Consider the following 57,671-nt stretch of genomic DNA (forward strand, 5'->3'; position numbering starts at 1 on the left):
GGGGGGGGCGCCCCCCCCCCCCCCGGGGGGGGGGGGGCGGGGGGCCCCGGGGGGCCCCCCCCCGGGGGGGCCCCCCCACCCCGGGCTTGTGCATGTCGGCGACCCCGCACACCACTCGTGCCGGACACCTGTTCGACGGTCGAGGCGCTGTCCACAGCCCCACCGGTCCCGCTGCCGGCGTCGTAGGCTGAAGGAAGCCCGCCCCGCACCCGAGTCGGGCCCTTCGCGTTGCCCACGCCCTGCCACCCCAGGATGGAAAGCCCTCCATGAGCCTGCACGGTCTGCTCGACGCCGTCGTCAAGGACCCCGCCCTCGCGGAAGCGACCACCGCGGCCGCGGACGCGGGCCGCATGCACGTCGACCTCGTCGGCCCGCCCGCCGCCCGCCCCTTCGCGGTCGCCGCCCTGGCCCGCGAGGCCGCCCGCACCGTGCTCGCGGTGACGGCGACCGGCCGCGAGGCCGAGGACCTGGCCGCGGCGCTGCGCTCCCTGCTGCCGCCGGAAGGCGTCGTGGAGTACCCCTCCTGGGAGACGCTTCCGCACGAGCGGCTCAGCCCGCGCAGCGACACCGTGGGCCGCAGGCTCGCCGTGCTGCGCCGGCTGGCCCACCCGAGCTCCGACGACCCCGAGACCGGCCCGGTCTCCGTCGTCGTCACACCGATCCGCTCGGTGCTCCAGCCGCAGGTCAAGGGCCTGGGAGACCTTGAGCCCGTCGCCCTGAGAACCGGCCGGACCGCCGACCTGAACGACGTCGTGGAAGCTCTCGCCGCCGCCGCGTACGCGCGCGTGGAGCTGGTGGAGAAGCGCGGCGAGTTCGCCGTGCGCGGCGGCATCCTGGATGTGTTCCCGCCCACCGAGGAACACCCGCTGCGCATCGAGTTCTGGGGCGACGACGTCGAGGAGATCCGCTACTTCAAGGTCGCCGACCAGCGCTCCCTCGAAGTCGCCGAGCACGGCCTGTGGGCCCCGCCCTGCCGCGAGCTGCTGCTCACCGAGGACGTACGCGCGCGGGCGCGCGCCCTGGCCGAGCAGCACCCGGAGCTCGGCGAGCTGCTCGGCAAGATCGCCGAGGGCATCGCGGTGGAGGGCATGGAGTCCCTCGCGCCGGTCCTCGTCGACGACATGGAGCTGCTCCTGGACGTGCTGCCCAAGGGCTCGATGGCCGTGGTGTGCGACCCGGAGCGGGTGCGCACACGCGCCGCGGACCTGGTGGCGACCTCCCAGGAGTTCCTCCAGGCGTCCTGGGCGGCCGGCGCCGGCGGGGGCGAGGCGCCGATCGACGTCGGCGCGGCCTCCCTGTGGTCGATCGCGGACGTCCGGGACCGGGCCCGCGAGCTGGACATGATGTGGTGGTCCGTCTCCCCGTTCGCCGCCGACGAGACGGCGTACGACGGGCACGCCGACGGCGGCGGGGACACCCTCAAGCTGGGCATGCACGCACCGGAGACGTACCGGGGCGACACCGCGCGGGCGCTCGCCGACACCAAGGGCTGGCTGGCCGACGGCTGGCGCACCGTCTACGTCACCGAGGGGCACGGCCCGGCCACCCGCACCGTCGAGGTGCTGGGCGGCGAGGGCATCGCGGCCCGCCTGGACGCCGACCTCGGTGAGCCGTCCCCGTCGGTGGTGCACGTGGCGTGCGGCTGCATCGACCAGGGCTTCGTCGACCCCGCGCTGAAGCTGGCCGTGCTCACCGAGACCGACCTGTCCGGGCAGCGCGCGGCCACCCGGGACGGGGCCCGGATGCCGGCCCGGCGCCGCAAGACCATCGACCCGCTGACCCTGGAGGCGGGCGACTACATCGTCCACGAGCAGCACGGCGTGGGCCGGTACATCGAGATGGCGCAGCGCACCGTGCAGGGCGCCACCCGCGAGTACCTGGTGGTGGAGTACGCCCCGGCCAAGCGCGGCCAGCCCGGCGACCGCCTCTACATCCCCACCGACCAGCTGGAGCAGATCACCAAGTACGTCGGCGGCGAGGCGCCCACCCTGCACCGGCTCGGCGGCGCCGACTGGACCAAGACCAAGGCGCGGGCGAAGAAGGCGGTCAAGGAGATCGCCGCCGACCTGATCAAGCTGTACTCGGCCCGCATGGCCGCCCCCGGCCACTCCTTCGGCGCCGACAGCCCCTGGCAGCGCGAGCTGGAGGACGCCTTCCCCTACGCGGAGACGCCCGACCAGCTGACCACGATCGCCGAGGTCAAGGAGGACATGGAGAAGTCGGTCCCGATGGACCGGCTGATCTGCGGCGACGTCGGCTACGGCAAGACGGAGATCGCGGTCCGCGCCGCCTTCAAGGCCGTCCAGGACGGCAAGCAGGTCGCGGTGCTGGTCCCGACGACGCTGCTGGTGCAGCAGCACTTCGGCACGTTCAGCGAGCGCTACTCGCAGTTCCCGGTGAACGTCAGGGCGCTGTCCCGCTTCCAGACCGACACCGAGGCGAAGGCGGTCCTGGAGGGCCTGCGCGAGGGCTCGGTGGACGTCGTCATCGGCACCCACCGCCTGTTCTCCTCCGAGACGAAGTTCAAGGACCTGGGCCTGGTCATCGTCGACGAGGAGCAGCGCTTCGGCGTCGAGCACAAGGAGCAGCTGAAGAAGCTGCGCGCCAACGTCGACGTGCTGACGATGTCCGCGACCCCGATCCCGCGCACCCTGGAGATGGCGGTGACGGGCATCCGCGAGATGTCCACGATCACCACCCCGCCGGAGGAGCGCCACCCTGTGCTGACCTTCGTCGGGCCGTACGAGGAGAAGCAGATCGGCGCGGCGATCCGCCGCGAGCTGCTGCGCGAGGGCCAGGTCTTCTACATCCACAACCGGGTGGAGACCATCGACCGGGCGGCGGCGCGACTGCGCGAGATCGTCCCGGAGGCCCGCATCGCCACGGCGCACGGCCAGATGTCGGAGTCGGCCCTGGAGCAGGTCGTGGTCGACTTCTGGGAGAAGAAGTTCGACGTGCTGGTCTCCACGACGATCGTCGAGTCGGGCATCGACATCTCCAACGCCAACACCCTGATCGTGGAGCGCGGCGACAACTTCGGCCTCTCCCAGCTGCACCAGCTGCGCGGCCGGGTCGGACGTGGCCGCGAGCGCGGCTACGCCTACTTCCTCTACCCGCCGGAGAAGCCGCTGACGGAGACCGCCCACGAGCGGCTCGCCACCATCGCCCAGCACACGGAGATGGGCGCGGGCATGTACGTGGCGATGAAGGACCTGGAGATCCGCGGCGCCGGAAACCTGCTCGGCGGCGAGCAGTCCGGCCATATCGCGGGCGTTGGCTTCGACCTGTACGTCCGCATGGTCGGCGAGGCGGTCGCGGACTACCGCAGGCAGCTGGAGACCGGTGAGGCCGAGGAGGAGGCCCCGCTGGAGGTCAAGATCGAGCTGCCGGTCGACGCGCACGTCCCGCACGACTACGCGCCCGGCGAGCGCCTGCGCCTCCAGGCCTACCGCTCGATCGCCTCCGCCAACTCCGAGGAGGACATCAAGGCCGTCCGAGAGGAACTGACCGACCGCTACGGCAAGCTGCCCGAACCGGTGGAGAACCTCCTCCTGGTCGCGGGCCTGCGCATGCTCGCCCGCGCCTGCGGGGTGGGCGAGATCGTCCTCCAGGGCAACAACATCCGCTTCGCCCCGGTGGAGTTGCGCGAGTCCCAGGAACTGCGCCTGAAGCGCCTGTACCCGGGCACGGTCATCAAGCCGGCCGTGCACCAGGTCCTGGTCCCCCGCCCGAAGACGGCGAAGGTCGGCGGCAAGCCGCTGATCGGCCGCGAACTGCTGGGCTGGGTGGGGGAGTTCCTGGCGTCGGTCCTCGGGTCGTAGGCAGCGGGACGCTCCTGGGGCGAAGGGACCGGTACGCCCTGTCCGCCCCATCCGCGTCGTGTGCCTCCGCACGCCCCGAGTGAGCCGGACATCGTCCCGACTACCGTGGGCACGGGAAAGGCAGGCCCGGCACACAGGGGCGGGGCCGTACGGCAAGGGGAGGGCTCATGCGCGCAGAGGTGTGCCGTGGTACCGAGGGGCGTGCGAGGCGCCGGGGCGGGGCGCGCGGGGCGCGTTCCCTGCTGCGCGCCGGTCTGGCGGTGTGTGCCGCCGTGGCGCTCGCCGCCGGGTGCAAGGGCGGTACGGGCGGCGGCGGTTCGCCGAGCGGGAGCGGGGCACCCGCGCCCGCCACGGACGGACACTCCGTCAGCCCGCTGAACAATCCGGACGGCACGAAGCCGGGCCTGGCCCCGCTGACGAGCAAGGCCGACCGGGCCGCGGCCCGTACGCTCGTCGGGTCCCTCGCCACCAAGGGCCGCGGGCCGAAGACCGGCTACGACCGGGAGGAGTTCGGCTACGCCTGGATGGACACCGCCGACGGCGTCCCCTGGGCGCGCAACGGCTGTGACACCCGCAACGACCTGCTGAAACGTGACGGCCAGGACGTGCGCTTCCGCAACGGCTCCGACTGTGTGATCGTCTCGATGACCCTGCACGACCCGTACACGGGCCACACGATCCGGTGGACCAAGTCGCACGCGACCACCGTCCAGATCGACCACGTCATGCCGCTGTCCTACGACTGGCAGATGGGCGCCGCGCACTGGACGAAGGGCAAGCGCGAGCAGATCGCCAACGACCCGCTCAACCTGCTCCCCGTGGACGGCCCCGCCAACTCCGCCAAGGGTGACTCGGGCCCGGCGGCCTGGCTGCCGCCGGACAAGGGCATCCGGTGCGCGTACAGCGTGCGCTTCGCCCAGGTGTCACGGAAGTACGCGCTGCCGGTGACCCCGGCGGACAAGCGGATGATGCTGGAGCAGTGCGGTGGCTGAGCGCCTGACTGCCCTGGGAACGCCCGCACATGAGTCACCGTCAGGTGAAGAATCGATTCGGGTGATGTGACGTTTCGGCAAAGCCGTTCACAAGCGGCAAAGGGGTGCCCGACAGCAAATCGGTCGGGTTGAGCAAGAGCCAGTCAAGAGCGGCACAAGATCGTCTCTTGAATCTGTCCACAGGATGTTCACAGCGGGCAAGATTCGGCGCGTTTCTGTGCCGTTCCTGACCGCTGGAGTCGAAGTCGTGCCTGTGTGGCCGCTCAGTCGCCGCCCGCGCCCCGCGCGCCCCGCGCGCCCCTCGCGCACCGGGCGCCCCCCACGCCGTGCCCGCCGTGCGCGTCGTTCCCTCGCCGTCGTGGTGCTCACCGCGTTGGCGTTGACGCTGACGACCGATCAGGCCTTCGCCGAAGGCATGGAACTGGGCCGTATCGAGCTGCCGAGCATGAGCCTCGCCTCGATCAAGTCCTGGTTCACCGACCCGCACTGGGGCAGGCTGCCGCACCAGCGGTCCGGCACGGCCACCGGGCACCGGCACCACGTCTCCGCCGACGCCACCGCCGCCCACCGCGGCGCGGGCCACGCCCCCGGCAAGGGACGCGGCGAGCTGTCCGCCTACCACCCGCACAAGCCGGCCATCAGACAGGGCCGCAGTCGCGGCGGCACCTTCGACGCCAAGACCAGCAAGCGCAACCCCGCCAAGTCCTCGCGCACGGCGACGGTCTACGACAACGCCGACGGCTCCACGACCCGGGAGATGTACCAGGCACCGGTCAACTACCAGGTGCGCAAGGGCAAGTGGGCGCCCATCGACGTGGACGTACGGGCCGGCCCGGACGGCCGCTGGCACGAGAAGGCCAACTCCCTCGCCGTCGACTTCGGCGCCAAGGCCACCGACTCCGCCCTGGCGTCCCTCGCGGTCGACTCCGGCCACCGCATCGCCTACTCGCTCAAGGGCGCGGCACCGGTCAAGGGCACCGCGGACGGTTCCACCGTCACCTACGCGGGCGCCCTCGACGCCACCGATCTGAAGGTGGCCCCCACCGCCACCGGCGTGAAGGAGTCGGTCGTCCTGCACTCCGCGGTCGCCGGCAACTCCTGGACCTTCCCCCTCTCCCTCAAGGGCCTCACGCCCGTCCAGCACGAGAACGGCTGGACCGACCTGCGCGACAGCGCGGGCAGGACCGTCGAGCGCATCCCCCCGGCGTACGCCTACGACTCGAAGGTGGACCCCCGCTCCGGTGACCCGGCCACCACCCACGACGTCACCTCCGAGCTGGTCCAATCCAAGGACGGCTACGCGCTGAAGGTGACGCTGGACAGCCGCTGGCTGCACGACGCCCACCGCGTCTTCCCGGTCACCGTCGACCCGACCGTCGACGACGGCTGGACCACCACCTACGCCGAGTCCGGTTCCGGCAACGACGGCGACCACTCCTACGAGCAGACCATCAAGGCCGGCTCCTACGACTCCGGTACCCACTCGGCGGTCAGCTTCTGGAACCACTGGGACACCGCCTGGGACGGCAGCGGCGCCACGGTCACCGAGGCGCACCTGGACATCTTCGACACCTGGGCCTCCACCTGCACCCCCGAGCGGTTCGACGTCGCGCTGGTGACCAAGGCATGGACACCGGAGTCCGTCACCAGCTACCCGGGCCCCTCGCACGGCTCCTCGATCGGCAACCTGACCCCGAGCGTCCCCAACGCGTGCGCCAACACCGCCGCCGACCGCAGCGTCGGCGACTGGCTCCAGGTCCCGCTGTCGACCTCCGCCATCCAGGGCTGGTTCAACGGCACCACGCCCGACTACGGACTCGCGGTCTACGCGTCCACCACGGACAACCTGCACTGGAAGCAGTTCGGCTCGTTCAACGACCCCGCCGACGGCCCGCACATCCTGGTCACCTACAACGGGAACACCGCACCGCAGCTGTACGAGCAGTTCCCCAGCGACAACGCGGTCGAGTACACCACCACCCCCGAGCTCACCGCCTGGGCGGGCGGCGCCAACTCCTCCAGCGGCAGCGGCAACCAGTACCGCTTCCAGGTCTTCGACGCCGCCGGCACCAAGGTCGCCGACTCCGGTCTGGTCTCCACCGGCGACTGGACCGTCCCCGGGGGCAAGCTGGCCTGGGGCAAGGACTACTCCTGGTACGTCCAGGCCTACGACTCCGCCACCAACCTGTACTCGACGGCCACGCCGTACGCGATGTCCGTCCAGGTCCCGCAGCGGGTGATCACCTCGGGACTGTCGCAGAACGGCAGCGACCACGGCTTCGACGCGGCCATCGGCAACTACACGACCTCCGACACCGACGCCTCCATCTCCACCGTCGGCCCCTCCCTGGACGTCCAGCGCGACTACAACTCCCGCGACCCCCGCTGGACCGGGGCCTTCGGGGCGGGCTGGTCGAGCATCTTCGACACCAAGGCCACCGAGCAGTACACCGCCTCCGGCGCGGTCTCCAGCGTCTACGTCACCTACCCCGACGGCTCAGAGGTCGGCTACGGCAAGAACAGCGACGGCACCTTCACACCCGGCAGCGGACGGTTCGCCACGTTCAAGTCGGTCACCGGCGGCTACACGCTGACCGACAAGGACGACACCGTCTACACCTTCACCCAGTCGCTGGGCTCCGGCGGCTACGGCCTGACCTCGGTGACGGACGCCGACGGGCGGTCGGTGAACCTCACCTGGACCAGCGGCCACATCACCAGGATGACCTCCGGGGTCTCCGGCCGATCCCTGTCGCTGACCTGGCAGACCCCCTCGGGCGCGCAGGCCGCGCACGTGGCGACCGTGGTCACCGACCCGGTCACGCCGGGTGACAGCTCCACCGCCCAGACGTGGACGTACGGCTACAGCGGCGACCAGCTGACCAAAGTGTGCTCGCCGCTGTCCACCACCAAGTGCACGACGTACGGCTACACCAGCGGCTCCGGCTACCGCAACGCCTCGATGGACCTCGGCCCGCACGCCTACTGGCCGCTGTCGGAGACCTCGGGCACCACCGCCGAGGACGCCGACCTGTCCAACGAGGGCACGACCGACGCCACGTACGAGAACGTCACCCTCGGCCAGGCGGCCGGCCCGCTGACCGGCTCGTCGTCGAAGGCCGCGACCTTCAACGGCACCTCCTCCGACGTCTCGCTGCCGAAGAACCTCGGCAACGACACCGACTCCGGCGCGATATCCCTGTGGTTCAAGACCTCGCAGGGACCGGGCGTGCTCTACTCGTACGCCTCGCAGCCGATCGGCTCCGGCCAGGCGGCAGGGTTCTACACCCCGTCCATCTACGTCGGCACCGACGGCAAGCTGAACGCCGAGTTCTGGTACAGCGGCGGGATCAACCCGATCGTGTCCTCCGCGTCCGTCGCCGACGGCAGGTGGCACCACGTGGTGCTGTCCGCCGCGGGCAACTCCCAGACGCTCTACCTGGACAACGCCAAGGTCGGTTCGCGCACCGGCTCCGTCTCCATCAAGAGCGCCACCGCCTTCGGCAAGAACCAGTCGTTCAACTACCTCGGCACCGGCTTCCTCGGCGGCAGCTGGCCCGACGAGCCGCACTACTCGACCAGTTCGAAGTACGGCTACGCCACCTACTTCAACGGCTCCATCGCCGACGCCGCCTGGTACGGCCGCCCGCTGGTCGCCGCCGACGTCAGCGAGCTGTACACGTACGGCACGCACGGCACCAGCCTGCTCACCTCCATCACGCGCCCGTCCGGCAAGACGTACGCCGCCATGACGTACGACCCGGCCACCACCACCCTCACCCAGCTCACCGACGAGAACGGCGGCGTGTGGCAGCTCGGGGCACCCACGGTGACCGGCTCCAGCGACACCTACCGCGGCGCGGTGCTGGGCGGGGCGCCGTCCGAGTACTTCCGGCTCGGTGAGGCCGCGGGCGCCACCACGGCCGTGGACCAGGTACGCGGTGGTGACGGCACCTACAACTCCGTGACCCTCGGTGCCTCCGGCCCCTTCAGCGACGCCAAGGCCGCCTCCCTCAACGGGACGGCGTCCCAGGTGACCCTGCCGAACGGTTCGGTGCCCGGCTCGGGTGCCGAGTCGGTCAGCATGTGGTTCAAGACGTCCACCGCGAACGGTGTGCTGCTCGGCGCATCCAGGGACCCGCTGGGCAACGGCACGACCCCGGGCTCCTACACGCCGGTCCTCTACGTCGGCAGCAGCGGCAAGCTGTACGGCGAGTACTACTTCTCCGGCGGCTCCACCAAGCCGCTCGCCTCCGCCGCGGCGGTCACCGACAACAAGTGGCACCACGTGGTGCTCTCCACCTCGGCGAGCAGCCAGTCGCTCTACCTCGACGGCACCCTCGTGGGCACCCAGAGCGGCGCGGGCAACATGGTCGGCCAGACGTACACGTACGTCGGCGCCGGCTACCTCGGCGGCAACTGGCCGGACGAGGCGCACCACAACACCTCGGACAACACCGGCTACGCCACCTACTTCAAGGGCACCGTCTCCGACGTCGCCCTCTTCCGCTCGCAGCTGTCCGAGGCCGACGTCGCCGCGCAGTTCCAGGCCGCGAAGAACTCCACCGGTCTGCTGCCGGTGAAGACGGTGAAGGTGACGACCCCGGCGAACGCCACGGTCACCTACACCTACGACGTGCTGCACGGCGGCCGCCAGCTGAGCGAGACCGACGCCCTGGGCAACACCACCCGATTCGGCTACGACACGGCCGGTTTCGAGCACACCGTCACCGACCCCAACGGGGCGATGACCGTCACCGGCCACGACGTCCGCGGCAACATCGTGTCCTCCACGTCCTGCCAGGACCAGGCCGCGAACAAGTGCAACACCGAGTACTACACGTACTACCCGGACGACACCACGGCCCAGCTGACCACCGCGGATCCGCGCAACGACCAGCTGCTCACCTCCCGCGACGGCCGTTCGGCGTCCGCGACCGACACCACGTACCTGACGTCGTACAGCTATGACGCGGCCGGCAACCAGACGGCCGTCACCACACCCGCCGTTCCCGGCTTCCCCGACGGACGCACCACGACGACCGAGTTCAGCGACGGCACCAGCGCCTATCCGTCCGCCGACGGCGGGGTGGTGCCCAAGGGCCTGCCGGTGAAGGCCGTCAGCCCCGGCGGCGCGGTCAACCAGGTGTCGTACTTCAAGAACGGCGACGTGGCCTCCACCACCGACGCCATCGGCCTGGTCACCCAGTACACCTACGACGGCGTGGGCCAGGTCACCAGCCAGAAGGTCGTCTCGGACACCTACCCGAACGGCCTGGTGACGACGTACACCTACGACGCCGCCGGCCAGGTGACCGAGGTGCACGACCCGCAGCTCACCGACCGTGTGACCGGGGCCACCCACTCCGCCGTCACCACCACGGTCTTCGACGACGACGGCGACGCCACCTCGCAGACCGTCTCGGACGCCACCGGCGGCGACACGGCGCGCACGAAGACGTGGACCTACGACGTCTACGACCACGTGGCGACCGAGTCCGACGCCAACGCGGCCGACGGCGCGGCCGACGGCGACACCACGACGTACACGTACGACACCTCCGGCAACAAGACCAAGGAGGTCACCAGCGCCGGGACCGAGACCCGGTACACCTACGACGACAACGGCAACCTGCTCACGCAGGGCCTGATGTACACCGGCGACCCGACGAACCCGCAGTCGCCGACCCTGCTCACCGAGTCCTCCCGGGCCTACGACCCGGCCGGACGGCTCGCGTCGATCACCGACGCGATGGGCAACACCACGTCGTACACGTACACCGACGACGGCCTGCTGGCGACGGTGACGAAGAAGAGCGCCGACGGCACCGGCGCTTACGTCCTGGAGTCGAACACCTACGACGCGGCCGGCAACCTCGTCTCCCAGACCACGGACAACGGAGAGACCGTCACCGACTACAAGGTCGACGCGGCTTCCCGCACCACCTCCACCACGGTCGACCCGACCGGCGTGGACCGCGTGACCACCATGTCGTACACGCCGGACGACCAGGTCGCCACCGAGAACGACCACGACGCCTCGGGCTACGACCGCACCACCACCAGCACGTACGACGACATGGGCAACACGCTCAGCGAGACGCTGTACGGCGACGCGTCCGGTCACCCGGCGGGGTGGTGGAAGCTCGACCAGACCTCCGGCACCAGCGTCACCGACTCCTCGGGCACCGGCAACACCGCCCAGGCCACGGGAGTCACGTGGGGCGACGGCGCGGCGAACTTCGCCGGCACCTCGGGCCAGCAGATCGCGACGAACGCACCGGTGCTCGACACCAGCGCCTCGTACACGGTCTCGGCGTGGGTGAAGATGAGCTCGCTGCCCACCCACAACGCGACCGTCGTCGCCCAGACGGGCACCGCCAACAGCGCGTTCATGCTCCAGTACAACTACGCGCACACCAGCGCCCCGCTGTGGAGCATGGAACAGACGAGCAAGGACGCCTCCGGCACCTCCTTCCCGGCGGCCTACTCCACCGCCGTACCGACCACCGGTGACTGGACCCAGCTCGTGGGCGTCTTCGACGCCTCCACCGGCGCCGTCAAGATCTACGTCAACGGCACCCTGTCCGGCTCGGGCACCGACACCACGCCGTGGAACGCCACCGGCCCGCTCACCATCGGCCAGGCCAAGTACGCCGGCAGCGCCACGGACTTCCTGCCGGGCGGGGTCTCGAACGTGCAGGTCTACCAGCGGGCGCTGTCGGCGACCGAGGTGTCCTCGCTGTACGGCAAGGGCCGCTCGGGCGGCACGGTCGGCTCCTCGGACGCGCAGACCACGACGTACACCTACGACAAGCGGGGCCTGCCGACGTCCATGACGGACGCCGAGCAGCACACCACCGACTACTCCTACGACGAGGCGGGCAACCTCGCGGTCACCACCGCGCCCGCCGTCCAGGCCGAGCCGGACGGCACCACGGCCTCCACCGTGCGCCCGGTCACCACCAGCGGTTTCAACACCTTCGGCGAGGCCGTCGAGGAGCAGGACCCGAGCGGCCTGGTCACCACGACGGCGTACGACGCGGACGGCAACAGGGTCTCCGAGACCCTGCCGCCGTACACCCCGGCGGGCGCGTCGTCGCCCAACGCGGGCACGACGGTGTGGACGTACGACAGCGAGGGCAACCAGACCTCGGTCACCACGCCGGGCGGCAGGACCACGTCGTACCTGTACGACCAGATGGGCAACCTGGCGCAGGTCACCGAGCCGGACGGCACCAAGACGCACGTCACCTATGACGCCGACGGTGAGCAGTTGTCCGCGACGGACGGCACCGGAGCCCAGACGCAGGCGACGTACGACTTCCTGGGCCGTCAGCTCACGCAGACGACGCTGGAGCGCTACCCGTCGACGCGGACGCTGACGACGACCAACTCGTACGCGGTCACCACCGGCAACCCCTACGGCGCGCACCTGGCCTCGACGACCACGCCAGGCGGCGTGAAGACGACGTACGGCTACAACCGGGCCGGTGACATCACCTCGGTCACCGACGGTGCCAGCAACACCACCCGCTTCGACTACGACTTCGAGGGCAACCGCTCGAAGACGACCCTGGCGGACGGCACCTACACCACGACCGACTACAACGCCGACGGCGACCCGACGGCCACCCGGTCCTACGACGCCGGCGGCACCAAGCTCTGGGAGACCTCCCAGACCTACGACGGCGTCGGCAACGTGACCTCGACCACGGACGCGGGCGGCCACACCAGCCGCTTCACCTACGACGCGGCGGGCACCCTCACACAGGAGATCCAGCCGGTCGACGCCTCGACTTCGATCACCACGACCTTCGGGTACGACGCGGCCGGCAACCGGACCCGCTTCACCGACGGCCGCGGCAACTCCTGGCGCTACACGTACACGCCGTGGGGCCAGCAGGAGAAGGTGATCGAGCCGACCACGGCGAAGTACACGTCGGCGGCGGACTCCACGACGACGTACGCCTACGACGCGGACGGCCGGCTGACGAACGCGACGCTGCCGGGCGGCGTGACCACGTCGATGTCGTACGACTCGCTGGGACGGCTGACGTCGGTGTCCGGCGCCGGCGCGGACGCGGCGACTGCGACCCGCAGCTTCACCTACGACGCGGACGGCCGGGTGCTGTCGGCGGACACGTCGGAGGCGGGCACGGCGGGCGCGGTGGACCACCAGACGGCCACGCACGACGCGTTCACCTACGACGACCGGGGTGACGTGCTGACGGCGTCGGGCTCGGCGGGCTCCTCCGGCTTCGCCTACAACGACGACGGTCAGATGACGTCCCGGACGGACGCGGCGGGCACGACGACGTACGGCTACGACACGGCCGGCCGCCTGTCGTCCCTGAACGACGCGGCCACGGGCACACAACTGTCGTACACGTACGGCGTGCTGAACGAGCTGAGAAGCGTCAAGTACGGCTCGACGGGCCAGACCCGCACCTTCGGCTACAACAGCGCGCACGAGCTGACCAGCGACGTGCTGGTGCAGGGCGCGTCGACGCTGGCGAGCTTCAGCTACGGCTACGACGCCAACGGCAACCTGACGTCGAAGACGACGACGGGCGTCTCGGGCGCGTCCACCAACACGTACACCTACGACTGGGCGGACCGCTTGACGTCGTGGAACGACGGTACGAAGACGACGAGTTACGCCTACGACGCGTCGGGCAACCGGATCCGCAACGGCTCGGACGTGTACACGTACGACGAGCGGGACGAGCTGACGTCGGACGGCGTGCACTCCTACGACTACTCGGCGCGCGGCACGATGACGCAGGAGTCGTCGGCGTCGGGGACGGTGGCGCTCAAGACTGACGCCTTCGGCGACCAGATCGTGGCCGGCCAGCAGTCGTACACGCTGGACGCCACGGGCCGGAACGTCACGGACACCGATACCACGGGCGGGTCGTCGCGCACGTTCCAGTACTCGGGCGCGGGCAACACGATCGCCTCCGACGGGGAGAACACCTACACCTACGACCCGGCGGGCGGTGTGATCGGCGTCAAGCCGGCCGGCGGCAGCGGGGTGCTGGCCCTGACCGACCAGCACAGCGATGTGGTGGGCACGTTCACCTCGGGTGCGGTGTCGCTGGCGGGTTCGGCCTCGTACGACCCGCTGGGCAAGGTGCTGGCGGCGTCGTCGATGGCGGGGCATCTGGGCTTCCAGTCCGGGTGGACGGAGCCGGGTTCGGGTGATGTGGGCACGGCCTCGCGCTGGTACGACCCGGGCACGGGCCAGTTCCTGAACAAGGACAGCTTCTCGCCCAACCCGGTGCCGAACTCGGCGGCGGCGAACCCGTTCGCGTACGTCGGTGACAACCCGATGCTGGGCACGGATCCCTCGGGGCACTGCTCGTGGTGGACCGGCTCGTGCGAGGTGAAGGCGGCCAGCCACATCGCGCACAAGGTGTCGAGCACGGTCAGGCACGCGGCGAGCCGGGTGAAGAGCGCGGCCAAGAGCCTGTACCACCACGCCAAGCGGATCGTGCACTCGGCGATCAGCCACATCAAGCACACGGCACGCAAGATCGTGCGCCATGTGACGGACTTCTACCGTGCCACGGTCCGGACCGCCAGACGCGTGTACTCCTACACGTCACGGCATGTCAGACGCGGCTACCAGCGTCTGGTCTCCGGGGTGAAGTCGGGGTATCGCAGGGCGCGGAGCATGGCCGGGCGGGTGGTCCGCACGGTGAAGAGCAAGGCGCATGCCCTGGGCAGCAAGGCCCGTGCCCTGGGCAGCGAGATCAAGAAGGGGGTGGCCGCCGCCGGGCGGAAACTGGCCAGCGGGGCGCGTACGGCCTACCAGGCGACGGTGCAGGCGACGAAGACGGTCGCCAACTATGCCAAGCACCATGCGGCGGCGATCACGTCGTTCGTGGTCTCCACGGCGGTGTTCGCCGGCTGCGAGGCGGCGACCTGGGGGGTCGGTACGGTCGGCTGCGCGGCGATGGCGGGTGCGGCCGGTTCCCTGGTGGAGCAGGGCTTCAAGTGCGCCGAGAACGGCGGCGGCGACTGCAGCGTGGGCGCTTTCGCCGGCTCGGCCCTGGTGGGCGCGGGCATCGGTGCGCTGGGCGGCAAGTTGGGCGAGCTGGGCGGCAAGCTGCTGGCGAGGGTCGCGCCGAAGGCGATGTCGGTCGTGGGAGGCCTGTTCGGCAGGGGCGCGACGGAGGCCGCCGATTCAGCGGTCGGGGACGCGACGGATGAGGCGGCCTCGGCGGTGGAGTCGGAGGCGGCCGGGACACGGGCGCAGTCGCATTCGGACGAAGCGGGCGGTCCGGCGGAGAAGGAGCCCTCCGGCTGCCCGGTCCCCCACAGCTTCACCGGCTCGACGCGGGTCCTGATGGCCGACGGCACGGCGAAGGCCATCGACCAGGTCAAGGTCGGCGACACCATCGCCGACTCGGTGCCGGGCGCGAAGGGCACGGAGGCGCACAAGGTCACCGATGTGATCGTGACGCGGACGGACCATGACTTCGTGGACCTGACGATCAAGGACGCAGGCAGGTACACGGGGGAGAAGTCGGTGAAGGCCGGCGCGAAGGCCGCGGTCAAGTCCGTGGCCAGGAAGGCGGCCCGCAAGGCGGCCTTCGGCCTGGCGGCCTCGGCAGCGGTACTGGGTGCCCTGACGGGCGGCCATGGTCACGGTCGCGCGCATGAGCCGGCGACGGCTCCGGTGGCTGCGGTCAGCACGGCCGGCGCCCAGGACGCGCATCTGACGACGACCTTCCACCACCCGTTCTACGACGAAACGCAGTCCGCCTTCGTCGAGGCCAAGGACCTCAAGCCCGGTGACGTCCTCCAGACGCCGACCGGCACCACCGAGGTCACCGGTGTCCGCCTGTACCACGCGCACACCACCACCTACGACCTCACCATCGGCACCCTCCACACGTACTATGTGGAAGCCGGGGCCACTCCCGTCCTCGTCCACAACTGTAACGAGGTCGAGTACGGTTCAACACGGCTGAGTCGAGCAGTACAAAAGGCGCGTCTGGCGGACAATAACAAAGACAACAACTATGCAGCTGCTCTCCTGCGGCACCCGGAAACAGGGGAAGACATGGGCGTGGTCACGGCTCGCTCAGTAGGAAAAATCCACGCAGAGCAGAACATCATTAATTCTCTTAAGAATGGTGCCCTGCCTGGCGTTGATGAGTCCTACATCAGCGAGGTGTACTCGGAGTTCCAGCCTTGTGCTAGTCGTTGTTCAAAACTTCTCGGGAAGTTGCCAAATCTCAAACAAATCACGTGGAGTTGGGCGTGGGATAAATCTGGGACGGAAGTCGCAGATGCATCCACTGCCGCAAGAAATGCCGCAGTGAAGGCGCTCTTCGAAGGGAAATGAAGAAGTGGCAGGAGTCGTCCACTGGGATCGTGATTGCGTTGCTGCGATTCGAAACGGTCGAGCAAAAGATGTCCTGATCGAGCAGGGTCTCCCGCAGTCAGCCCTACTTTTCACAGCCGTTGAGAGACCATCGGTTGGTTTCACGACGGATGCTGGAAGCGAAGTGATCCAGATTGGATGCTTCGATGATGACTTCTGCTTCTACATCGATGTTGATCGAGGGCAGGTTCTATTTGGCCTTGAGGGAGATGAGGAGCCTGCCTTCGTTAACGAGACTCTCGATGGCTTCGTCAGTTGTCTCCGTGAGTTCGATTCCAGGTACCCTTTCTACGCTGCGGGTGACAGTGGAGAGGTCAAACAAGTAGCTGGCAGAGATCTCAGGGCTGGACTCGAAGTCATCGACCCCATGTGCGTGGCTTCTGCGGATAACTTCTGGAGTTCCATCATCCACGACGTCTCTATAGGCGACTACCACGAAGGGTCGCTCTGACGCGCTGGGCGACTTCAGGACATGTTGATATCCGCGGTTGAGGCGACTTCCAGAATTCTGGCGATTTCGCTTTTGTGGGTAGTTGTTCACTGAGCCTTTGTCAGTAACGGATCATGACGTTCTGCGATTGATCAGATGGTGCGGTCGTACTCGAGCTGGAGCAGGACGAGGGCTGCGGCGGCGATCTTCGTAATGCGGCTGGGGTCGAGGCTGACCCTGCGCAGGGCCTTGAAGGCGGTCTTGAGCGGGGAGTTGGCGCGCTCGCAGACCCCGTGGACACCGCGGATGACCTTGTTGTAGGTCTGCTGGTCCTGGGTCAGTTCGCCTCCGGCGGGCTTCTTGTGCGGGTGGCGGAAGCCGTCTCCGGCGTTCTCGTAGCCGAGGTCGACCAGGGTCGGCATGCCCAACTCGGCGGCGATCCGGTTGAGGGCGTCGATCAGGCCGTGGTGGCGGGCGCAGGTGGTGTCGTGCTCGCGGCCCGGGCGGACCGGTGAGACCCAGATCGGCCAGCCGTCGGGGTGGGCGGCCGGTGTGCTGCGGATCGGGGCGTGGGACGCCGATCCCGCGCCGCCGGAGCCGCCCGTCCCGTTGGAGCAGGTCGTCGACCTGGAGGAGGGGCGGGGCCTCGGGCTCGTCCGGGCCTGCGCCGACCTCTGGGGGTGGCAGCCGCTCGCCAGGGAGGGGAATCGGGCGAAGGTCGTCTGGTGTGAACTGGCCGCCGCCTGACGGCGGCGTGTCAGTCTGTCAGCGCGTCACCGGGAAGCCGGCCGTGAAGCGCGGTCCGTCCGCGCGGTGCTGCACCGGGAAGGTGACCTTGAGCGCCCCCTCCTGTCCGGCCACCGACAGATGGGTGACGTACTGGAGACCCAGGAAGGCCTTCTTCGAGCCGCCGACGGAGACGTAGGGGCGGGGCAGGTTCAGTACGAGCGGGCCGGGCTTGCCGCCGCGGTTGCCGTCGAAGAAGAGGACGCGCTGGTCGGTCAGGACCAGGTACAGCGGGCGCGGCGTGACCGTCGCCATCACCGTGCCCGCGCTCAGGACGCCGACCACGGCCGCCGTGAGCGCCTGCTTGCGGACGGAGACCGAGCCCACGCCGGCCAGGGAGGTCAACTCCACCTGCTCGCCCTGGAGCAGCAACGGAGCGGCAGCCTCCAGGAGTTGTCGGGTACGGCGGGAGCTGAGGGCCATGCGGGACTCCGGAATCAGCGGGAGGGGGAGCGTGAGCAGAAGTGCGGAGGGTATGGAGGCCAGGTGAACTCCGGGTGTCCAACTCGTTCGCGTACGGTCAAGTCGTAGTCGTCTTTTCCCCTGGTCAGAGCCGTCCTCACCCGCTGGGCGGCGCTGTCGGCGGCCTCGCTTACGATGCGCCGCATGTCGCACCCTCCCGCCTCCTCCCTGCCGCCCCCGGACTTCGAGATCGCCTCCGCCTTTCCCGAAGCCGCCTGGCTGCAGCAGGCCGCCGCGGCGCGGGACTGGGCGGCGATCCGGAACTACGTCGACGGGCTGCCGTACGGGACGGACCGTGCCTTCGCCGTCCGGCAGTTGTCGGAGGTGGACGGGGTGGAGGAGTGGCTGCGCGGTGTGGTGGCGGCCACGCCCGACGACGTGCTCGCGCTCACCGTGCTCGGCGCCCGTGAGGTGCGGATCGGCTGGGAGATCCGGACCACGGCCCGCGCGCAGCACGTCAGCCACGAGCAGTTCGCCGGGCTGCACGCGCATCTGCGGCAGGCCGAGCAGCTGCTGATCCGGGCCACCGCGCTCGACCCGGCGCACGACGCGGCCTGGGCGGAGCGGCTCACCACCGCCATGGGCCTTCAGCTCGGGCAGAACGAGGCGCGCCGCCGGTACGACCGGCTGGCCAAGCACCATCCGCACCACTTCACCGGGCAGGCCCGGCTGCTCCAGCAGCTGTGCCCCAAGTGGGGCGGCAGCTGGGAGGCGGCCCACGGGTTCGCCCGGGAGTGCATGCTGGCCGCGCCCGAAGGAGCCCTCAGCGGCGGGCTGGTGGCCGAGGTGCACATGGAGCACCGGCTCGACCTGCGCGGGCAGGAGCGCGAGCAGTACCTGCGTCAGGACCATGTGCGGGCCGAACTCGTCGAGGCCGCCGAGCGGTCCGTGCTCCACCCGGGGTTCCGGCGCGGCTACGGCTGGGTCACCGTCCAGGGCTACTTCGCCGCGCACTTCTCCCTCATGGGAGACATGGCGCGCGCCGCCGCCTGCTTCCGCGCACTGGGCAACCTCGCTTCCCGGTACCCCTGGTGCGAACTGGGCAAGGACCCCGCCGAGACCTACATCCGCCACCGCGACACCGCCCTCGCCAGAGGCTGACGGACCACCGACGCAGATGACACAGACTCAGATGACACAGACATCGAACAGAGGCCGAAGATGAACCCCCAGGCCGCCGTCCACCACACCCGGGTCGACGGCATACCCACTCTCTTCGCCCACGCCACCGGGCCGATGCGCGCCGGGCTCGTCTTCCGTGTCGGGGTCGCGGACGAGACCCTCGCCCGGGCCGGTGTCACGCACCTGGTCGAGCATCTCGCCCTGCACCGCCAGGGCCTGGCCGACTACCACTTCAACGGCGCGACCAAGGCCGCGTTCACCCACTTCCACGTGGAGGGCGCCGAGCACGAGGTCGTCGCGTATCTCACCGGCGTCTGCGCCTCCCTCACCGACCTGCCCATGGACCGCCTGGAGACCGAGAAGGAGATCCTGCGCACCGAGGAGTCGCGACGTGAGGTCGGCCGGCTCCCGCTGTGGCGCTACGGAGCCCAGGGCCACGGCCTGGTCAGCTACCCGGAGTGGGGCGTACACAGCCTGCGTCCGGACGACGTACGGCACTGGGCGCAGAGCCGGTTCACCCAGGGCAATGCCGTGCTGTGGATCGCCGGTGAGCGCCTGCCGGCCGGGCTGTCGCTCGAACTGCCCGCCGGTGGCCGCTGCCCACTGCCCGCCGTCACCTCCGCCCTTCCCGCCGCTCCCGCCTACTTCTCCGACGGCACCGGCGGCGTTCTGCTGGACGCCGTCGTCACCGACACCACCGCCGCCCGGCTGTACGCCGGGGTCCTGGAGCGCGAACTGTCCCGCGCCCTGCGGCAGGAGGGCGGCTACTCCTACACCACGGCGACCGACTACGCCTCCCGCCGCGACGGGTGCGCACTGGTGACCGCGTTCGCGGACGCCCTGCCCGACCGGCAGGACGCGGTGCTCGGCGGCTTCGTCGACGTTCTCGCCGCCCTTCAGGCGGGCCGGATCGCGCAGGCCGACCTGGACGCGGTGCGCGGCCGCGCCGACGCGGCACTGACCGCACCCGACGCGGCCGTACGACGGCTGCCGGGCATGGCGGAGGACCTGCTGGCCGGGCGGCCGCCGCGCGCCTTGGACGAACTGCGGGCCGAGCTGTGGGCGGCGACGCCGGCGCATCTGCACGCGGTGGCCGTGGAGGCCGGGCAGACGGCCCTGATGCAGGTGCCCGCGGGACACACCGCCGACTGGGCCGGTTACGCGGCGGCCCCGACGAGTTCCCCGTACGCCGTCACCGGGCGGCGGTTCGAGCCCGTGGGCGGGGGCGGTGAGGCTCTGGTCGTGGGCGAGGAGGGCGTCAGCCTGGTGAGCGGGGCGGGAGACGGTTCCCAGCGGGCGGCGACGGTGCCGTACGGCTCCTGCGCAGCCGTGCTGAGCTGGCCCGACGGTGGCCGCCGGCTCATCGGCACCGACGGCATCTGCGTCGATGTGGAGCCGGCCCTGTACCGCGTGGACGCGCACACGATGGCGGCCGTCGACGCCGCGGTGCCGCCGGCGGCCGTGGTGTGGCTGCCGCCCCGGCAGAAGCCGCCCCGGCCGCAGTCGGCGGGCGGGAACGGGGGGAACGGCGCGGACGGCGGGAACCGGGCCCCGGACCCGGCAGCGACGCCGGGGCGGTCCGCACCGGCCCGGCGCACCGGCCGTCAGACGGTGACCCTGGTCGCCTTCGCCGTCCTCGGCGGCCTGTGCGGTTTCCTCGCCCTGTTGTTCACGGTCTTCGGCGCCGGGGATCCGGAGACCAGCACCGGCGAATGGGCCGCCATCGCGGGCTTCCTGTGGGGCGTGGCGGCCCTGCTCGCCTGGCCCGCCGTACGGATCCTGCGCCGCACCCGGCGGGTGTGAGACGGCCGCTCCCGCGGTCCTCGGCTACCGCCCGTACGGGTATCCGTACGGCTGCCCCTGCGCAGGCGCCGCCGGTGTCCCGTACACCGGCTGCGCCTTCTGCGCGGGTCGTCGGGCGTCGAAGACGGCGAACAGCAGCATCGCCGACGCCGCCAGCATGCACAGCACGGCGACGGCGCCGAGGATCGGGTCGCCGTCGCCGCCGGACGTGATCAGCGCCCAGGGGAGGGTCACGCACTCGTAGAGGACGAAGGCCGAGAACGCCCCCCAGTCCGAGCCCCGGCCGCGGCGGATCGCCACGTACAGGAACGGAACCCAGATCAGCAGGCCCAGCGTGGCCCAGGGCAGGACCGCCCAGGCGATTCGCTGGAGCCAGCCTGCTTCCAGACGCTTTTCCATCTCCACCCCCACCTCTGCCCCCCACGGCATCGCAGGGGGCAAGAGTAGGGCACGGTCAGGCCGTCTTCTTCAGGGACGCGACGATCCGCTGGGTCAGCTTCTTCGCCGTGGCCGCGCCGTTGTCGTGGCCGTCGTTCGAGAGCACGGTGACCACGCTGGTGCCCTGCCGGGCCGCGATCAGGGTGGTGCCGTTGTCCCAGGCACCGCTGGTGAGCGTGATGGTGTACGCCTCGTCTCCGAGGCCGGTGGTCGATCGGCCCGAGACCTTCACCGTGCCGTGCAGGTCGGTGTCCGTGTAGCTCGGGCACGTCGCCGGGATGCCCCGTATGCCCTTCATGGCGGTCGCTGCGGCCGTCCCGGGGAACTCGTCGATCTCCTCGGTGATCTCCGCTGTCTTGTCCTTGTTCACGTAGTCGTCGTTGGCGTACGACACGCCTCCCCGGGCACCGGAGACACTCACCCAGGCCGTGGTGCCCAGCTTGGTGCAGTCGGGCTTCCCCGGGCTTTCGGTCTGGGGGGTGACGAACTCGCCGCCGCTGTCCGACGCACCCTGCGGGACGGGGACGAAACCGGCCGGGAAGGACGAGGCGGGCGCCAGGGCCTCCTTGAGTCGCGTGCCCGTCATGAGGCCGGCGTTCGGATCCTTCGGCGGGGAGGGCTTGGCGGAGGTTGTGGTGTCCCCGGTGGAGGAGCCGGAGGAGGAGCCGGTGGAGGGGCCGCAGGCCGCCAGGGCCAGGGGAAGCGCGGCCACGGCCAGAGCGCGAGCGGCGCGGGACAGGGTGTGCATGGAAGTCCTTCGAAACGAGCCAGGAGGGTGGCCAGCGGACCATACGACGCCCAGCGGACACACAGTTCATGCACAGGTCAGGGGTTCGCCAACGGCCGGTCAAGGCCGAGGAGTTCGCACCCCGGGCGCGGGAACGCCACCGCCGGCACGAATGTTTTTGCCGTTACTTGTGATAATCATGTGCTGATTCAGGGACTCCGTTTCCTGTTCACAGGAACCGCATCGGTTACTTTGCGATCCGCTTCAGGCGCCGGGGGAGTCTCCGCAGCCGGAACTCGACGCGCCGCATCAGGGGGCTCAGCAACGTATTCCAGCGGACGTACGTCGCGTGACCGTCGCCGTACGCCGCATCCGACACGCACGCGTGCCCACGCACGCACGCACGCACGTGCGCGCGTGCACACAGCCAGAGACAGGGGTGGGGATGGCCGAGCACCGGCAGTCCAGGAAGCGCAGGTACATCACGTGGGGAGTGGCCGGTGCCGCCGTTCTCGCGGGTGCCGGGATCGCGGCGCAGACCTCGATGGCCGCCACCACCTGGCCGGCCCAGAAGACGTTCACCGGACGTGCCTTCGACACCTGCACCGCGCCCTCGCTGTCCACGATGAAGGCCTGGCACACCGGCTTCTACGGCGCCGCCGCCGTCTACGTCGGCGGCAAGAACCGCGGCTGCTCCCAGCCCAACCTGACCGCCTCCTGGGTGAAGTCGGTCGGCTCCATCGGCTGGAAGCTCATCCCGATCTACGTCGGCGCCCAGCCGCCGTGCCAGACCAGCTCCAACCCGGAGAAGCTCACCGCCTCCACCGCGTCGACGCTCGGCACCAGCGACGCCAACGACGCCGTGTCCAAGGCCTCCGCGCTCGGCATGAAGGCCGGCAGCGCGATCTACCTGGACATGGAGCCGTACGACATCACGAACAAGTCATGCAACGACGCCGTGCTCACCTACGTCCGGGCGTTCGACAAGCAGCTGCGCGCCAAGACCTACCGGGCCGGCTTCTACGGCTTCACCAGCTCCAGCGCCAAGGCCATCGCCACCGCGACCGACAAGACCGACCTCCCGGGCAACCTCTGGTACGCCCTCTGGGACAAGACCAACACCACCACGACGGACTGGCCCTGGGGCTCCACCCAGTTCACCAACCACAGCCGCGGCCACCAGTACATGGTGAACAGCAAGGAGGCGCACGGCGGCGTCACCCTCACCGTCGACCGCGACGCGTGGGACGGGCCCGTGGCCATCACCGGCTGACCGTCACACACGGCTGACCGTCACAGACGGACGGCCGGCCACGGCAGAAGGAACAGGAAAAGGACGGGAAGGGGAGGGCGGGTGAGGCTTGCCTCGATCGGCAGGGGCGCCGTGCTGCGGCCGTACGTCAGGCTGCGGCCGTACACCGTGCGGGCCGGGCTCGCCGCGCTGCCCCTCCTCAGCCTCGGCCTGCTGTGCCCCGTACCGTCCCTGGTGATGGCGTTGCGGGGGCGCGGCGGGGCCGGCTGGTGGCCCTTCGCGGCGTTCAGCGCGGTGCTGGCGGCCTGGGTGACCGAGCTGGCCATGACACCTGAGGACACCCACGGGCTGCTGTTCGCGGTGGACCTGCTGCTGATCTCGCTGTCCATGGCGGGTGCCTCGGTGCACGCGTGGACGGCGTGGCCGCGGCGGTCCGGCCGCCCCTGAGCCGGGGAACGGCAGGAGTCGGCGGCCCGACGGCGGGCCGGCAGGAGAGCAGGAGACACGTGAGCAGGCAGGTCAGGCAGGTGACGCAGGCGCGTCCGGCCAAGGAGGCGCAGACGCCGGCGGGCGGCCCGCTCGCCGTGGCCGGGCGCGCCGCCGCCCGGCGGCTGCGCTCACTGCGCGGGCGCACCATCGCGCTCGCGGCGGGCGCGGCGGCCGTCGTCGGCGCGCTCGTCGTCGCCGGGGTCCTGCTCTTGCGGCACGACGACCGCCCGCCGATCCCGGACACCCGCGCCCGGCACTACACCGAGACCGACGCCTGCCTGCTCACCGGCAAGGACGGCATCACCGCCGGCACCACCGCGGCCGAGGTCTGGCAGGGCATGCAGGACGCCTCCCTCACCACCCACGCCCGCGTCAGCTACGGCCAGGTGACCGGCGAGCAGAGCACCGGCAATGCGCGGCCGTTCCTCGACGGGATGCTCCAGCGCTCCTGCGACGTCGTCCTCGCCGTCGGCCGGCCGGAGGTCACCGCGGCGAGCCGGACGGCACCGCACTACGGGAAGATCCGCTTCGTGCTGGTCGGCGGCGGACACGCGGACGGGAACGTCACCACGGTCCCCACCGGCGACGGGCTGCGCGCCGACGTGGCCGCCGCCGTGGAGGGGGCGGTGCGCGCCCGAGGCTGAGCCGTCGTGCGGGGGCGGCGCGGTGCCCTGAAACACACGGCAGCACCTGGAACACCGGGCAGTACCTGAAACACCCGTGGAATCGTTGGTCGAATGGGTTGGCCGGAGCCCGCCCGCTGCCTAACATCGATCACCGCAAGACTTTGTGCGCCCGCCCGTCGCCCGTCCACCACCCCTGGTGGAGGCGCTGCGCGCCGCACCCGTTATTGCAATCTCCAACGGGAGGTTCACTTGCACCGCCGCCGTCGCACCGCGCTCGTCCTGTCCGCCGTGATCGCCGCGGCACCTCTCCTCGCCGCCTGCGGAAACGACGCGCACCCCGGCGCGGCGGCCGTCGTGGACGGACAGCGGATCAGCGTCGCCCAGTTGCAGAGCCGGGTGGACGAGGTACGCCGCGCGCAGCGGGCCGCGGTGGCCGACGAGACGCAGTACGAGCAGGCCGTCGCCCGGACCGGCACCCTCGCCCGGGACACCCTGCACCAGATGGTGCTCGACCGGGTGCTGGACCGCGCCGCCCGGGACGCGGGGGTCACCGTCACCCCGCGCGAGGTGCAGGACATGCGCACCGGCCTCGAGCAGCAGGCGGGTGGCTCCAAGGGGCTCGAGACGGCCTGGCTCCAGCAGTACGGGGTGCCGCCGCAGCGCCTCGACGAGAACCTCCGCCTCCAGGTCGAGGCCCAGAAGCTGGCCATGGCCCTGCACACCGACACCAGCCAGCCGGCCTTCTGGAAGGCCCTGTCCAGCGCCTCCCGCGAACTCCGCATCGACCTCAACCCGCGCTACGGCGCCTGGGACGTCGAGAAGGGCGGCGTCGACGCCAAGACCCCGTGGCTGCGGAACGTCTCGGCGCCGGCGGCACAGCAGACCGCCTGAGCCACGTGCGTCCCGGGGCGGGTGCGTTACGTTCGGAAGCGTGAACACCACCACCGACCACGCCTCCACGACGACCCCACCGGCCCCCGGCCGCATCGTCCTGCTCACCACCAGCCACCGGGTCGCCCCCGGGCTGCTGTCCTGGCCGGCCTGGCAGGCGCTGCACGCGGCCGACGAGGTGCTGTGCGCGTCGGCCGCGCACCCGCAGTTGCCGTATCTGCGCGAGGCGGGCGTCACCGTGGCCGAGGCGTCGCCGAGCGCGGAGGAACTGGTGGACGCCTGCTCCGGCGGGCGGACCGTCGTGGTGGTGGCGACCGGCGAGGGCGAGCCCGCCCTGACCGACGGCCTCGCCCGTCTCGCCGGCTCCGGGCGGACCGCCATGCCGGAGCTGGAGCTGCTGCCCGCCTCCTACGACCTGCCCGGCGCCCGCCTGCTCGACCTCGTGCAGGTCATGGACCGCATCCGCGCCGAGTGCCCGTGGTCGTCCCGGCAGACCCACCAGGGACTGGCGAAGTACGCCATCGAGGAGGCGTACGAGCTGGTGGAGTCGATCGAGGAGGGCGAGAGGGAGGAGCTGCGCGAGGAACTGGGCGACGTTCTGCTCCAGGTCGTCTTCCACTCGCGCATCGCCGAGGAGGACCCGGACGAGCCCTTCTCCATCGACGATGTGGCCGGCGGCATCGTCGCCAAGCTGATCCACCGCCACCCCCATGTCTTCGGCGAGGAGACGGCCACGACGCCGGAGGAGGTCAAGGAGCACTGGCTGCGCACCAAGGCCGAGGAGAAGCGCCGCACGTCCGTCACCGAGGGCGTCCCCCTCCACCAGCCCGGCCTCGCCCTCGCCGCCAAACTGGCCTCCCGCGTACGCACGGCGGGCCTGGAGGTCCCCTTCCCCGAGGGCGAGGGCATCGGCTACGAGCTTCTGGCCCTGGCGGCCCGCGCCGAGTCCGAGGGCGTGGACCCGGAGGCGGCACTGCGCGCGGCGGCGAGGGCATACCGGGACGCGATCAGGGAGACGGAGGACAAGTAGGGGCGCGGGGGCCCGGGGCTCCGGGGTCCCCACAGACCCGCACCTGGCGACGCACCCCCTTGGGGTCCGGGGCGAAGCCCCCGGGTTCGGGAAGGGAAGGGGCGGCGGGGGCGAAAACCCTGAACGGCCACCCACGACTAGGGTCAGCCCCATGCACGACCAGCCGCCCACCGACCCCGCGGACACCCCGCCTCCCCTCTTCACCTGGGAGTTCGCCGGCAACCCCTACCCCGCCTACGCCTGGCTCCGCGAGCACGCACCCGTGCACCGGACCCGCCTGCCCAGCGGAGTCGAGGCCTGGCTGGTCACCCGCTACGCCGATGCCCGGCAGGCCCTGGCCGACCAGCGCCTGAGCAAGAACCCGGCGCACCACGACGAGCCCGCGCACGCCAAGGGCAAGACCGGCATCCCCGGCGAGCGCAAGGCCGAGCTGATGACGCATCTGCTCAACATCGACCCACCGGACCACACCCGGCTGCGCCGCCTGGTCAGCAAGGCGTTCACCCCGCGCCGGGTCGCCGAGTTCGCGCCACGCGTACAGGAACTGACCGACCACCTCATCGACCGGTTCGCGGCCCGCGGCACCGCCGACCTCATCCACGAGTTCGCCTTCCCGCTGCCCATCTACGCCATCTGCGACATGCTCGGCGTTCCGCGCGAGGACCAGGACGACTTCCGCGACTGGGCGGGCATGATGATCCGCCACGGAAAGGGCCCGCGGGGCGGGGTCGCGCGGTCGGTGAAGAAGATGCGCGGCTACCTCGCCGAGCTCATCCACAGGAAGCGCGAGGCCCTGCCCGCCGAGCCGGCCCCCGGCGAGGACCTGATCTCCGGCCTCATCCGCGCCTCGGACCACGGCGAGCACCTCACGGAGAACGAGGCCGCCGCGATGGCCTTCATCCTCCTCTTCGCAGGGTTCGAGACGACCGTCAACCTGATCGGCAACGGCACGTACGCCCTGCTCACCCACCCCGAGCAGCGCCACCGGCTCCAGGGCTCCCTGGCCCGTGGCGAACGCGGCCTGCTGGAGACCGGCGTCGAGGAACTGCTCCGCTACGACGGCCCCGTGGAGCTGGCCACCTGGCGGTTCGCCACCCGGCCGCTCACCATCGGCGGACAGGACATCGCCGCGGGCGACCCCGTGCTCGTCGTGCTCGCGGCCGCCGACCGGGACCCGGAGCGTTTCACCGGCCCGGACACCCTGGACCTCGGCCGGCGCGACAACCAGCACCTGGGGTACGGGCACGGCATCCACTACTGCCTCGGCGCCCCGCTCGCCCGCCTGGAAGGCCGGACCGCGCTCGCCACCCTCCTCACCCGGCTGCCCGATCTCCGACTCGACGCGGATCCGGCCGACTTGCGCTGGCGCGGCGGGCTCATCATGCGCGGACTGCGGACGCTGCCCGTCCGCTTCACCCCGGCGCGAGAGTCTTGACGGACGCAAAGGTGACACACGTTCAACTGTGTGATCTTCACGTGATCTGCGCGGCATGAACTTGTGACGGAGGATCGTCAGCCGATACGTTCACGCATCAGCGTGGCGTACGAGCATCACCCGCCACGCCGGTCCCTGTTGTCGCCGAAAGGTCCTTGCATGCTTTCCGGGAACGGTCGCCACCGTCGCCCCCGTCAGGCTCCGGCCCTCTTCGTCACCGCCGGAGTGACCGGCTCCGCCATCGCCATCCCGCTGCTGGGCGCGACCGGCGCGCACGCGGCCGACGGCACCACGTGGGACAAGGTGGCGCAGTGCGAGACGGGCGGCTCCTGGAGCGCCGACAACGGCAACGGCTACTACGGCGGCCTTCAGCTGACCCAGGACGACTGGGAGACGTACGGCGGCCTCGACTACGCCCCGAGCGCCGACCAGGCCAGCCGGTCCCAGCAGATAGCCGTGGCCGAGAAGATCCTCGCCGACCGGGGCCCCGGGGCCTGGCCCACCTGCGGCCTGCTCTCCGGGCTCACCAAGGACTCCGGTGCCGCGAGGGTCGACACGGGTGTGAGCGACGGCTCGTCCTCGGGGTCCCGTTCCTCCGGTTCCTCCGGTTCCTCCGGTTCCTCGGACTCCTCCGACTCGTCGCGTGCGTCCGGATCGTCGGGGTCGAGTGACACACCCGGATCGTACGGTTCGCCCGACGTGGGCGACCCCGGGCTCGGTGACTCGTCGCAGGACGCCGGCGACTCCGGTTCGTCCGGATCCTCTTCGGATTCCGCCTCCGGTTCCGAATCCTCCTCTTCGGGCGATTCGTCCGCCGGATCCCCCGCGAATCCGTCCGATTCGCACCCTACGCCCGGAAAGAAGGGCAGCACCTCCGAGTCGGGCGCGACGCCCGGATCGGGTACGGAGGGTGCCGCGACGCCCGGAGCGTCGCCTTCGACCGCGCCCGACCGTGACGACTCGGACAACTCCGGGCAGAACGTCGGCTCTTCGGCCCTCGTCGACACCGGAGCCCTGGGCACCGGCCGGCACCGCGGTGGCAGCGCCGCCGAGGACCCGGCGGAGAGCCCGGCGGCGGCCGGCGGCGGCCGGCACGCCTCCCGGGACGACGACGGTGCGCACACCGCCTCCGCCGGCTCCTACACCGTCCGCGCCGGCGACTCGCTGGCATCCATCGCCGACTCCCTTGACGTCCAGGGCGGGTGGCACGCGCTCTACGATGCGAACAAGGCGGCCATCGGCTCCGACCCGAACCAGATCGTCGCCGGTCAGAGCCTGGATGTCCCGGTCGAAAACGCCCAGAACTAGCGGGAGTTCGCGTCATATTTCGCGCCGAATGTCCCATTCGGTGAAAGTGTGGGATGAGTCTCAGAAGCCCTGATCGTCTTTGAAATCGGGCGGATCGCGTGTCTACGGTCATGACCGCTCGCCATCGCGAGCCCCGGCTGCCGCAACGCCGAATCCTGCCAGCGGCCGTACGGGAACAGTCGTCGCGTCAAGCGCCGTAGGCAGGAGCGGGGGACCCAAGGTAAGTGCCGCACCGGGCAGTTCGCCCGAGCGGCTTGGGGTGGAGCCGTGCCTCTCCAGGGGCACGGCCGGGCAACTCAACCGGCCCGAACCCGACAGCTCACCTCGCAGGCGTCGGTGAGGGGATCCATCCATGCTGTTTTCCGGCAAGGGCAAGCACCGTCGTCATTCCAAGGCCATCCGCGCCATCGCACTCGCCGGTGTCGCCGGCGCCGCCGTCGCCGGCCCGCTGATGGCGGCCGGCAACGCCTCCGCCGCCACCGCCTCCGAGTGGGACGCGGTCGCCCGGTGCGAGTCCGGCGGCAACTGGTCCATCAACACCGGCAACGGCTTCTACGGCGGCCTGCAGTTCACCAACTCCACCTGGGCCGCGTACGGCGGCACCGCCTACGCCCCGCGTGCCGACCTGGCCACCAAGGCGCAGCAGATAGCCGTCGCCGAGAAGGTCCTGGCGGGTCAGGGCAAGGGCGCCTGGCCGGTGTGCGGCAAGGGGCTGTCGAGCACCCCGTACAGCGGTGCCGCGGCCTCCACCGGCAGCACCGCCAAGAGCACCACGACCAAGAGCACCACCACCCGCTCCACCGAGCAGCAGGCCGCCAACCGCTCCGCCACGCGTCCGGCCCCGAAGAAGACCGTCACCACCTCGACCGGCAAGAAGGTCAAGAAGGGCGACGGCGAGTACAAGGTGGCCTCCGGCGACACGCTCAGCTCCATCGCCGCCGAGCACCACGTCAAGGGCGGCTGGGAGAAGCTGTTCCAGCTGAACAAGGACATCGTCGAGGACGCGAACCTCATCTACCCCGGCCAGCAGCTGCACCTGAAGTAGGCGGCGGGCGGCGCAAGCCGCAGGCCCGCACCCCCGGTCCCGCGGGCTTCCCGGCCCACGGGCCCCCGTCCCCACGGGCCCCCGTCCCCACGGACTCCCCGCCCCGGCGCGTGTTCCCCCGTACGCGCCGGGGCGGGGGCTTTTCTTCACCGGCCGTTCCCCTTGTCTTTCCGCATCTCCGCCCCGCCCTTTTGTTTCGGGCGGGAACAATGTGTACCGTCACCCTGTCCACGGGACGGTCGGTCGGTCGGCCGGGGCCCCGGGACGGTTAGGCTCTAGCCGCAAGGCTCACAAGCCCCGCACTTTCAGCGTCACATCCACGAAGGAGATGCTCGTGCCGTCCATCGACGTCGTCGTAGCCCGGGAAATCCTGGACTCCCGAGGCAACCCCACGGTCGAGGTCGAGGTCGGCCTCGACGACGGCAGCACGGGTCGTGCCGCCGTCCCGTCCGGCGCCTCGACGGGCGCCTTCGAGGCCATCGAGCTGCGCGACGGGGACCCCAACCGCTACCAGGGCAAGGGCGTGGAGAAGGCCGTCCTCGCCGTCATCGAGCAGATCGGCCCGGAGCTGGTCGGCTACGACGCCACCGAGCAGCGCCTGATCGACCAGGCCATGTTCGACCTGGACGCCACCGACAACAAGGGCTCCCTCGGCGCCAACGCCATCCTCGGTGTCTCCCTCGCCGTCGCCCACGCCGCCTCCGAGGCCAGCGACCTGCCCCTCTTCCGCTACCTGGGCGGCCCGAACGCGCACCTGCTGCCGGTGCCGATGATGAACATCCTGAACGGCGGCTCGCACGCCGACTCCAACGTGGACATCCAGGAGTTCATGATCGCACCCGTAGGCGCGGAGTCCTTCTCCGAGGCCCTGCGCTGGGGTGCCGAGGTCTACCACACGCTGAAGAAGGTCCTGAAGACCAAGGGCCTGTCCACCGGCCTCGGCGACGAGGGCGGCTTCGCCCCGAACCTCGGCTCCAACCGCGAGGCCCTCGACCTCATCCTCGAGGCCGTCAAGCAGGCCGGGTACGTCCCCGGTGAGCAGATCGCCCTGGCGCTCGACGTCGCCGCCTCCGAGTTCTACAAGGACGGCAAGTACCTCTTCGAGGGCAAGGAGCGCTCCGCCGCCGAGATGACGGAGTACTACGAGGAGCTCGTCGCGGCCTACCCGCTCGTCTCCATCGAGGACCCGCTGTTCGAGGACGACTGGGCCGGCTGGAAGGTCATCACCGACAAGCTCGGCGACAAGGTCCAGCTGGTCGGCGACGACCTGTTCGTCACCAACCCCGAGCGGCTGGCCCGCGGCATCGAGGAGGGCACCGCCAACGCCCTGCTGGTGAAGGTGAACCAGATCGGCTCGCTGACCGAGACCCTGGACGCCGTCGAGCTCGCCCAGCGCAGCGGCTTCAAGTGCATGATGTCCCACCGCTCCGGCGAGACCGAGGACGTCACCATCGCCGACCTGGCCGTCGCCACCAACTGCGGCCAGATCAAGACCGGCGCCCCGGCCCGCTCCGAGCGCGTCGCCAAGTACAACCAGCTGCTGCGCATCGAGGAGATCCTCGACGACGCCGCCGTGTACGCAGGCCGCAGCGCCTTCCCGCGCTTCCGCGGTCACGTCGAGGTCTCCAAGGGCTGAGCCGTAAAGAGGCAAGGCCCTGCCAGTCCTCCGTACGTCCCCGTACCCGGTCCCGTACCGTGTCCGGGGACGTACGTACGTGTGCAGGGGAGGCGGGGACCATGGCCGTGAAGGACCGGAGTGACCGGGACCGGTTCTCCACCGCGACCAGGCTCAGGCTGCTCGGGGAGCAGACCGCGGCCCGCGTCTACCGCTCCCAGACCCGGCGTCAGGCGCGCCGCTCCCGGCTCACCGGGCGCGCCGCGCTGCTCGCGCTCGTGGTCTGCTCGCTGGTGGTCGCCCTGGCCTACCCGATGCGGCAGTACGTCTCCCAGCGTGCCGACATCGCCGACCTGCAACGGCAGAAGCGGCAGGCCCAGCAGCGGGTCGAGCAGCTGCGCGACCAGAAGGCGCGCTGGCAGGACGACGCGTACGCCGAGCAGCAGATCCGGCAGCGGCTGCACTATGTGCTGCCCGGGGAGACCGGCTACATCGTGGCCGACCCGGGCGCGGCCAAGCAGTCCCGCGCCGAGCAGGGGACGACACGCCGCCCCTGGTACACCAACGTCTGGTACGGAGTCGACAAGTCCGACGCCGGCCACCAGTGAACCGACAGAGAGATTTCCCCACAGGCATGGAAACACCCCCGCCGCCCACCCCGCGCACCGAACCCACCGACGCGGACGTCGAGGCCTTCAAGCAGCAGCTCGGGCGGCCGCCGCGCGGGCTGCGCGCGATCGCGCACCGCTGCCCGTGCGGGCAGCCGGACGTCGTGGAGACGGCCCCCCGGCTGCCCGACGGCACGCCCTTCCCGACGCTGTACTACCTGACCTGTCCGCGGGCCGCGTCGGCGATCGGCACGCTGGAGGCCGACGGCGTGATGAAGGAGATGACCGAGCGGCTGGCGAGCGACCCGGAGCTGGCGGCGGCGTACCGGGCCGCGCACGAGGACTACATCCGGCGCCGGGACGAGATCGAGGAGCTGACGGGCTTTCCGAGCGCGGGCGGTATGCCCGACCGGGTCAAGTGCCTGCACGTCCTGGTCGCCCACTCGCTGGCGGCCGGGCCGGGCGTGAACCCGCTGGGCGACGAGGCGATCGCCATGCTGCCGCAGTGGTGGCGCAAGGGTCCGTGCGTGACGGTGCCGGACGAGCCGGGCAAGAACGAGCCGGCCAAGAACGAGCCGGGCAAGAACGAGTCCGGGAAGAACGAGGAGGACGCCCAGTGAGCCGGGTCGCCGCCATCGACTGCGGTACGAACTCCATCCGTCTGCTCGTCGCGGACGCGAACCCGGAAACGGGCGAACTCGTCGACCTGGAGCGGCGCATGACGATCGTGCGGCTCGGCCAGGGCGTCGACCGCACCGGCCGGCTCGCGCCCGAGGCACTGGAGCGCACCTTCACGGCCTGCCGCGAGTACGCGCAGGTCATCAAGGAGTACGGCGCCGAGCGGCTGCGTTTCGTGGCGACCTCCGCCTCCCGGGACGCCGAGAACCGGGACGAGTTCGTGCGCGGGGTGGTGGACATCCTGGGTGTCGAGCCCGAGGTGATCACCGGCGACCAGGAGGCCGAGTTCTCGTTCACGGGCGCGACGAAGGAACTGACGGGGCGTGACCACCTGGAAAAGCCCTTCCTGGTGGTGGACATCGGCGGCGGCTCCACGGAGTTCGTCGTGGGCGACGACCACGTGCGGGCGGCGCGCTCGGTGGACGTGGGCTGCGTGCGCATGACCGAGCGTCACCTGCTGCGGGACGGCGTGGTGAGCGACCCGCCCAGCGAGGGGCAGATCGCGGCGATAAGGGCCGACATCGACGCGGCGCTGGACCTCGTCGAGGAGACGGTCCCGCTGCGCGAGGCACGCACCCTGGTGGGCCTGGCGGGATCGGTGACGACCGTGTCGGCGATCGCGCAGGACCTGCCCGAGTACGACTCGGCCCGCATCCACCACTCCCGGGTCCCCCACGACCGCGTCCGCGAGATCACACGTGCGCTGCTCCACTCCACCCACGCCGAGCGGGCGACGATCCCGTCCATGCATCCCGGCCGGGTCGACGTGATCGGCGCGGGGTCTCTGGTCCTGCTGGCGATCATGGAGCGGATCGGCGCGGAGGAGGTCGTGGTCAGCGAGCACGACATCCTCGACGGGATCGCGTGGTCGGTGGCCTAGGGGGGCGTCCGCCGGCGCCCGGGTGCCGGGATCCGTCCGTCGGGCCCCGCTCCCCGCATGTATGCTACTCCTCGGTAACATCTCTTGAGCAGGGGCGACGTCGTATGAGCGGGGTCGGCTCGGCCTTCTGGGGGGTCGGGTGACGTCCCGTCGGGAAAAGTTCGTGAAGTTCTTCACAAGGAATTCGGCCCGAGAAGCGGGTCCAGTGGCCTTCATGAGGGTCTATGGGGCCCTTGTGGGTTCCCAAGGGTGCCGGGAAGCATGTCCACGGGGGATTCCGCAAGGGCCGGACGGGACCCTCCGACGGGGGCCGTGAGGGCTTGGAGTGGCAGCTCACGCGCCCTTGACAACGGTCGTTACCGGGCGCCGGGTTCCTTCCGGTGCCATGATCTCCGTCACGCGGGCCGCGGAGTTTAGCACAGGGCCTGTCGAAGCTTGTGAAGGGGCGCACGAGGTACCCCCCTGAGCCGGGTGGATACTCGATGGCATGAGCACCACGGAGCGTCCCAGGATCCTCGTAGTAGGCGGTGGGTACGTAGGCCTGTACGCGGCTCGGCGCATCCTCAAGAAGATGCGCTACGGAGAGGCGACCGTCACGGTCGTCGACCCCCGGTCGTACATGACCTACCAGCCCTTCCTCCCCGAAGCCGCCGCCGGCAGCATCTCCCCTCGCCACGTCGTCGTCCCGCTGCGACGCGTGCTGCCGAAGGCGGAGGTCCTCACCGGCCGGGTCACCACCATCGACCAGGACCGCAAGGTCGCCACGATCGCCCCGCTGGTGGGCGAGGCGTACGAGCTGCCGTTCGACTACCTGGTCATCGCCATGGGCGCGGTCTCCCGTACCTTCCCGATCCCCGGCCTCGCCGAGCAGGGCATCGGCATGAAGGGCATCGAGGAGTCCATCGGCCTGCGCAACCACGTGCTGGAGCAGCTGGACAAGGCCGACTCCACCACGGACGAGGAGATCCGCCGCAAGGCACTCACCTTCGTCTTCGTCGGCGGAGGCTTCGCCGGCGCCGAGACCATCGGCGAGGTCGAGGACATGGCCCGGGACGCGGCCAAGTACTACAACAACGTGTCCCGCGAGGACATGCGGTTCATCCTCGTCGACGCCGCGGACAAGATCCTGCCCGAGGTCGGCCCGAAGCTCGGCCAGTACGGCAAGGAGCACCTGGAGAGCCGCGGCGTGGAGATCTACCTCTCCACCTCCATGGACTCCTGCGTCGACGGCCACGTGGTGCTCAAGAACGGCCTCGAGGTCGACTCCAACACGATCGTGTGGACGGCCGGCGTCAAGCCGAACCCGGCCCTCGCCCGCTTCGGTCTCCCGCTCGGCCCGCGCGGCCACGTGGACACCGCGGCCACGCTCCAGGTGCAGGGCACGGACTACATCTGGGCCGCCGGCGACAACGCCCAGGTGCCGGACCTCGTCGGCCGCAAGGCCGGCAACGAGAACGCCTGGTGCCCGCCCAACGCCCAGCACGCGCTGCGCCAGGCCAAGGTCCTCGGCGACAACGTGGTCTCCGGCATGCGGGGCTTCCCGCAGAAGGAGTACAGCCACGCCAACAAGGGGGCGGTCGCGGGCCTCGGCCTGCACAAGGGCGTCGCGATGATCGTCATGGGCAAGATGAAGATCAAGCTCAAGGGCCGTCTCGCCTGGTACATGCACCGCGGCTACCACGGCCTGGCCATGCCGACCTGGAACCGCAAGATCCGTATCTTCGCCGACTGGACCCTCGGCATGTTCCTCAAGCGCGAGGTCGTCTCCCTCGGCGCCATGGAGAACCCCCGCGAGGAGTTCTACGAGGCCGCCAAGCCCGCGCCGGTCGCCGCCGCGAGCAAGCAGGAGGCCAAGGCCAAGGCCTCCTGACCGTCGGTCACCGGTTCAGCCCTCGAAGGGGCCGCCCGCCATCCGTGGTGCGGGCGGCCCCTTCGGCGTTCCCGGCCTGGCTCGGGGCCCCGAATACGTGCGTGATGCAACTGCTTTGCCCAGTCGTAACCCGCTTGCGGGACTGCGCTGAAGGCGTCCTGGTGTTTACGTGGTGGAGGACATTCCGGCGTTCGTCGTCACGGAGGTGTGCACCATGCCCGACGCCGCGCTGCGGCTCACAGGACTGCTCGAACAGCTGCTGGGTACCCCGCTACCGGTGCGCATCCGCGCCTGGGACGGTTCCGAGTCGGGGCCGCCCGGGGCGCCGACGCTGGTCGTACGCAACCGCCGCGCGCTGCGCCGGTTGCTGTTCAAGCCGGGCGAACTCGGCCTGGCCCGCGCCTGGGTGGCCGGGGACCTGACCGTCGACGGGGACCTCTACACCGCCCTGGGCCTGCTCTCCGGCCTGGTCTGGGAGCGCGGGGAGGACGCCCGGGGCCTCGCCGGGACGCTGCGCGACCCCCAGGCACGGGCCGCCGCCCTGGGCCTGGTGAAGCTGGCCGGGCCGCCGTTGCCGCCCGCCCCGCCCGCCGAGGAGGTCCGCCGCCCCGGCCATCTGCACACCCGGCGCTCCGACAGGCGCGCCATCAGCCACCACTACGACGTCGGCAACGACTTCTACGAACTCGTCCTCGGCCCGTCCATGGTGTACTCCTGCGCCTACTGGCCGGCCCCCGAACCCGGCGCCACCCTCGAACAGGCCCAGCACGACAAGCTGGAACTCATCTGCCGCAAACTCGGCCTGAAGCCCGGTCAGCGTCTCCTCGACGTGGGCTGCGGCTGGGGCTCCATGGCCATGCACGCGGCCCGTGAGCACGGCGTGAGCGTCGTCGGCGTCACCCTGTCCCAGGAGCAGGCGGCGTACGCCCGCAAGCGCGTCGCCGACGAGGGGCTGACCGACCGGGTCGAGATCCGCGTCCAGGACTACCGCGACGTGGCCGACGGGCCGTACGACGCGATCTCCTCCATCGGCATGGCCGAACACGTCGGCGCCGCCCGCTACCTGGAGTACGCGAACGAGCTGTACGCGCTGCTCAAGCCCGGCGGGCGGCTCCTCAACCACCAGATCGGCCGCCGCCCGCAGCGCGACGAGTCGGCGTACCACGTGGACGAGTTCATCGACGCCTACGTCTTCCCGGACGGCGAACTCGCCCCCATCGGCACCACCGTCACCCAGCTGGAGCGCGCCGGCTTCGAGGTGCGCGACGTGGAGTCGATCCGCGAGCACTACGCGCTCACCCTGCGCCGCTGGGTCGCCAACCTGGAGGCGAACTGGGCGCGGGCGGTGCAACTGACCAGCCCCGGCCGCGCCCGCGTCTGGCGGCTGTACATGGCGGCCTCCGCCCTCGCCTTCGAGCGCAACCGCATCGGCGTCAACCAGGTGCTGGCCGTGAAGACCCCCGAATCCGGTGACTCGGGGATGGCGCTGCGGTCCCGCACATGGGGCACGCCGGACGCCTGACCGGCCTCGCGTACGTACCACCGGGAGGCCCCGTTCCGCCGCGGAACGGGGCCCCTCGCGCAGCCGCGCGGCTACTCCGACTTGATGGCCTGGAGCATGTTCAGCCGGGCCGCCCGCCGGGCCGGCCACAGCGCGGCCAGCACGCCGACCGTCGCCGCCAGCAGCAGGAAGACCGCCATCCGGGACCAGGGCAGCACCAGTTCGTACGTCGTCATCCTGGCGCCGAGCAGCTGACCGGCCGCCCAGCCGAAGAACACGCCCAGACCGATGCCGAGGACCCCGCCGAACAGGGAGATCACCAGGGACTCCAGGCGGACCATCCGCTTGATGCCCTTGCGGTCCAGGCCGATCGCGCGGAGCATGCCGATCTCCTGGGAGCGCTCGAACACCGACATCGCCAGGGTGTTGATGACGCCGAGGACCGCCACGATCACCGCCATGGCGAGCAGGCCGTAGAGCATGTTCAGCAGCAGCGTGAAACTGCGCGCGATGGTGTTGGAGATGTCCTTCTTGTCCTGGACCTTGATCGCCGGGTTGGAACCGAGCGCCTCGACCAGCCGGTCCTTGGTCGCGGCGGACGTGCCGTCGGCGGTCTTCACCATGACCTGCATGTCGGTCGGGTCCGACTGGTGCGGGGCGAGAGTGGCGTTGTCGAGCATGATCCCGCGGATCATCTCGTTGCCCTCGTAGATCCCGGCGACCGTCAGCTTCTGCTTCTTCCCGTCCTCGTAGGAGACCGTGAAGCCGGAACCGGCCGTCCAGTGGTGGTGCTCGGCGGTGTCCTTGTCGACCACGACCCGGGTGCCGCCGACCGAGAAGGAGCCGTCGTCGACCTTCAGATCGGTCAGCCTGCCGATCACGGCGCCGTTCACGCCGGTCAGGTACTCCGTCTCGCCGTCGATGCGGGAGGGAGCGTTGCGCAGCGGGCTGGTGGCGGTGACGCCCTCGGCGGCCCTCAGCTTCCGGTCGACGTCCGGGGACAGGCCGTTGCCGTTCGCCATCGACACCACGTAGTCGGCGCGGATCGAAGAGGACGCCATCCTGTCGATCGCCTGCTGGAGGCTGCCCGCCATCACCGTCATGCCGGTGATCAGCGTCAGCCCGATCATCAGCGCGGACGCGGTGGCCGCCGTACGGCGCGGGTTGCGCACCGAGTTCTGCCGGGCCAGCTTGCCGGAGACACCGAAGACGCGCAGCACCGGGTCGGCGGCCGCGATCAGCGGCCGGGACAGCAGCGGGGTCAGGACGAACACGCCGATGATCAGCAGCACCGCACCGAGGCCCATGGGGGCCTGACCGGTGTCGCCGTCCATCTTGGTGGCCGCCAGGATCACCGCGGTGCCGGCCGCCGAGAACAGGGCGCCGAGCGTGTTGCGCAGCACCAGCGACCTGGTGGTGGCCTGCGCGTGCACGCTGCTCATCGCCGCCACCGGCGGGATCTTCGCGGCGCGCCGGCCGGGCAGCCACGCGGCGAGCATGGTCACGAGGATGCCGACCGCGAGAGCGGTGGCGACGGTGCCGGGCGTGACGACCAGCGGCCCGTCCGGCACGGTGGCGCCCAGCGAACCCAGCAGGGACCGCAGCCCCGCGCCGATGCCGATGCCGGCGACCAGACCGGTCACGGCGGCCACCGCGCCCACCACGAACGCCTCGAGCAGCACCGACCGGGTGACCTGCCGGCGGGAGGCGCCGACCGCGCGCAGCAGCGCCAGTTCCCTGGTGCGCTGGGCGACCAGCATGGTGAAGGTGTTGGCGATGATGAACGTGCCGACGAACAGCGCGATCCCGGCGAAGACCAGCAGCCCCCGCTTCATGCTGCTCATGGACGAGGCGATCGCCCGCGCCTGGTCGTCGGCGAGCTGCCTGCCGGTGGTCGTCTCGGTCCTCCCCTTCGGCAGCGCCTCGTCCAGCTGCGCCTTCAGCGCCGTCTGGCTGGTGCCGGCCTTCGCCTTCACGTCGATCTCGTCGTACGTGCCCGGCTTGCCGAACAGCTTCTGCGCGGTGGCCGTGTCGAACAGGGCGAGGCTGCCGCCGGCGGCGACGTTGCCGTCGTCGGTGGTGAAGATGCCGCTGACGGTGGGGGTGAGGACGGGGCCGTCGACGGAGATCCGCACGGTGTCGCCGACCTTGTAGCCGGTCCGCCGGGCGGTCTCGGAGTCGATGATGACCTGGCCCTCGCCGTGCGGGGCGGTGCCGTCGGTGAGCGGGTAGCGGGGGTCCTCGCCGCCCCAGTAGTTCCCGCCCTCCGAGCGGAAGCCGCCGCCGATCAGCTTGCCGTCCTTGTCGGCGATCGCGGTGAAGCCGCGCACGACACCGAGGGCGGAGGCCGCCCCCGGCACGCGGGCGCTCTGCTCAAGCGTCGCCCGGGTCAGCTCGGGTGTCCTGCCGACCCGGTCGCCCTTGCTCTTCTGGTGCTTGGCCTCGACGGCCACGTCGACATGGTCGAAGCCCTTGGCGGCGCTGTTCTGGAAGGCGTCGGAGATGGTGTTGGTGAAGACCAGGGTCCCCGAGACGAAGGCGACGCCGAGCATCACGGCGAGCACGGTCATGAGGAGCCGGGCCTTGTGCGCGAGCACGTTGCGCAAGGCGGTGCGGAACATGGAGGTTGTCTCTGTCCAGGTGTACGAGGTGGGGAGGGGCTTGTCCGGGGAGGTCAGCTGGTGCGGCCCTTGGCGTCGAACTCGGGGGCCCGGGGGTTGCCCCCGGGAAGATTCCGCATGCGGTCCAGCACGCTGTCGGCCGTCGGCCCGTACACCTCGTCCACGATCCGGCCGTCGGCGAGGAACACCACCCGGTCCGCGTACGCCGCCGCCACCGGGTCGTGGGTCACCATCACCACCGTCTGGCCGAGCTCGCGCACGGAGTTGCGCAGGAAGCCGAGCACCTCGGCGCCCGAGCGCGAGTCGAGGTTTCCGGTGGGCTCGTCACCGAAGATGATGTCCGGCCGGGAGGCCAGCGCCCGTGCGACGGCGACGCGCTGCTGCTGACCGCCGGACAGCTGCGAGGGCCGGTGCCCCAGCCGGTCGGCGAGCCCGACCATGGCGATCACCGTGTCCAGCCACTGCTTGTCCGGCTTGCGGCCCGCGATGTCCATGGGGAGCGTGATGTTCTCCAGGGCCGTCAGCGTCGGCAGCAGGTTGAACGCCTGGAAGATGAAGCCGATCTTGTCCCGGCGCAACCGGGTGAGCTGCTTGTCCTTCAGGGAGCCCAGCTCGGTGTCGCCGATGCGCACGGACCCGGAGGAGAAGGTGTCCAGGCCCGCCACGCAGTGCATCAGCGTGGACTTGCCGGACCCGGAAGGGCCCATGATCGCGGTGAACTCGGCCTGCCGGAAGTCGACGGAGACCTGGTCGAGGGCGACCACCTGGGTCTCGCCCTGTCCGTAGATCTTCGACAGATCCGTGGCGCGCGCGGCCACGGCGGTGGTCCGGCCGGCGATGGAAGAGGTGGTCACGGGTGAACGCTCCTGACGGGACGACGGATGATCTCGGGGTTCTCGAGGCTTGGGGTTCTGCCAGGCCTTGGGGTGCTCCGAGGCCTTGGGGTGCTCAGGCTTCTGGGAGATGTGACCATCGTCGTCGCCGGACGGGCCCACCGAGTCAGCCGCTGCTCCGGTTCCGGGGGGCGACTCGGGTCGGACCGCACACGCCCGCGTCATACCTGGGGATGACCCCGGTCCCTGAGAGCTGTCAACGACACTCCCCCGGGAGGGGGACGTCGAGACCGGGCGGAGCGGCGTTGTCCAGACGGTGAAATTCCGTCATTCCGCGTGCGCGGGCGGACTCGGGCCATAAGGCTGTCGGGCAGGTGCCAACCGGCGGTCAGGAGTGCTGATGGGCCCTCAGACGTCAATAGAATAAGACAACATGGGTCCGTCGGACCGCTGTTCGGGGGACGCCTCCCGATAGGCTCGGAACCTCAGTGCGGAGCCCATGGCCTGCCCGGATGGTGGAATGCAGACACGGCGAGCTTAAACCTCGCTGCCCCTCGCGGGCGTACCGGTTCGAATCCGGTTCCGGGCACCTTCACGTCACGGCACCTCACCTGTCCGCGGGGCGGCGAGGTGCCGTTCCGCTGTCCGCGGAGCGGGGAGGTGACCTTCGGCCGTCGGTGTGGGTGGTCAGCCCTCGTAGACCGTCAGGACGGCGCCGTCGATCTCGATGCGGCGGCCCGCACGCATTCCGTTGCGGCGCAGGGTCCGCAGGCAGGTGTGGAACAGGACCAGCTCCTCCGCCTCCAATATGGCGGCGGCCAGGTCCAGGAGCTCGGCGAGGGCCTCGTCGGTGAGCACCTCGGGCAGTTCACCGGACAGCAGGACCATCGCGTCTCCGGCGGGATTCCGGACCACGGCCGTGGTCGGTCCGCCATGCACGAACAACACATGTCCCCCCTGGGAGCCCGGGGTCGTGCGGCTTTCGCGCCTCGGGCAGACGAGAGACTAGCGGCGGATCTCGATGGGTATCGGGTCGTCTGGATTCTTTTTCCGACTTGGCGGGAGAACGTCCGTTCGGTCGCAATGGATGGCCGGCCCGTGTTCCGGGCCGTCAGTCCTGCCGTGAGGCGCGGTCCAGCAGGGACTCCACCAGGGCCGCGACATGGCGGCGGTCGTCGGCCGACAGCTTCTGCACGCTGGCGATGAGCAGGTCGACCTCGGGGTCCGCGGGGCGGGGGGCCTCCCCGTCGGCGCCCGGGGCGGAGGGGCCGTAGACGTGGATGCCGCAGGCCTCCGCGGCGGCCCGGCGGACGGTGTCCAACGGAAGTTCCAGGCCCTTGGACAGTCCCTCCAGTGTGGCCGGCTGGGGCATGCGCACCACGCGGTCGGCGGTGGCCAGGTGGTGGACCGTGGAGCGGGGGACGCCGCCGCGGCGCGCGACATCGCCGTAGGACCAGCCCTTGCGGTCGAGGCGCTCACGGATCAACTGCTGCAGTGCGTTGGCCACCGGTGGTCACTTCCTGCTCGCCGCCTGGCAAAACCCGTGGGAACCCTCCACGTGGGGCTCGATTCTACGGGCGTCGGCGCACGTCGCCGAGAGGGGGATTCACGGAATGGGTTGCGCAAGTGCTTCACGAGGCCCTAGTGTCCAATCTCGTTGGACAGCTCGTCCGACCAAGTTGGACAGAGTCCGGGGGGAACCTGACTCTCTCCGACCGGACACGCCCATCCCTGAGGGGGAATTGACCATGATGGACGCCCACGAGCTCGAGGCCGAGTCCGCGGAGCTGCTGCCGGGCCGCGAGGCCCTCGGCCGGCTGAAGTTCAGCTTCACCAAGTCGGTGAACGTCACCAAGCACGTCGCCAACATCTCGGCCGCCAACCAGTCCGCCGCTCTGAACGACCACTCGTTCGGCTCCGTGGCCAGCTCCGGCGCCGGCCAGAGCATCAACGTCAGCCAGTAACACCTGCCCCACCACCCACCCAGACACTCAGAAATCGAAAGGACGTCCGTCATGAGCATGGACATGCACGAGCTGGACACCGAGTCGGCGGAGCTGCTGCCGGGCCGCGAGGCCCTCGGCCGGCTGAAGTTCAGCTTCACCAAGTCGGTGAACGTCACCAAGCACGTCGCCAACATCTCGGCCACCAACCAGTCCGCCGCGCTCAACGACCACTCCGCGTGGTCCGCCGCCGAGTCGCAGGCCGTCCAGAGCATCAACGTCACGCAGTAGCGGCACCACGGCAGCGCCCCGAGCGGCGCTGACGACGACGCCACCGGGGGCGGACCGCGCGGGGGGTACGACGCGGTCCGCCCCCGGAGGGATGACGTGGGGGGAGATCACATATGACGGTGCTCGGAGACGGGGCGCCGACACTGCACGACACGGGCCCGGTCCCCGGGCCCGGCGGCTGGCCGGTGACCTACGAGCAGGTGGCGACGGGCACCCTGCCGGTCGTCGAGCAGCAGCCGCCGCCGCTCGTCCCACGCCTGAGCGCGGGACTGCGGCTGCACGGCGAGTATCAGGGGTCGGGCTTCACCGAGCCCAAGTACATCGCCCGTCGGGGGGACGGGCAGGTCGTGCAGCTGTCACGGCTGCTGTATCTCGTCGCCTCGTCCGTCGACGGCGTCCGCGACACCGAGACCATCGCCCACCGCGTCAGCGCACGGTTCGGGCGCGAGGTCAGCGGCGAGAACATCCGCTACCTGGTCGAGAACAAACTCGAACCGCTCGGTGTGACGGTCCCCGACGGCCAGGAGAGCGAGGAGGTCGACGCACCGCGCTCCGACCTCCTGCTCGCCCTCAAGGGCCACCGGGTGATCTTCAACGAGCGCCGTACGGCGAAGATCGCCCGGATGTTCGCCTGGCTGCACCGGCCGGCCGTGGTGGCGCTGGTGCTCGCCTCGGCGGTCGTCATGGACGTCTGGCTGTTCGGCTTCTTCGGGGCGATCGAGCCGGTCCTGGAGGTCCTCGACCAGCCCGTCCTCATCCTCATCGTCTTCGCCCTCACCGTGGCCTCCCTCGTCTTCCACGAGTTCGGCCACGCCTCCGCATGCAGATACGGGGGTGCCCACCCCGGGTGCATCGGCTGCGGGCTCTTCCTCATCTGGCCGTCGATGTACACCGACGTCACCGACGTCTACCGGATCGGCCGCGCCGGACGGCTCCGCACCGACCTGGGCGGGGTGTACTTCAACGTCGTCTTCATGCTCGCCATGGCCGGGGCGTACTTCGCCACCGGGGCACAGTTCTTCCTGGCCGCCGTCTACCTCGGCCACTTCGAGATCCTGGAACAGCTGATGCCGGCCGTCCGCCTCGACGGCTACTACATCCTCGGCGACCTGGCCGGGGTGCCCGACCTGTACGGCAAGATCAAGCCGATCCTGCTGGGCCTGGTGCCGGGCAGGAAGGGCCGGGCCGCCCGCAAGGAGGTCGCCGGGCTGAAGAAGTCGGCGCGCACCATCGTCGCCACCTGGGTGCTGACGATGGTCCCGCTGATCGTCGGCGAACTCGGCTACGCCCTGTGGAACCTGCCGCGGATCATCACGACCATGGTCCGGTCGCTGACCGAGCAGATCATCGGCACCGGCTCGGCGTTCGTCGACGGGCGGATCGTCGAGGGCCTGGTCGGCCTCATCGGCTGCGTCATGCTGCTGTGCCCGATGGCCGGCGTCGTCTATCTCTCCGTGAAGCTCGGCGGGCGGCTCTTCCGCGCCGCGAAGCGGGCCACGGCGGGGCGGCCGGTGCTGCGGCTGGCGGTGTGCGCGCTGACGCTGGCCGGGCTCAGCGGGCTCGGCTATGCCTGGGTGTCCGGGATGACACCGCAGCCGCTGCCGAAGAAGCCGCCGATCGCGCCGATACTCCAGCCCGGGGTGTCCACGCAGGAGCCGCAGCCGCGGCAGGCCTCGACGCCGCAAGGGCCGACGTCGGACCAGCCGTCCGGCGGGGCCTCCGCGGTGCCGTCGGGGACGGCGGGGACGGCCTCCGCCGGCACGACGGGGCCCAGTGACGGGCCGTCGGCGTCGGCGTCGGGCAGTGCGGCCGCCTCCGCCGAGGCGTCGGGTGCGGCCTCCGTGGAGCCGAGTGCCACGCGCCGGGCGGTGCCCAGCGGCGAGGGCACGGTGGGGGAGCCGGCGCCGTCCGTGTCGGCCGGGGGATCGGTGCCGGAGGCTTCGCCCACGGCGTCCGAGAGCGTGTCGGCCGTGCCGAGCGAGAGCGCATCGGCGGTGCCGCCGCCGTCCGGCAGCGGGTCCTCCAGTCCTGTTGCCGCTTCGCCCTGACCGACGTGCCACCGTGCGGCGTAGCCGCGGGCATTCGTGCCTCCCCCAGTGCTCGACGCCGGGGAGGTGCCCCCAGGGCGGCACGGGTGGGCGGTGGGGGTGCCCCCGCGCGAGCGCGTTCGAGCGTGGGGGAGGCACCCCGCACGCGCGGGCAAGCGCACCCGCCCCGACGGCCACGCCACCGGGCCGCACTCCCTCACATGCAACGCCACTTTCTCAATTCACCGCAGGAGACCCCATGAGCAGTCATCGCAAGCCACGTTCCTCCAGTCGTCCCCTTACCCAGCGAGCCGTGCGGATAGGGCTGTTCGCCGCCGGGGTCGCCGGTGTGGCGACCGCCGTGCCGGCGCAGGCGGCGACCGCCGCGCCGCATGCCGCCGTCGCCTCCGACAACGTGTTCAGTCACGCCGACCGGGTGCACCACACCCAGGCCAGGGACTCGTTCACCGTGCGCCAGTTCGGCACGGTGAACGCCGCCGCCGTGCGCAACCAGGCCAACGCCGTCTCCGTCGGCTGCTCGGCCGACGACGCGTGCCGTTCCGTGGCGCTGTCCTTCCAGATCGTCACGTTCGCCGGCGAGCGCACGCACCTGAACGCGGTGAACCTCAGTGACGCCGCCAACAAGAGGTGCACGGGCTGTCAGACCCTCGCCGGCGCCTATCAGTTCGTCGTCTCCACGCCCACCCCGATCACCTTCGACGCCGCCACCCGGCGCAAGCTCGACGACATCCACCGCCGGCTCGACGAACTGTCCCGTTCCTCGCTCCCCGCCGCCGAGCTGAGGTCGCGGGTCGACGGCCTGGCGGCCGAGGTCGGCACCGTCCTGCACGACGCGGTCGCCGACGCCCCGAAGGGCGAGGCGCCGCCCGCCGTGACCCTGCACCGCCATCTGGACGGCTGGCCGGGCCACTGACCGCGCCGTAGTCGTCGCGGTCGTCCCCCTGGGCCGACCGCCGGATCCGCGACCGTGAACGCGGGTCCGGCGGCCGGCCGTCGCCGTGTGAGGACGGGAACCATTGACATCGGGTGGGTGCGGGCGGAGACTCAGGCAAGGCGAAATCGGTGAACAAAACTTCACCACGCGAACACCCCATGCGAACACGGCAACGACGCCCACCCGAAGGGAACGACCGATGCGCACCACCGTCGGCATCATCGGAGCCGGCCCGGCCGGCCTGCTCCTCGCCCGGCTGCTCCACAACGCCGGAATCGACTCGGTCGTCCTGGAGAGCCGTGACCGCTCCTACGTGGAGCAGCGACAGCGGGCCGGAATCCTGGAGCAGGGCACGGTCGACGTGCTGCGCGCGGCCGGTGCGGGGGAGCGGATGGACCGCAGGGGGCTGCGGCACGACGGGATCGAGCTGCGGTTCGAGCGTCGCCGGCACCGGGTGGACTTCCCCCGGCTGACCCGTGGGCGGTCCGTGATGGTCTACGCCCAGACGGAGGTCTGCAAGGACCTCATAGCCCTCCAGCTCAAGGAGGGCGGACCGCTGCTGTTCGAGGCGGAGGCGCTGGCCGTGGAGGGCGCGGAGAGCGACCACCCGGCCGTCCGGTTCCGTCACGGCGGGCGCGAGGACGTCCTGGAGTGCGACTACGTCGTCGGCTGCGACGGCTTCTGGGGAGTGTCGCGGAAGGCCGTCCCCGCCGGGCTCTCCCGCGTGTTCGAACGGACGTACCCCTTCGGCTGGCTCGGCGTCCTCGCCGACGTCGCCCCCTCCCACGACGAGCTGGTCTACGCCCGCCACGACCGCGGCTTCGCCCTGCTGTCCATGCGGTCCCCCTCCGTCTCCCGCCTCTACCTCCAAGTCCCCGCCGACACCGACGCGGAGACGTGGACCGACGACGAGATCTGGGACGAACTCGAGCGGCGGCTGGAGACGGACGACGACTGGGCGCTGCGGCGCGGACCGATCACCCAGAAGTCGGTCACCCCGATGCGTTCCTACGTCCACGAACCCATGCGTCACGGCCGGCTCTTCCTCGCCGGCGACGCCGCCCACATCGTGCCGCCCACCGGCGCCAAGGGCCTGAACCTCGCCGTCGGCGACGTCGCCACCTTCGCCCGCGCGCTGACGCACCAGCAGAGGACGGGCTCCGCCGAGCTGCTGGACGCCTACTCGGCGACCTGTCTGCGACGCGTCTGGCAGGCCGAGCGCTTCAGCTACGACATGACGACGATGCTGCACCGTCACCCGGACGCCACCCCGTTCGACGAGCGGCTGCAACTGGCCCGCCTGGACCGGATCGCCTCCTGCCGGGCGGCCGAGACCGACCTCGCCGAGGGCTACACCGGCTTCCCGATCGGCTGACGGAGTGCTCCTGGTCCCCCGGGATCTCCGGCTGATTCCGGCCATGTCGCAGGCTGGTCATGAATGGGCCCGGCCGTCGCCGGGAATCACCTGCCCGCGTAGCGTGTTCCGCAGCAGGACGAGGGAAAGATCCTCCCCAGGTATTAGGGTCGATCCTTTGCCGTTCCATTACTCTTGAGCCAAGGTCGCGTCGTGTGGCCATGGAGGAGTGAGATGAGGAGCAGAAACCCGGTCTTCTCGCGACGGGGATTCAGCCGCGACAACGGCTACGCGGGCTTCAACACCGCGCCGCAGGCCGGGGGCCCCGCTGTCGGCACGCAGGGCAACCCGTACGCGCAGGGCAATCCGTACGCCCAGCCGAGCGGCGGCCCCTACGCGCAGAATCCTTACGCTCAGAACCCCTACGCCCAGCAGGACCTGCAGTACGGCGCGCCGCCGCAGGCCCCGGCCACCACCGGCCGGATGACGATGGACGACGTCGTCGTGCGCACCGCGTCCACGCTCGGCACCCTGGTCGTCACGGCCGCGCTCGCCTGGGCGCTGCTGCCGGTCGACGAGGCGCAGATCAGCCGGTCGTACGGCATCGGCATCGGTGCCGCGCTGATCGGCATGGTGCTGGCCTTCGTGCAGTCCTTCAAGCGCAAGGCCTCGCCCGCGCTGATCCTGGCCTACGCCGCGTTCGAGGGCGTCTTCCTCGGCGTCGTCTCCAACATCGTCGACACCCACATCGCGAACGGCGCGGCCATGCAGGCCGTGATCGGCACGATGGCGACCTTCGCCGCCGTACTGGTCGCGTACAAGGCGGGCTGGATCCGCGTCAACCGGCGGTTCGCCGGCTTCGTGATGGCGGCCACGCTCGGCTTCCTGCTGCTGATGGTGGTGAATCTGCTGTTCGCCGCGATCGGCGGCGGCGACGGCCTCGGCTTCCGCAGCGGCGGGCTCGGCATCGTGTTCGGTGTCATCGGCGTCATCCTCGGCGCCTGCTTCCTCGCCCTGGACTTCAAGCAGGTCGAGGACGGCATCGCCTACGGCGCGCCGCGCGAGGAGGCCTGGCTCGCGGCCTTCGGCCTCACCGTGACGCTGGTGTGGATCTACATGGAGTTCCTGCGGCTCATCGCGATCCTCAACAGCAACGACTAGCGGTCATCCGCGTGACGAAGGGCCCCGGTTCCCACCGGGGCCCTTCGTCGTCTGCCGGTGCGCCGCGGCGCACCTAGGGGGTGTCTCGTTTGGATCATGCCGGATCCAAGCGAAAGACCCTAGAGCAGTTTGCGCGCGGCCCTCCTCAGGTCGTACTCGTGGATGATCGCCTTGGCGTGGCCGTACGCGAGGTTGTGCTCGTGGCGGAGCCAGCTGAGCCTCTCCTCGAAGCAGAGTGCCGGGCCTTCTTCGACGGTGCGCAACCAGTCGGCGACTTCACGACCGGTGCACTGGGGGATGCGGGCGAGCAGGTTGCGATGGGTCTCTTCGGAGAAGACTTGGGACATCGGCGCCTCCGGACGCGTTCGATGAAGCCGGTCCTTCACGTCACCGTGCCTGAGCGTTCGCGTATTGGCAACAGTCCTGGTACGACGCGTAGTCTCGCGGCGTGGTTGACACGACATCTCTGACCCGGGCAGTGGATCACTTCGCCGACCGACTGAGGGCTGCGCCGCAGAGCCGGCTGCAGCGGGCCGCGGCCGCCGAAGCGCTCGCGCTGGCAAGGGAGTTGGCCCGGCGGGCACAACTGCTGGAGGATCCCTCGGCGGAGCCGCGGGAGATGCCCGACGCCGGGATGTTCGCGGCCGCGGACCAGATCACCGTCGCCGGACACGACCTGGCGCTCGTACTCCAGAGCGAGGCCGAGGTCCAGGAGGCCGTCCGGCTGGTGGAGGAGGCCCAGAAACGCGCGGGTGTGTGACAGCGCGCGGGTGTGAGTCCGTGTGAGCCCCGGCCGCCGCGCACCGGCGGCCGGCGGTCCGGTCCGGCGCGGCGGTGCGCCGCGCGCCGGCTGCTACAGCGAGGCGATGACCCGGTCCGCCAGGATGTACACGTTCTCCTCGCCGCAGGAGAAGGTCAGGGTGTAGGCGCCGGAGATGCCCGAGCCGCCCAGCAGGACGGGGGACCGGCCCGCGCGCAGGGCCTCGGCCAGGCGCTCGGCGGTCTCGCGGTGGCCCGGGGTCATGCACAGGGTCGTGCCGTCGGCGAAGACGTAGACGTCGAGGGTGCCCAGCGGGCCCGGGCGGACGTCGGCCAGCTCCACGCGGGAGGTCGCCAGCTCCTCCAGCGTGGCGACCGTGCGCTCGTGGTCGCCCACGACCGGGGACGGGTGCGGGGTGAAGTCCGGGTGCGAGGGGTGGCGGCGGCGGGCCGCGGCCAGCTCGGCGGACTCGCCGGACGTACCGCCCTGGGCGGTGTCCCTGCTGGGGAGGCCGGAGAGCTCGTCGGCGTCCGCTCCGTTCTCGGCGACCGGCTCCAGATGGTCAAAACCCGCGAAGTCGGCCTGACGGGGCAGGAACAGCTCGCTGTCGGGCAGCCCCAGCAGGGAGGGTGCGTCGGCGGCGTCCCGCGCCTCCTGGGCGGCCCAGAAGGCCCGCGCCTCGGCCAGCTCCCGCTCCCGCTCCTCCGTCAGCGCCTCGACCACGGCGGCGCGTATCTGCTCGGCGTCCGCCTGGCCGCGGGCGGCCGGCAGCAGGGCCCGCGCTGTGGCGGCGTGGTTCTCGGCGAGCTGGTTCTGCAGAGCCGTGACCTGGCGGCGCAGCGCGAAGAGGGTGCGCAGGACGGCGACGCCCACGGCGCCGGTGGCAGCCGTGGTGAGCAGCAGGGCGATCGGCATGGCGCTCACTGACGTACTCCTGGGTTCAAGGTCGACCCCCGACTTCCTACATCAGCTTGAAGGGCGGACTATCCAGCTGTCAGTGCGTAACGTCACGAAACGGGCATGAATGCCGCTTGTGCGGCGCTCGAGCTGCCGTGCGCGACGCTGCTGACCTGCGAAGATCTCCTTCCTGAGGGAGATAGGTCACACTCTGGGGGAGATTGGATCACAAAACGGCCCGGAATCCGGGAGTTTCTTGGATTCCGGGCCGTTCGCTCACGCTGGGTGCTATGGCGGGCACTGACGGTCCCTCAAGCGGCCGTCCGGGACGGCCGGGTGATCAGCTCAGGCGCTCGATGACCATCGCCATGCCCTGGCCGCCGCCGACGCACATCGTCTCCAGGCCGAACTGCTTGTCGTGCCACTGGAGGGAGTTGAGCAGCGTGCCGGTGATGCGCGCGCCGGTCATGCCGAAGGGGTGGCCGACCGCGATGGCGCCGCCGTTGACGTTCAGCTTGTCGATGTCGATGCCGAGGTCGCGGTAGGAGGGGATCACCTGGGCGGCGAACGCCTCGTTGATCTCCACCAGGTCGATGTCGTCGATGGTCAGCCCGGCCCGCTTGAGGGCCTGCTTGCTCGCCTCGACCGGGCCGAGGCCCATGATCTCCGGGGAGAGGCCGGAGACGCCGGTGGAGACGATCCGGGCGAGCGGGGTCAGGCCCAGCTCGCGGGCCTTGGTGTCGGACATGATGACGACCGCGGCGGCGCCGTCGTTGAGCGGGCAGCAGTTGCCGGCGGTGACCAGGCCGTCGGGGCGGAAGACGGGCTTGAGGCCCTGGACACCCTCCAGGGTGACGCCCGCGCGCGGGCCGTCGTCCTTGCTGACGACCGTGCCGTCCGGGAGGGTCACCGGGGTGATCTCCCGCTCCCAGAAGCCGTTCTTGATGGCCTCCTCGGCCAGGTTCTGCGAGCGGACGCCGAACTCGTCCATCTCCTGGCGGGTGACGCCCTTCCAGCGGGCCAGGTTCTCGGCCGTCTGGCCCATCGCGATGTAGGCGTCGGGGACGAGGCCGTCCTCGCGCGGGTCGTGCCAGGTGGTGCCCTCCTGCTCGGCGACGGCCGCCGTGCGGGCCTCGGCCTCGGCGAAGAACGGGTTGTGCGTGTCCGGCAGGCTGTCGGAGTTGCCCTTGGCGAAGCGGGAGACCGTCTCGACGCCGGCCGAGATGAAGACGTCGCCCTCGCCGGCCTTGATGGCGTGCAGGGCCATGCGGGACGTCTGCAGAGAGGAGGAGCAGTAGCGGGTGATCGTGCAGCCGGGCAGGTGGTCCATGCCCATCTGCACGGCGACGATCCGGCCGAGGTTGTTGCCCTGCTCGCCGCCGGGCAGGCCGCAGCCGAGCATCAGGTCGTCGATGTCCCTCGGGTCCAGCTCGGGGATCTTCGCCAGTGCCGCCTGGATGATCGTGGCGGTCAGGTCGTCCGGGCGCAGGTCCTTGAGGGAGCCCTTGAAAGCGCGGCCGATGGGGGAGCGGGCGGTCGAGACGATGACGGCTTCGGGCATCACGGCTCCAGTGGCATGCGAGGTATGAGGGGGGCGGGGCTCTCTGGGAAGTTACCCGTACGTATGGCCCGGGTCACGGGAACGGCGGTGTGATCCTCGCCGCAACTTTCTAAGCGCTTGCTTTCTCCCTGGGCCGTGAGATCAGGTCGGGGCCTGCACCGGCGCGGGGTCCGGCTCCGTGACCCGGCGCCGCCGGCGCCGCTTGAGCAGGGCCCACGGCCCCCGCGGCCCCGTCGGCATCGCGGCGGTGACCTCCGTACCCGCCTCCGACGCGGCCTCCGCCGCCGCCCGGGCCACCGGCAGGAACCCCTCGCGCCGCGACACGTCCGGCCGCTCCTCCTCCGCCGGCCACAGCCCCAGCACCGCGCACACCGTCGGCAGCACCGCCATCGCCGCCGTGGCGTACCCCTCGGCCGAGGGGTGGTAGTTGTCCGGGCCGAACAGCTCCCGGGGATTCGCCTCGAACTCCGGGCCCAGCAGATCGCCCAGCGACACGGTGCGGCCCCCCTGCTCCACCACCCCGATCGTCTGCGCCGCCGCCAGCTGCCGGGAGGCCCGGCGGGCCAGCCAGCGCAGCGGCTGCTGCACCGGCTCGATCGTGCCCAGGTCGGGGCAGGTACCGACCACCACCTCGGCGCCGGCGGTGCGCAGCCGCCGTACCGCCGCCGACAGATGACGTACCGACTGGGTCGGGGGCATCCGGTGGGTGACGTCGTTCGCGCCGATCATGATCACGCAGACGTCGGGGACCTGCGCCGGGTCGGCCGTCACCAGGCCCACCTGCCGGTCCAGGTCGTCGGACCGGGCGCCGGGCACCGCGACGTTGCGCAGCAGCACCGGCTGCTCGGCCACCGCCGCCAGGCCCGATGCCAGCAGCGCGCCCGGCGTCTGCCCGGAGCGGTGGACTCCCTGCCCCGCGGCCGTGGAGTCGCCGAGCATGGTCAGCCTCAGCGGGGGGTCGCCCGGAGCGTCGTAGACATGGCCGTAGAGCCCGTCCGCGACCGGTACGTGGTTGTCCGTGCCGTTGCCCACATGGCGCTTGGCCAGCTGCACCTCGGCCAGCAGCAGCCCCATGGCCGCCGCGCCGACCAGGCCGAGCCCGCCGCCGCCGTACGCGGCGCCGGCCGCGATCCGCCGGGCCACCCTCGCCCTCGACATGCTCGTCATGCCTGCCGCCACCTCCCGCAGAGCCGTACATCCACTCCTTGCCCCGTACCGACCGTCATCCAATCGCGACGAAGAGTGAACGACCGCCCCGTGCCCACCCCTGGCCTTAGGCTGGCGGCACCACCACGACCACTTTGTGCAGCAACCGGAGACAACGGTGCGATTCCACGACTCGATGATCAGCCTCGTCGGCAACACCCCGCTGGTGAGGCTCAACAGCGTCACCAAGGGCATCAGGGCGACCGTCCTGGCCAAGGTCGAGTACTTCAACCCGGGCGGTTCCGTGAAGGACCGCATCGCCCTGCGGATGATCGAGGCGGCCGAGCAGAGCGGGGAGCTGAAGCCGGGCGGCACGATCGTCGAGCCGACCAGCGGGAACACCGGCGTCGGCCTGGCCATCGTGGCCCAGCAGAAGGGCTACAGGTGCATCTTCGTCTGCCCGGACAAGGTCTCCACCGACAAGATCAACGTGCTGCGCGCGTACGGGGCGGAAGTCGTGGTGTGCCCGACGGCCGTGGCGCCGGAGCACCCGGACTCCTACTACAACGTCTCCGACCGGCTGGTCCGTGAGACCCCGGGCGCCTGGAAGCCCGACCAGTACTCCAACCCCAACAACCCGCTCTCCCACTACCACTCCACCGGCCCCGAGCTGTGGGAGCAGACCGAGGGGAGGATCACCCACTTCGTGGCGGGCGTCGGTACCGGCGGCACCATCTCCGGCACCGGCCGCTATCTGAAGGACGTCAGCGACGGCAAGGTCCAGGTCGTCGGCGCCGACCCCGAGGGCTCGGTCTACTCCGGCGGCTCCGGGCGGCCGTACCTCGTCGAGGGCGTCGGCGAGGACTTCTGGCCCACCGCCTACGACCGCACCGTCGCCGACGAGATCGTCGCCGTCTCCGACAAGGACTCCTTCCAGATGACCCGCCGCCTGGCCAAGGAGGAGGGCCTGCTGGTCGGCGGCTCCTGCGGCATGGCGGTCGTCGCGGCCCTGCGCGTCGCCGAGCGCCTCGGCCCGGACGACGTGGTGGTCGTCCTGCTGCCGGACAGCGGACGCGGATACCTCAGCAAGATCTTCAACGACGAGTGGATGGCCGACTACGGCTTCCTGGAGGACGAGGGGCCGAGCGCCCGCGTCGGCGACGTGCTGCGCGACAAGGAGGGCGGCATCCCCTCCCTCGTCCACATGCACCCGGACGAGACCGTCGGCCAGGCCATCGAGGTGCTGCGCGAGTACGGCGTCTCGCAGATGCCGATCGTGAAGCCGGGCGCCGGACACCCCGACGTCATGGCCGCCGAGGTGGTGGGCTCCGTCGTCGAGCGGGAACTGCTGGACGCCCTGTTCACCAAGCGCGCCTCGCTGGAGGACCCGCTGGAGAAGCACATGTGCGCTCCGCTGCCGCAGGTCGGCTCCGGCGAGCCGGTCGCCGACCTCATGTCGGTGCTCGGCGCGGCGGACGCGGCGATCGTGCTGGAGGAGGGCAAGCCCACCGGCGTGGTCAGCCGTCAGGACCTGCTGGCCTTCCTGGCCAAGGCCGGAAAGCAGTGACGGAGAACGGGCGGTGACCCGCGGCTGAGAGGGAGTCGTGAAAGTGGTACGAGCGTGTCACATGCACGCAGTACCCGCTTAACACGGGTCAGGCAGATTATGGGTGTCGGCGGGAGGGAGCGGCTCCCCTCCAGGCCGGCGTCGTACGGCGTCCCGGACCTCCGGAGCGGCTCCCGGGCCTCCTTGGACGCCATGGACGCGCAAGCCCGGTCCTGGCCCGGCCCGCGTCCCCCGCGGGGACCGCCGTCGTCCCGCCCCTCAGTGATGGGGGTGCGGCGGTCCCCGCGCACATCCGTGTCCGTTGTGTCAGTCCTCCCAGCGGTCGTCCTGGGCGGGCCCGGTGCGGCGGCTGCCGAAGAGGCCGGGGTTGGTGCGGGCGGCCTGGACGACGTTGACGCCGACGATGCCGGCCCAGGCGGCGATGAGACCGGGCAGGTGGGCGACGCCGCCGCCGATAGCGGACAGCGGCACGGCCAGCACCAGCGAGACGATGCCGAAGCCGAAGCGCTCGCCCCAGGAGTCGGTGGCCTTCGGCGAACGGGCGTCGCGGGCCACCGTCATCTGCTGCTCGGCGAGCTGCCGGCGGACGCGGCGCTCGACGGCGCCGTCGATGCGCTGGTCCACCTTCTCCAGGAACGAGTCGACCAGCGCGGACTCGTAGTCCTCGCCCAGTTCCCTGCGGGCCTGCAGGGTGGCGTTGAGTTCCTTCTTCAGGTCGGTGTCACGCGCGTCCATTCCGCTCATGCCGACCAGGCTAGGGAGCCGGGTCGCCGCCCGCACTGGGGCTAGCCCCCGGCTTCCGCGGGGGAAGGCCGCCCGCCGCCGGCGGCGCCTGCGGTGCGGCTGCGGTGCGGCGCGCGCCGGCGGCGGTGGCTGCGTCCACGAGTAGCACACCGCCGGTCGCGACACATGCGCGATCCGCCGCGCTTGGCCGATCCCTTGCCCGGCCTGTATGACCTCATGCAGAGTTCTTGGTATCTGAATAGGAACTGGTCGGGGAGTACTCTCCCGGGTCGTCGACGACTTCTGGAGGGGGAGCATGTCATGAGCGGGACCGACAGCCCTGCCGCACGGCTGCAGGCGCTCTTCGAGGGGCACCGGCTCACGCCGACCCAGCGGCGCATCGCGCACAGCATGGTCCGGCGGGCCGCCGACGTGCCGTTCCTGTCGAGCGTCGAGCTGGCCGAGCTGGCCGGGGTCAGCCAGCCGTCGGTGACGCGGTTCGCGGTCGCCCTGGGCTTCGACGGCTACCCGGCGCTGCGCCGGCACCTGCGCGAGGTCGCGCCGGCCGAACCGGCCGCCGAGCCGGCGTCGTACAACGAGTACCAGCAGGCCGTCGAGGCCGAGATCGAGAACCTGCGGCACCTGGCGGAGGCGCTGGCCGATCCGGGGCCGGTGCGGCAGGCGGGCCGGATCCTCGCCGCCTCGCGTCCGCTGCCGGTCCTGGGCCTGCGGGCGGCGGCCTCCCAGGCCTACGGCTTCGCCTACTTCGCCGGCAAGGTCCACCCGGACGTACGGCTGCTCGACGAGGGCGGCACGATGATCCAGGACCGTGTCGACGGCTCCGTACGGGCGGGCGCGTCGGCGCTGCTGTGCTTCGCGCTGCCGCGGCATCCGCGCGAGGTGGTCGACACCCTCGCCTACGCCAAGGACGCGGGGCTGACCGTCGTCACGGTCGCGGACTCGGCCTTCGCGCCGGTCGCGAAGTACTCCGACCTGCTGCTGCCGGCGGCGGTCGGCACCGGGCTCGCCTTCGACACCGCGTGCGCGCCGATGCTGCTCGGGCGGGTGCTCCTGGAGGCCATCTGCGACGACCTGCCGGACGCGCAGGCGCGGCTGGAGGAGTTCGACTCACGGGCGGCGGCGCGCGGGCTGTTCGTGGACTGAACCGGCGGCGCACCTGGCGGCCGCCCGCGGCCCGTCGTTCCCGGAGCCGCGACCCCTTGCTCTCAGATTCGTCTCACGAAGGCCCGCTAGCCTGCCCGCCCGAACGAAGGTGTGCCGGGGCGCGAAGGAGGCAGCAGGTGGCACGCGGAGGGCGCGAGGGTCGCGGAGGACAGGGACTGGCCCGTGTGGCCGTCGTCGTACGGGCCGGGGCGGCACCGATGTGGTGGCTCGGTGTGGTCGCGGCGGGGGCCGGGCTGGCGTGGCCGGGACTGACCGGGCGCCGGATCGGCGTGTCGGCGGGCGCCGCGCTGTTCCTGGTGAGCGCTGCTGTCGTCGCCTGCGCCCGGCGCCGCCGCTACACCGCCCTCGCCCGCGCCGCGAGCCGCGCCGGACGGCACGACGTGCTCCAGGACCGGGCGGTCAGTGTCCGCGCCTGGCGGCGGGGACACCGCTGGTGGCTGCTGCTGGCGTTCGTGGCCGCGCTGGGCAGCTCGTTCGCCGTGCCGGCGGCCGGCGGGATGCTGCTGGCCGGTGCCGGGACCGGGCTGCGGCTGAAGGCCGCCTGGCTCGGGCGGCGCGAGCGGGCCGACGACGTGCTGCTGTGGGTGCGGGTGGACCGGCTCGGCAGGTACGGCGGGCGTCCCACGGGCCCGGCGGTCAAGGGCTACCGCAGCACCGGCATCGCGGCGGGCGACGCGGCCCCGGGCGGGGCGCGCCGCCGCACCGCGGCGCTCGTCTGATCAGACCTCCAGGTCCTCCTCGATCTTCTTCAGCTGGTGGCGGGCCATGGCCAGGTTGGCCCGCTTGCCGTCCAGCACGAGGTAGAAGAAGAGGCCGTTGCCGCCGCGGCCGCCGACCAGGCGGATCAGGTGGTACTGGTCGTTGAGGGTGATCAGGATGTCCTCGATCTGCCCCTTGAGGCCGAGGTGCTCCATGGTGCGCATCTTGGCCCGTACGACATCGGTGTTGCCGGCGGCGGCCACGTTCAGGTCGAAGGTCTTGCTGCCGCCCATCGTGCCCAGCGCCATGCCGCTGGTGTAGTCGACGAGGGCGACTCCGGTCGCGCCCTCGATGGAGGCGAGGGCTTCCTTCAGGCAGGTCTCGGTGTTGGCCATGGCCGGTCTCCTTGTTCGCTAACTTTCGGTGGTGGTAGGCGTGTTGGCGCCGGTGGCGCGTGGCACACGCGTGGTTCTGGTCCGTGGGGCGGTACTGCCGGCGGCCGGGGCCGGCTTCGTGGCCCTCGCGGGCGTCACCCGTCCGAGGCCCCGGGCCGCCGCCTCGGCGTCGACCAGTTCCCCGATGCGGGCTCCGGCCCTGCGGCCCTCCAGGTGGAGGCGGCCGACGTTGACGCGGTCCTGGGCGAGCAGCGTCAGGACGGCGGTGCGGCCCGCCGCATAGGTGGCGACATAGCCGTGGACGCCGCGCATCAGCAGTTCGCGCAGCTCGCCCCGGCCGGTCACG

Annotated in this window: 45 protein-coding genes, 1 tRNA gene, 1 pseudogene and 1 riboswitch (1 of these 48 running past the window's edge); of the genes and pseudogenes, 32 read left to right on the forward strand and 15 right to left on the reverse strand. The window is 71.0% G+C overall.

Annotated features, from left to right (window positions below; all coding sequences use genetic code 11):
* Positions 1 to 266: 266 nt before the first annotated feature.
* The 4 genes from mfd to R2S09_RS24310 all read left to right on the forward strand — a co-directional run bounded on the left by mfd (position 267) and on the right by R2S09_RS24310 (position 16,662).
* Positions 267 to 3,821 (forward strand): transcription-repair coupling factor, encoded by a 3,555-nt coding sequence (gene mfd / locus R2S09_RS24295; protein WP_316743234.1) that lies wholly within the window; start codon positions 267 to 269, stop codon positions 3,819 to 3,821.
* Positions 3,822 to 3,988: 167 nt separating this feature from the next.
* Positions 3,989 to 4,813, forward strand: coding sequence for an HNH endonuclease family protein (locus tag R2S09_RS24300; RefSeq protein ID WP_306185936.1), 825 nt, complete (start codon positions 3,989 to 3,991; stop codon positions 4,811 to 4,813).
* 358 nt (positions 4,814 to 5,171) lie between these two features.
* A complete protein-coding gene (locus R2S09_RS24305) occupies positions 5,172 to 16,172 on the forward strand; it encodes a LamG-like jellyroll fold domain-containing protein (protein WP_316743236.1) in 11,001 nt (3,666 codons plus the stop codon).
* A gap of 4 nt (positions 16,173 to 16,176) precedes the next feature.
* On the forward strand, positions 16,177 to 16,662 hold the full coding sequence (locus R2S09_RS24310) for an SUKH-4 family immunity protein (RefSeq protein WP_306185940.1): 486 nt from the start codon (positions 16,177 to 16,179) through the stop codon (positions 16,660 to 16,662).
* Positions 16,663 to 16,793: 131 nt separating this feature from the next.
* Here R2S09_RS24310 and R2S09_RS24315 read toward each other — a convergent pair.
* Positions 16,794 to 17,186: pseudogene (locus R2S09_RS24315) on the reverse strand (transposase family protein); the annotation flags it as partial.
* On the opposite strand from R2S09_RS24315, the gene R2S09_RS24320 reads away from it, so the two are divergent.
* Positions 17,125 to 17,388: a hypothetical protein gene (locus R2S09_RS24320; protein WP_399144572.1), complete on the forward strand. Its 264-nt coding sequence runs from the start codon at positions 17,125 to 17,127 to the stop codon at positions 17,386 to 17,388. The pseudogene R2S09_RS24315 and the gene R2S09_RS24320 sit on opposite strands and share 62 nt — an antisense overlap.
* Before the next feature lie 18 nt (positions 17,389 to 17,406).
* Here R2S09_RS24320 and R2S09_RS24325 read toward each other — a convergent pair whose 3' ends face one another.
* Positions 17,407 to 17,850, reverse strand: a complete 444-nt coding sequence (locus R2S09_RS24325) for a hypothetical protein (protein WP_306185944.1) — start codon at positions 17,848 to 17,850, stop codon at positions 17,407 to 17,409.
* Between the two features lie 183 nt (positions 17,851 to 18,033).
* On the opposite strand from R2S09_RS24325, the gene R2S09_RS24330 reads away from it, so the two are divergent.
* Both R2S09_RS24330 and R2S09_RS24335 read left to right on the forward strand, forming a co-directional pair.
* Positions 18,034 to 18,990 carry a hypothetical protein gene (locus R2S09_RS24330; protein WP_316743241.1) on the forward strand — a complete coding sequence of 319 codons (957 nt, stop codon included), beginning with the start codon at positions 18,034 to 18,036 and terminating at the stop codon, positions 18,988 to 18,990.
* 60 nt (positions 18,991 to 19,050) lie between these two features.
* Positions 19,051 to 20,814, forward strand: coding sequence for an insulinase family protein (locus R2S09_RS24335; RefSeq protein ID WP_316743243.1), 1,764 nt, complete (start codon positions 19,051 to 19,053; stop codon positions 20,812 to 20,814).
* Between the two features lie 24 nt (positions 20,815 to 20,838).
* Here R2S09_RS24335 and R2S09_RS24340 read toward each other — a convergent pair whose 3' ends face one another.
* Together R2S09_RS24340 and R2S09_RS24345 are read right to left on the reverse strand one after the other, a co-directional pair.
* On the reverse strand, positions 20,839 to 21,213 hold the full coding sequence (locus R2S09_RS24340; RefSeq protein ID WP_306185950.1) for a hypothetical protein: 375 nt from the start codon (positions 21,211 to 21,213) through the stop codon (positions 20,839 to 20,841).
* A 55-nt stretch (positions 21,214 to 21,268) separates the two neighbouring features.
* Positions 21,269 to 22,000 carry a hypothetical protein gene (locus R2S09_RS24345; protein WP_316743244.1) on the reverse strand — a complete coding sequence of 244 codons (732 nt, stop codon included), beginning with the start codon at positions 21,998 to 22,000 and terminating at the stop codon, positions 21,269 to 21,271.
* Positions 22,001 to 22,424: 424 nt separating this feature from the next.
* Between R2S09_RS24345 and R2S09_RS24350 the strand changes: the two genes are divergently transcribed.
* The 14 genes from R2S09_RS24350 to R2S09_RS24415 all read left to right on the forward strand — a co-directional run bounded on the left by R2S09_RS24350 (position 22,425) and on the right by R2S09_RS24415 (position 37,228).
* Positions 22,425 to 23,252, forward strand: a complete 828-nt coding sequence (locus R2S09_RS24350; protein WP_306185953.1) for a glycoside hydrolase domain-containing protein — start codon at positions 22,425 to 22,427, stop codon at positions 23,250 to 23,252.
* 81 nt (positions 23,253 to 23,333) lie between these two features.
* Positions 23,334 to 23,678 (forward strand): hypothetical protein, encoded by a 345-nt coding sequence (locus tag R2S09_RS24355; protein WP_316743245.1) that lies wholly within the window; start codon positions 23,334 to 23,336, stop codon positions 23,676 to 23,678.
* Positions 23,679 to 23,737: 59 nt separating this feature from the next.
* Positions 23,738 to 24,364 (forward strand): hypothetical protein, encoded by a 627-nt coding sequence (locus R2S09_RS24360; protein ID WP_316743246.1) that lies wholly within the window; start codon positions 23,738 to 23,740, stop codon positions 24,362 to 24,364.
* 231 nt (positions 24,365 to 24,595) lie between these two features.
* On the forward strand, positions 24,596 to 25,237 hold the full coding sequence (locus R2S09_RS24365; RefSeq protein ID WP_306185959.1) for a SurA N-terminal domain-containing protein: 642 nt from the start codon (positions 24,596 to 24,598) through the stop codon (positions 25,235 to 25,237).
* Between the two features lie 40 nt (positions 25,238 to 25,277).
* A complete protein-coding gene (locus tag R2S09_RS24370) occupies positions 25,278 to 26,267 on the forward strand; it encodes a nucleoside triphosphate pyrophosphohydrolase (RefSeq protein ID WP_306185961.1) in 990 nt (329 codons plus the stop codon).
* 151 nt (positions 26,268 to 26,418) lie between these two features.
* Positions 26,419 to 27,702: a cytochrome P450 gene (locus R2S09_RS24375; RefSeq protein ID WP_306185963.1), complete on the forward strand. Its 1,284-nt coding sequence runs from the start codon at positions 26,419 to 26,421 to the stop codon at positions 27,700 to 27,702.
* Between the two features lie 159 nt (positions 27,703 to 27,861).
* Positions 27,862 to 29,010, forward strand: coding sequence for a transglycosylase family protein (locus R2S09_RS24380; RefSeq protein ID WP_316743247.1), 1,149 nt, complete (start codon positions 27,862 to 27,864; stop codon positions 29,008 to 29,010).
* 182 nt (positions 29,011 to 29,192) lie between these two features.
* Positions 29,193 to 29,358: riboswitch (cyclic di-AMP (ydaO/yuaA leader) on the forward strand.
* A 4-nt stretch (positions 29,359 to 29,362) separates the two neighbouring features.
* Entirely contained in the window at positions 29,363 to 30,055 is a 693-nt protein-coding gene (locus R2S09_RS24385) for a transglycosylase family protein (protein WP_306185967.1), read from the forward strand.
* Between the two features lie 328 nt (positions 30,056 to 30,383).
* A complete protein-coding gene (eno, locus tag R2S09_RS24390) occupies positions 30,384 to 31,691 on the forward strand; it encodes a phosphopyruvate hydratase (protein WP_306185968.1) in 1,308 nt (435 codons plus the stop codon).
* Between the two features lie 101 nt (positions 31,692 to 31,792).
* Positions 31,793 to 32,278 carry a septum formation initiator family protein gene (locus tag R2S09_RS24395; RefSeq protein ID WP_306185970.1) on the forward strand — a complete coding sequence of 162 codons (486 nt, stop codon included), beginning with the start codon at positions 31,793 to 31,795 and terminating at the stop codon, positions 32,276 to 32,278.
* A 26-nt stretch (positions 32,279 to 32,304) separates the two neighbouring features.
* The gene (locus R2S09_RS24400) at positions 32,305 to 32,898 is read left to right on the forward strand and encodes a DUF501 domain-containing protein (RefSeq protein WP_306185972.1); all 594 of its coding nucleotides are present in this window, start codon (positions 32,305 to 32,307) and stop codon (positions 32,896 to 32,898) included.
* A complete protein-coding gene (locus R2S09_RS24405) occupies positions 32,895 to 33,836 on the forward strand; it encodes a Ppx/GppA phosphatase family protein (RefSeq protein WP_306185973.1) in 942 nt (313 codons plus the stop codon). Before R2S09_RS24400 ends, R2S09_RS24405 begins: the two co-directional genes overlap by 4 nt.
* Positions 33,837 to 34,323: 487 nt before the next feature.
* Positions 34,324 to 35,706, forward strand: coding sequence for an NAD(P)/FAD-dependent oxidoreductase (locus tag R2S09_RS24410; RefSeq protein ID WP_306185974.1), 1,383 nt, complete (start codon positions 34,324 to 34,326; stop codon positions 35,704 to 35,706).
* Positions 35,707 to 35,920: 214 nt separating this feature from the next.
* On the forward strand, positions 35,921 to 37,228 hold the full coding sequence (locus R2S09_RS24415) for a cyclopropane-fatty-acyl-phospholipid synthase family protein (RefSeq protein WP_316743317.1): 1,308 nt from the start codon (positions 35,921 to 35,923) through the stop codon (positions 37,226 to 37,228).
* Positions 37,229 to 37,299: 71 nt separating this feature from the next.
* Here the strand turns inward: R2S09_RS24415 and R2S09_RS24420 are convergent, their stop codons facing one another.
* Together R2S09_RS24420 and R2S09_RS24425 are read right to left on the reverse strand one after the other, a co-directional pair.
* Positions 37,300 to 39,828 carry an ABC transporter permease gene (locus tag R2S09_RS24420; RefSeq protein WP_306185976.1) on the reverse strand — a complete coding sequence of 843 codons (2,529 nt, stop codon included), beginning with the start codon at positions 39,826 to 39,828 and terminating at the stop codon, positions 37,300 to 37,302.
* A 53-nt stretch (positions 39,829 to 39,881) separates the two neighbouring features.
* A complete protein-coding gene (locus tag R2S09_RS24425; RefSeq protein ID WP_306185978.1) occupies positions 39,882 to 40,682 on the reverse strand; it encodes an ABC transporter ATP-binding protein in 801 nt (266 codons plus the stop codon).
* A 485-nt stretch (positions 40,683 to 41,167) separates the two neighbouring features.
* Here R2S09_RS24425 and R2S09_RS24430 point away from each other — a divergent pair.
* Positions 41,168 to 41,250, forward strand: a tRNA-Leu gene (locus R2S09_RS24430).
* Between the two features lie 98 nt (positions 41,251 to 41,348).
* On the opposite strand, the gene R2S09_RS24435 is transcribed toward R2S09_RS24430, so the two are convergent.
* Entirely contained in the window at positions 41,349 to 41,609 is a 261-nt protein-coding gene (locus R2S09_RS24435; RefSeq protein ID WP_306185980.1) for a hypothetical protein, read from the reverse strand.
* A 163-nt stretch (positions 41,610 to 41,772) separates the two neighbouring features.
* Entirely contained in the window at positions 41,773 to 42,168 is a 396-nt protein-coding gene (locus R2S09_RS24440; protein ID WP_316743252.1) for a helix-turn-helix transcriptional regulator, read from the reverse strand.
* A gap of 241 nt (positions 42,169 to 42,409) precedes the next feature.
* Between R2S09_RS24440 and R2S09_RS24445 the strand changes: the two genes are divergently transcribed.
* From R2S09_RS24445 to R2S09_RS24470, 6 genes are all read left to right on the forward strand, one after another.
* Entirely contained in the window at positions 42,410 to 42,625 is a 216-nt protein-coding gene (locus R2S09_RS24445; RefSeq protein ID WP_030164090.1) for a hypothetical protein, read from the forward strand.
* Positions 42,626 to 42,676: 51 nt separating this feature from the next.
* Positions 42,677 to 42,895, forward strand: coding sequence for a hypothetical protein (locus R2S09_RS24450; RefSeq protein ID WP_306185985.1), 219 nt, complete (start codon positions 42,677 to 42,679; stop codon positions 42,893 to 42,895).
* Between the two features lie 113 nt (positions 42,896 to 43,008).
* Positions 43,009 to 44,943 (forward strand): hypothetical protein, encoded by a 1,935-nt coding sequence (locus tag R2S09_RS24455; RefSeq protein WP_316743255.1) that lies wholly within the window; start codon positions 43,009 to 43,011, stop codon positions 44,941 to 44,943.
* Between the two features lie 292 nt (positions 44,944 to 45,235).
* On the forward strand, positions 45,236 to 45,856 hold the full coding sequence (locus R2S09_RS24460; RefSeq protein ID WP_306185989.1) for a hypothetical protein: 621 nt from the start codon (positions 45,236 to 45,238) through the stop codon (positions 45,854 to 45,856).
* Positions 45,857 to 46,076: 220 nt separating this feature from the next.
* Positions 46,077 to 47,252 carry a 4-hydroxybenzoate 3-monooxygenase gene (locus R2S09_RS24465; RefSeq protein ID WP_306185991.1) on the forward strand — a complete coding sequence of 392 codons (1,176 nt, stop codon included), beginning with the start codon at positions 46,077 to 46,079 and terminating at the stop codon, positions 47,250 to 47,252.
* A gap of 213 nt (positions 47,253 to 47,465) precedes the next feature.
* Entirely contained in the window at positions 47,466 to 48,392 is a 927-nt protein-coding gene (locus R2S09_RS24470; RefSeq protein ID WP_306185993.1) for a Bax inhibitor-1/YccA family protein, read from the forward strand.
* Positions 48,393 to 48,511: 119 nt separating this feature from the next.
* Here the strand turns inward: R2S09_RS24470 and R2S09_RS24475 are convergent, their stop codons facing one another.
* A complete protein-coding gene (locus R2S09_RS24475; protein WP_030164109.1) occupies positions 48,512 to 48,739 on the reverse strand; it encodes a DUF4287 domain-containing protein in 228 nt (75 codons plus the stop codon).
* Between the two features lie 101 nt (positions 48,740 to 48,840).
* Between R2S09_RS24475 and R2S09_RS24480 the strand changes: the two genes are divergently transcribed.
* A complete protein-coding gene (locus R2S09_RS24480) occupies positions 48,841 to 49,152 on the forward strand; it encodes a hypothetical protein (RefSeq protein WP_189899577.1) in 312 nt (103 codons plus the stop codon).
* Between the two features lie 93 nt (positions 49,153 to 49,245).
* Here R2S09_RS24480 and R2S09_RS24485 read toward each other — a convergent pair whose 3' ends face one another.
* The 3 genes from R2S09_RS24485 to R2S09_RS24495 form a co-directional block, all read right to left on the reverse strand.
* Positions 49,246 to 50,076, reverse strand: a complete 831-nt coding sequence (locus R2S09_RS24485; protein ID WP_316743261.1) for a hypothetical protein — start codon at positions 50,074 to 50,076, stop codon at positions 49,246 to 49,248.
* Between the two features lie 313 nt (positions 50,077 to 50,389).
* The gene (locus tag R2S09_RS24490; RefSeq protein ID WP_316743262.1) at positions 50,390 to 51,610 is read right to left on the reverse strand and encodes an acetyl-CoA C-acetyltransferase; all 1,221 of its coding nucleotides are present in this window, start codon (positions 51,608 to 51,610) and stop codon (positions 50,390 to 50,392) included.
* A 141-nt stretch (positions 51,611 to 51,751) separates the two neighbouring features.
* On the reverse strand, positions 51,752 to 52,777 hold the full coding sequence (locus R2S09_RS24495) for an SGNH/GDSL hydrolase family protein (RefSeq protein WP_306185999.1): 1,026 nt from the start codon (positions 52,775 to 52,777) through the stop codon (positions 51,752 to 51,754).
* A gap of 157 nt (positions 52,778 to 52,934) precedes the next feature.
* Here R2S09_RS24495 and R2S09_RS24500 point away from each other — a divergent pair, with 157 nt between their 5' ends.
* Positions 52,935 to 54,323 carry a cystathionine beta-synthase gene (locus R2S09_RS24500; RefSeq protein ID WP_306186001.1) on the forward strand — a complete coding sequence of 463 codons (1,389 nt, stop codon included), beginning with the start codon at positions 52,935 to 52,937 and terminating at the stop codon, positions 54,321 to 54,323.
* Positions 54,324 to 54,629: 306 nt separating this feature from the next.
* Here R2S09_RS24500 and R2S09_RS24505 read toward each other — a convergent pair whose 3' ends face one another.
* Positions 54,630 to 55,058 (reverse strand): hypothetical protein, encoded by a 429-nt coding sequence (locus R2S09_RS24505; protein ID WP_316743320.1) that lies wholly within the window; start codon positions 55,056 to 55,058, stop codon positions 54,630 to 54,632.
* 309 nt (positions 55,059 to 55,367) lie between these two features.
* Between R2S09_RS24505 and R2S09_RS24510 the strand changes: the two genes are divergently transcribed.
* Both R2S09_RS24510 and R2S09_RS24515 read left to right on the forward strand, forming a co-directional pair.
* Entirely contained in the window at positions 55,368 to 56,210 is an 843-nt protein-coding gene (locus R2S09_RS24510) for a MurR/RpiR family transcriptional regulator (RefSeq protein WP_306186003.1), read from the forward strand.
* A gap of 218 nt (positions 56,211 to 56,428) precedes the next feature.
* The gene (locus R2S09_RS24515; protein ID WP_306186108.1) at positions 56,429 to 56,950 is read left to right on the forward strand and encodes a hypothetical protein; all 522 of its coding nucleotides are present in this window, start codon (positions 56,429 to 56,431) and stop codon (positions 56,948 to 56,950) included.
* Here the strand turns inward: R2S09_RS24515 and R2S09_RS24520 are convergent, their stop codons facing one another.
* Positions 56,951 to 57,325, reverse strand: coding sequence for a hypothetical protein (locus R2S09_RS24520; RefSeq protein ID WP_306186004.1), 375 nt, complete (start codon positions 57,323 to 57,325; stop codon positions 56,951 to 56,953).
* 18 nt (positions 57,326 to 57,343) lie between these two features.
* Positions 57,344 to 57,671 carry the 3' portion of a roadblock/LC7 domain-containing protein gene (locus R2S09_RS24525; RefSeq protein ID WP_316743265.1) on the reverse strand. It continues 185 nt past the right edge of the window, so the window shows 328 of its 513 coding nt (coding positions 186-513); its start codon lies off the right edge, out of view; its stop codon occupies positions 57,344 to 57,346.

The sequence above is a fragment of the Streptomyces sp. MK7 genome (assembly GCF_032658145.1).
Lineage (GTDB): Bacteria > Actinomycetota > Actinomycetes > Streptomycetales > Streptomycetaceae > Streptomyces > Streptomyces spiralis.

What these genes read in the sequence shown, in the direction of transcription:
- R2S09_RS24470 (WP_306185993.1), top strand. Translation starts at nt 47,466, where the DNA reads ATGAGGAGCAGAAACCCGGTCTTCTCGCGACGGGGATTCAGCCGCGAC.
- R2S09_RS24495 (WP_306185999.1), bottom strand. Translation starts at nt 52,777, where the DNA reads ATGACGAGCATGTCGAGGGCGAGGGTGGCCCGGCGGATCGCGGCCGGC.
- R2S09_RS24455 (WP_316743255.1), top strand. Translation starts at nt 43,009, where the DNA reads ATGACGGTGCTCGGAGACGGGGCGCCGACACTGCACGACACGGGCCCG.
- R2S09_RS24505 (WP_316743320.1), bottom strand. Translation starts at nt 55,058, where the DNA reads ATGGACGCGCGTGACACCGACCTGAAGAAGGAACTCAACGCCACCCTG.
- R2S09_RS24380 (WP_316743247.1), top strand. Translation starts at nt 27,862, where the DNA reads ATGCTTTCCGGGAACGGTCGCCACCGTCGCCCCCGTCAGGCTCCGGCC.
- R2S09_RS24475 (WP_030164109.1), bottom strand. Translation starts at nt 48,739, where the DNA reads ATGTCCCAAGTCTTCTCCGAAGAGACCCATCGCAACCTGCTCGCCCGC.
- R2S09_RS24515 (WP_306186108.1), top strand. Translation starts at nt 56,429, where the DNA reads ATGTGGTGGCTCGGTGTGGTCGCGGCGGGGGCCGGGCTGGCGTGGCCG.
- R2S09_RS24350 (WP_306185953.1), top strand. Translation starts at nt 22,425, where the DNA reads ATGGCCGAGCACCGGCAGTCCAGGAAGCGCAGGTACATCACGTGGGGA.
- R2S09_RS24420 (WP_306185976.1), bottom strand. Translation starts at nt 39,828, where the DNA reads ATGTTCCGCACCGCCTTGCGCAACGTGCTCGCGCACAAGGCCCGGCTC.
- R2S09_RS24395 (WP_306185970.1), top strand. Translation starts at nt 31,793, where the DNA reads ATGGCCGTGAAGGACCGGAGTGACCGGGACCGGTTCTCCACCGCGACC.
- R2S09_RS24335 (WP_316743243.1), top strand. Translation starts at nt 19,051, where the DNA reads ATGAACCCCCAGGCCGCCGTCCACCACACCCGGGTCGACGGCATACCC.
- R2S09_RS24415 (WP_316743317.1), top strand. Translation starts at nt 35,921, where the DNA reads ATGCCCGACGCCGCGCTGCGGCTCACAGGACTGCTCGAACAGCTGCTG.
- R2S09_RS24340 (WP_306185950.1), bottom strand. Translation starts at nt 21,213, where the DNA reads ATGGAAAAGCGTCTGGAAGCAGGCTGGCTCCAGCGAATCGCCTGGGCG.
- R2S09_RS24510 (WP_306186003.1), top strand. Translation starts at nt 55,368, where the DNA reads ATGAGCGGGACCGACAGCCCTGCCGCACGGCTGCAGGCGCTCTTCGAG.
- eno (WP_306185968.1), top strand. Translation starts at nt 30,384, where the DNA reads ATGCTCGTGCCGTCCATCGACGTCGTCGTAGCCCGGGAAATCCTGGAC.
- R2S09_RS24385 (WP_306185967.1), top strand. Translation starts at nt 29,363, where the DNA reads ATGCTGTTTTCCGGCAAGGGCAAGCACCGTCGTCATTCCAAGGCCATC.
- R2S09_RS24325 (WP_306185944.1), bottom strand. Translation starts at nt 17,850, where the DNA reads ATGGCCCTCAGCTCCCGCCGTACCCGACAACTCCTGGAGGCTGCCGCT.
- R2S09_RS24400 (WP_306185972.1), top strand. Translation starts at nt 32,305, where the DNA reads ATGGAAACACCCCCGCCGCCCACCCCGCGCACCGAACCCACCGACGCG.
- R2S09_RS24445 (WP_030164090.1), top strand. Translation starts at nt 42,410, where the DNA reads ATGATGGACGCCCACGAGCTCGAGGCCGAGTCCGCGGAGCTGCTGCCG.
- R2S09_RS24345 (WP_316743244.1), bottom strand. Translation starts at nt 22,000, where the DNA reads ATGCACACCCTGTCCCGCGCCGCTCGCGCTCTGGCCGTGGCCGCGCTT.
- R2S09_RS24300 (WP_306185936.1), top strand. Translation starts at nt 3,989, where the DNA reads ATGCGCGCAGAGGTGTGCCGTGGTACCGAGGGGCGTGCGAGGCGCCGG.
- R2S09_RS24520 (WP_306186004.1), bottom strand. Translation starts at nt 57,325, where the DNA reads ATGGCCAACACCGAGACCTGCCTGAAGGAAGCCCTCGCCTCCATCGAG.
- R2S09_RS24490 (WP_316743262.1), bottom strand. Translation starts at nt 51,610, where the DNA reads ATGCCCGAAGCCGTCATCGTCTCGACCGCCCGCTCCCCCATCGGCCGC.
- R2S09_RS24330 (WP_316743241.1), top strand. Translation starts at nt 18,034, where the DNA reads ATGTCGCACCCTCCCGCCTCCTCCCTGCCGCCCCCGGACTTCGAGATC.
- R2S09_RS24375 (WP_306185963.1), top strand. Translation starts at nt 26,419, where the DNA reads ATGCACGACCAGCCGCCCACCGACCCCGCGGACACCCCGCCTCCCCTC.
- R2S09_RS24465 (WP_306185991.1), top strand. Translation starts at nt 46,077, where the DNA reads ATGCGCACCACCGTCGGCATCATCGGAGCCGGCCCGGCCGGCCTGCTC.
- mfd (WP_316743234.1), top strand. Translation starts at nt 267, where the DNA reads ATGAGCCTGCACGGTCTGCTCGACGCCGTCGTCAAGGACCCCGCCCTC.
- R2S09_RS24410 (WP_306185974.1), top strand. Translation starts at nt 34,324, where the DNA reads ATGAGCACCACGGAGCGTCCCAGGATCCTCGTAGTAGGCGGTGGGTAC.
- R2S09_RS24450 (WP_306185985.1), top strand. Translation starts at nt 42,677, where the DNA reads ATGAGCATGGACATGCACGAGCTGGACACCGAGTCGGCGGAGCTGCTG.